The following is a 55,042-nucleotide window of genomic DNA, read 5'->3' as shown; positions in this document are numbered from 1 at the left end:
CTCGGAACGCTCTGCCCCTGGTGCATGCTCACCTGGGCCGTCGTCATCCCGGGCTTCTGGCTGGTGACGCTCCGCAACCTCCGTGAGGGCGTGTTCCCCGTCCCCGCCGGGGTGCGCCGCTTCGCCGGTGCCGCCTACGGCTGGGTCCCGTTCATCACGCTGCTCTGCTACCTGCTGATCGCGGTGATCGCGCAGGTGAGGCTGAACGTGCTCGCCTACCTCTGACGGACGTCGTCAGAGGCAGGCCGCCGAGCGGCTCAGGCGAACCAGAGGCCGAGCTCGCGCGCGGCCGACTCCTCGGAGTCGGACCCGTGCACGAGGTTCTGCTGGACCTTGAGGCCCCAGTCGCGGCCGAGGTCGCCGCGGATGGTGCCGGGAGCGGCCGTGGTCGGGTCGGTGGTGCCGGCGAGGGCGCGGAAGCCCTCGATCACACGGTCGCCCGCGATGCGCAGGGCGACGATCGGGCCGCTCTCCATGAACTCGACGAGCGGCTCGTAGAAGGGCTTTCCCTCGTGCTCGGCGTAGTGGGCGGCGAGCAGCTCGCGGTCGGCCTCGACGAGCTTCACGTCGACGAGGGAGTAGCCCTTCGCCTCGATGCGGCGGAGGATCTCGCCGGTGAGGTTGCGGGCGACGCCGTCGGGCTTGACGAGGACGAGGGTCTCCTGAGTGGCCATGGTTCAGCGGTCTCCTTCGGTGGGGTCGGTGGGCTCCGCCGCCCGGCGCGTCTGAGCGTCGAGGCGGGTGCCGGTCACCATGCAGTACGTCCACAGCGCCACGAAGGCGGCGCCGATCACGTACATGATCGGGACCAGCAGGCCCGAGGCCACGATAACGAACTGCAGCACCCAGCCGATGCGGAAGCCGACCGGCCGGTTCAGCAGGCCCAGAGTGGCGACGAGCGCGAGGCAGACCACCGCTCCCCCGACCAGCACGATCACGGGGTCGGCCGCCTTCAGCCCGAAGGCCACCAGGGTGGCGAGGAAGACGATGACCGCCTCGAAGCCGAGCACGATCGAGCCGAGGCTCTCCCGGACGGTCCGCGAGCGCCGCGGGCGCCCGGCCCTCACGCGCCCAGCCAGTTCTCGTCGCGGGCCGCGGTGATCGTGCGGCCGACGAGGGTGATCGAGCCCGTGACCAGCAGGGCGCCCTTGTCGGTGCGCGCCGCGAGGACGCGACCGGCCGTGAGAGCACCCAGCGGGTCGTCGGCGACGCGGACCGCCTCCTCCGGGAACACGGTGCGGGCGAGCGCGGCGAGCTCCTCGGCGGGCATCGCCCGATCGCTCGGCGCCGTGGTCACGATCAGCTCGTCCACCACGGGGCGGAGCTCCCGGAGGATCCCCTCGGCGTCCTTCTCGGCCAGCACGCCGAGGACGGCCGTCACGCGGTCGAAGTCGAAGTAGCGGCCGAGAGCGGCGGCGAGGGACGCGGCACCGTGCGGGTTGTGCGCCGCGTCGACGACGGTGCGCGGAGCGAGTCCGACGAGCTGCAGGCGGCCCGGGGAGGTCGCGGCGGCGAAGCCCTCGTCGAGGACGTCGCCGGTGAGCTCCTGCGTCCCGCCTCCCAGGAACGTCTCGACCGCGGCGACGGCCACGGCGGCGTTCTCGGCCTGGTGGTCGCCGAAGAACGGCAGCAGCAGCTGCTCGTACGTGGTGACGAGTCCCCGCACGGTGACGACCTGGCCGCCGACGGCGACGGTCGTCGACTCGACGTCGAACTCCGCCCCCTCGACGACGATCGTCGACTCGGTGGCCTCGGCCGCGTGCCGCAGCACCGCCTCCGCCTCCGGGACCTGCCTCGCGGAGACCACCGAGGCGAGCGGCTTGACGATGCCCGACTTGGTGCGCGCGATCTCCTCGATCGTCGAGCCGAGGCGGTCGGTGTGGTCGAGGGCGATCGGCGTGAAGACGGCGACCTGCGCGTCGGCGACGTTCGTCGAGTCCCACTCGCCGCCCATCCCCACCTCGACGACGGCCACATCGACCGGCGCGTCGGCGAAGGCCGCGTAGGCCAGGACGGTGATCGCCTCGAAGAAGGACAGCGGCGCCTCGCCCTGCTCGGCCAGCTCGGCGTCGGTCATCCGCAGGTACGGCTCGACGTCCTGCCAGTTGTCGGCGAGGCTCCGGTCCGAGATCGGCTCTCCGTCGATGACGATGCGCTCGTTGAAGCGCTCGAGGTGCGGACTGGTGAACAGGCCCACCCGCAGCCCGTGGGCGCGCAACAGGCTCTCGATCATCCGGCTGGTCGAGGTCTTGCCGTTGGTTCCGGCGATCTGGATCACCGGGTAGGCGCGCTGCGGGTCGCCGAGGATCTCGACGGCGCGCCGGGTCGGAGCGAGGCGCGGGCGGACGCTCGCCTCGCCCAGGCGCTCCAGCAGCGCGGCGTAGACGGCGTCGGCGGCCGCGCGGTCGGCGTCGTCCGGCTCGAACGGATCAGACATCGGCGGCCTCGACCTTCTCGACGCGGATGATGGCGGTGCCCGCGGGGCCGAAGGCGATCGCGCCCTCGCCGCCCTCGAGAGCCGTGGTGAGCGGAGTGAACGCGCATCCGGTCGCGAGGGTCTCCTCCGCGATCCAGAGCGCGTGCGGCTCGAGCGCCTGCAGGCTCGGCTCGTCGAGCACGACCTCCAGGACGATCCGGTCGCTGACCTCGAACCCGGCCGCCTTGCGGGCGTCCTGCACCGCGCGGATGAGGTCGCGGGCGAGCCCCTCCGCTTCGAGCTCGGGGGTGGTCGCCGTGTCGAGGAGCACGAAGCCCCCGCGCGGGAGCAGGGCGATGGCGCGGTCGTCGCCGGCCGAGCCGCCGACCTCGAGCGTGAGCTCGTACTCGCCCTCGACCAGCTCGACGCCGCCGGCGGTGACGACACCGTCCGTCTCGCTCCAGTCGCCGGCCTTGGCGGCCCTGATCACGGTCTGCACGCCCTTGCCGAGTCGGGGCCCGGCGGCGCGCGCGTTGACCGCGAGACGGGAGGTGACGCCGTAGTCGGCGGCGCTGGAGTCGACCAGCGGCACCAGCGACACCTCCTTCACGTTCAGCTCGTCGCGGAGGATCGCCTCGAACGGCGCGAGCTCGGCGGCGTCGGCGACCACCACGGTCAGGCGCGCGAGCGGCAGGCGGACGCGGAGCCCGGCCTGCTTGCGGAGGGAGAGCGCGGTGGACGAGATGCCGCGGACCGCGTCCATCGCGTGCACGAGCGCCGGGTCGGCGGGGAACTCGTCCGCCTCCGGCCAGTCGGTGAGGTGGACGCTGCGGCTGCCGGTCAGGCCCTGCCAGATCTGCTCCGTGACCAGAGGCAGGAGCGGGGCGGCGACGCGGCACACGGTCTCGAGGACCGTGTAGAGCGTGTCGAACGCCTCCGATCCGCGGCCGTCCTCGTCGACGCCCTGCCAGAAGCGGTCGCGGGAGCGGCGCACGTACCAGTTCGTGAGCACGTCGCTGAAGTCGCGGAGCGCGGCGGCCGCGAGCGTGGAGTCCAGCGCCTCGAGCCGGCCGGTCACCGTCTCGACCAGATCGCGGGTCTTGGCCAGCAGGTAGCGGTCGAGGACGTCCTCGGAGCCGGTGCGCCTGGTCGCCTCGTAGCCGCCGCCCGCCGAGGCGTTGGCGTAGAGGGAGAAGAAGTACCAGGTGCTCCACAGCGGCAGCAGCACCTGGCGGACGCCCTCGCGGATGCCCTCCTCCGTCACGACGAGGTTGCCGCCCCGGAGGACCGGGCTCGACATCAGGAACCAGCGCATGGCGTCGGAGCCGTCGCGGTCGAAGACCTCGGCCACGTCCGGGTAGTTGCGCAGCGACTTGGACATCTTCTGCCCGTCGTTGCCCAGCACGATGCCGTGGCTGACCACGTTGCGGAACGCCGGGCGGTCGAAGAGCGCGGTGGAGAGCACGTGCAGCGTGTAGAACCAGCCGCGCGTCTGCCCGATGTACTCGACGATGAAGTCCGCTGGGTTGTGGGTGTCGAACCAGTCCGCGTTCTCGAACGGGTAGTGCACCTGGGCGAAGGGCATCGATCCGGAGTCGAACCAGACGTCGAGGACGTCGCTGATCCGGCGCATCGTCGAGCGCCCGGTCGGGTCGTCGGGGTTCGGGCGGGTCAGCTCGTCGATGAACGGCCGGTGCAGGTCGTCCGGGCGCACGCCGAAGTCGCGCTCCAGCTCGTCCAGCGAGCCGTAGACGTCGATCCGCGGGTACTCCGGGTCGTCGCTCTTCCACACCGGGATCGGCGAGCCGAAGTAGCGGTTGCGGCTGATGGACCAGTCGCGCGCGCCCGAGAGCCACTTGCCGAACTGGCCGTCCTTGACGTTCTCGGGGACCCAGGTGATCTCCTGGTTGAGCTCCTCCATGCGGTCGCGGATCGCGGTGACGCGGACGAACCAGCTCGAGACCGCCTTGTAGATCAGCGGGTTGCGGCAGCGCCAGCAGTGCGGGTACGAGTGCTCGTAGCTCGCCTGGCGGAGCAGCCGGTGGCCCGCGCGCAGGAGCTGCGTGAGGGGCTTGTTCGCATCGAAGACCTGGAGGCCGGCGACCTCGCTGATCTGCGGCAGGAAGCGGCCGCCGTCGTCGACCGAGATGATGACGGGGATGCCCGCCGCCTCGCAGACCTTCTGGTCGTCCTCGCCGTAGGCGGGCGCCTGGTGCACGATGCCGGTGCCCTCGCTGGTGGTCACGTAGTCGGCGACGAGGATGCGCCACGCGTTCTGCGTGCCCCAGGCCTCGGTGTCCGCGTAGTGGTCCCAGAGGCGGTCGTAGCTGATCCCCTCGAGCTCGGAGCCGCGGTGGGTGCGCGAGACGGCGGCCAGGGCCGACTCCGCGTCCGGATAGCCGAGGTCCTTCGCGTAGGCGCCGACCTGGTCGATGGCGAGCAGGTACTCGGCCGAGAGCTCGCGCTCCTCGGGCTCGCCCCTGCCGTCGGCCGCGCCGTTCGGGCCGGCTGGGACGACCGCGTACTCGATGTCGGGCCCGACGGCGAGCGCGAGGTTCGTCGGCAGCGTCCACGGCGTCGTCGTCCACGCGAGAGCGCGGACCGCCGTCAGCTGGAGCGCCTCCGCCGTCTCGCCGACCAGCGGGAAGGTGACGGTGACCGTCTGGTCCTGGCGCATCTTGTAGACGTCGTCGTCCATCCGCAGCTCGTGGTTCGAGAGCGGCGTCTGGTCGCGCCAGCAGTACGGCAGCACGCGGTGGCCCTCGTAGGCGAGGCCCTTGTCGTAGAGCTGCTTGAACGCCCAGATCACCGACTCCATGAAGGTGGGGTCGAGCGTCTTGTAGTCGTCGTCGAAGTCGACCCAGCGCGCCTGGCGGGTGACGTAGTCCTGCCACTCCCCGGTGTAGCGCAGCACCGACTCCTTCGCGGCGACGTTGAAGGCCGCGACGCCCATCTCCTCGATCTGGGACTTGTCGGTGATGCCGAGCTGCCGCTCCGCCTCGAGCTCGGCGGGCAGGCCGTGGGTGTCCCAGCCGAAGCGGCGGTGCACCTGGCGTCCGCGCATCGTCTCGAAGCGGGGGAAGACGTCCTTGGCGTAGCCGGTGAGGAGGTGCCCGTAGTGCGGCAGGCCGTTGGCGAAGGGCGGGCCGTCGTAGAAGACCCACTCCGGCGCTTCCTCGCGCTGCCGGATCGACTCCTGGAAGGTGTCGTCCGCCTTCCAGTACGCGAGCACGCGCTCCTCGATCTCGGGGAAGCGCGGCGACGGGGACACGCCCCGGCCGAACGCGGAGCCCTCGGTTGGCTCGGCTCCGTGCGGGGTGGGCGGGGTCAGGGGGTAGGTCACGTGCGGTCTCCTGGCAGTGCTGCTGGTCTGCACGAGGACGGCCCGCCCGGATCTCAGACCCCGGGCCGGGTCGCGGTACCACCTCGCTTGGACCGGTCGGCCGGTCGCTCCCGGAGGAGTGCCCGCTGACGCGTTCCCACTCGATCGGCTGTCACGGGCCGCACCCGTCCGGGTCTACTGGGCGCAGGCCGGAGCCGGCGCCGTTCTTCCGGAGACTCACCGGTGATGGCCGGGTCGAAGTCGTCCGGCGCTATCCTAGCGCGTCGGGGGAAGCGGAGCAGGAGCGGGTCATGGTGCGAGGAGTGCAGCGCGGACGGCCCCGCGCGTCGTCGCGCTCCATGCTGGAGGACGCCGCTCTGGACCTCTTCGTCGAGCAGAGCTACGCGGGCACGACGATCGAGCAGATCGCCCAGCGCGCGGGCGTCTCGCGCAACACCTTCTTCAACTACTTCGAGTCCAAGAGCGACGTCTTCTGGGTGCTGGTCGACGATCGGCTGGCCGAGCTCCCGGAGGCGCTGGCCGAGACGGCGGCCGGGGCGCCGGTGATGGACGCGCTCGGCGACGCGCTGCTCGCGATCGGCTCCGGCTTCGGACCCGCGACGGTGCCGTGGGTGCTCACCCAGTCCGAGATGATCGGCAGCGTCCACGAGCTGCAGGCGTCGGCCCTCGGCCGCCTCGCCCGGCAGGCGGCCGTGATCGCCCGCTTCGTGGAGGAGCGGAGCGCGCGCCCGCTGCCCTCGCACCTCTCGCGCGCCATCGCCTACGCGAGCGTCGGAGCCGCGGTGGCGGCCGTGCAGGCCTGGGCCGCGGCGGGCCCCACCCGCGGCGAGCTCGTGCCCTACCTCGACGAGGCGCTCGCGCCCGTCCGCGCCGGCTTCGCCCCCGTCGTCGACTGACCCGGCTCCCGCCGCTCCGGTAGAATCGTCGCGGCCGGCGGGCGACTCGCCCCGGAGCCCCCATCCAGGCACCATCACCACCGACACGGTGCCGCCCATAGCGAACCGGAGCATCATGACCCTCGCCGACCGCCTCCCCGCGAAGCCCGCCCTCGAGGGCCTGGAGGGCACGTGGGGCCTCCGCTGGCAGGCCGACGGGACCTACCGGTTCGACCGCACCGGCCTCACCCGCGCCGACGTCTACTCGATCGACACCCCGCCGCCCACCGCGTCCGGGTCGCTGCACATCGGGCACGTCTTCTCCTACACGCACACCGACGTCGTCGCGCGGTTCCAGCGGATGCGCGGCAAGAGCGTCTTCTACCCGATGGGCTGGGACGACAACGGCCTGCCCACCGAGCGCCGCGTGCAGAACTACTACGGTGTGCGCTGCGACCCGACGCTCCCCTACGAGCCCGGCTTCACGCCTCCGTTCGAGGGCGGCGACAACAAGAGCAGCAAGGCCGCCGACCAGAAGCCGATCTCGCGCCGCAACTTCGTCGAGCTGTGCGAGCGCCTCACCGTCGAGGACGAGAAGCAGTTCGAGGACGTCTGGCGGGCCCTGGGCCTGTCCGTCGACTGGTCGCAGAGCTACCGGACCATCGGCGACGAGTCGCAGGCCGCCTCGCAGCGCGCCTTCCTCCGCAACCTCGCCCGCGGCGAGGCCTACCAGGCGCAGGCCCCGACGCTCTGGGACATCACCTTCCGGACCGCCGTCGCCCAGGCGGAGCTCGAGGACAAGGACCAGCCCGGCGCCTACCACCGCCTCGGCTTCCACCGCGAGGGCGGCGAGGACGTCTTCATCGAGACGACCCGTCCCGAGCTGCTGCCGGCCTGCGTCGCCCTCGTCGCGCATCCCGACGACGAGCGCTACCAGGCGCTGTTCGGCACCACCGTCCGCACGCCGCTCTTCGACGTCGAGGTCCCGGTGCTCGCGCACCACCTCGCGCAGAAGGACAAGGGCTCGGGCATCGCGATGATCTGCACCTTCGGCGACATCACGGACGTGGTCTGGTGGCGCGAGCTCGACCTGCCCAACCGCGCGATCATCGGCTTCGACGGCCGCCTGATCTCGGAGGCGCCCGCCGCGATCACGAGCGACGGGGGCCGCGCCGCGTACGAGCAGCTCGCCGGCAAGACCGTCTTCTCCGCGAAGCAGGCCGTCGTGGCACTGCTGAAGGAGTCCGGCGAGATGGTCGGCGACCCGCGCCCCATCACCCATCAGGTCAAGTTCTTCGAGAAGGGCGACAAGCCGCTCGAGATCGTGTCGACCCGCCAGTGGTACATCGGCAACGGCGCTCGCGACGCGGTGCTCAAGGAGCGCCTGCTGGAGCTCGGCCGCGACGTGCGCTTCGTGCCGGAGTTCATGCGCGTCCGCTACGAGAACTGGGTGAACGGCCTCTCCGGCGACTGGCTGATCTCGCGCCAGCGCTTCTTCGGCGTGCCGATCCCGGTGTGGTACCCGCTCGACGGCGACGGCAGCCCCGTCTTCGACTCCCCGATCGTGCCGGACGAGGCGGCGCTGCCGGTGGATCCCTCCAGCGACCCGGCCCCCGGCTACTCGGAGGACCAGCGCGGAGCGGCGGGCGGCTTCCAGGGCGAGCTCGACGTGATGGACACCTGGGCGACCTCCTCGCTGACCCCGCAGCTCGCGGGCGGCTGGGAGCGGGACGACGAGCTCTGGCAGCTGGTCGCTCCCTACGACCTGCGCCCGCAGGGCCAGGACATCATCCGCACCTGGCTCTTCTCGACCCTCCTGCGCTCGCAGCTCGAGGACGGCCGCGCCCCGTGGAGCACGGCGACCGTCTCCGGCTTCATCGTCGACCCCGACCGCAAGAAGATGTCGAAGTCGAAGGGCAACGTGGTCACTCCCGCCGCGATGCTCGAGCAGCACGGCTCGGACGCGGTCCGCTACTGGGCCGCCTCCTCGCGCCTGGGTACCGACGCGGCCTTCGACCCGCAGAACCCGACGCAGATCAAGATCGGCCGCCGACTGGCGATCAAGATCCTCAACGCGGCGAAGTTCATCCACGGCTTCCCTCTCGCCGAGGGCGCCGAGGTCACCGACCCTCTCGACCTCAGCATGCTGGCCACCCTCGACACCGTGGTCGCCGACGCGACGACGGCGCTCGAGAACTACGACCACGCCCGCGCTCTCGAGACGACGGAGGCGTTCTTCTGGACGTTCTGCGACGACTACCTGGAGCTGGTGAAGGAGCGCGCGTACAGCGAGGACGGCGCGTCCGCCGCGGCCGCCCTGCACCGGGCGCTCGACGTCCTCCAGCGCCTGTTCGCGCCGTTCCTGCCGTTCGCGACGGAGGAGACCTGGTCGTGGTCGCACGACGACTCGGTGCACCTGCGCCCCTGGCCGGCCGTCGAGGGCCTGGGCGGCGACCCCGCCGTCCTGGCCGCGGCGAGCTCCGTCCTCACGGCCATCCGGCGCGCGAAGACCGATGCGAAGGCCTCGCAGAAGACGCCGGCCCGCTCCGCCCTGGTGACGGCGCCCGCCGAGCTCGTCGCGTCTCTCCGACTCGCCGCGGGAGACCTCGCGGCCGTCGGCAGGATCGCGACGCTCGACTTCGCCGAGGGCGACGCCCTCGCGGTCGGCATCGAGCTCGAGACCGAGGCGTAGCGCCGCTCCCGGGAGGCGGGAACCGTCCCGCCTCCCTCCCCACCGTCGAGAGGACCCCTCCCATGCAGCTCGGAACCCGCTGGTCGGTCGGCCAGGTGCCGCCGCAGACCCTCCCCGAGATCGTCGTCACCGCCATCGGCGACGTCGAGGGCGAGCTCACCGCGGCCGGCACGGCGACCGCCGACTGGCGCTGGACGCTCACCTGGCTCGAGGGCAGGCCCGTCCTCGAACTCGACGACGGCACGACGATCACCTACCGTCCTGACGATGATGCTGCCTACATCACGCAGCCGCAGGGCCGCGTGGAGGGCGAGGACGACGACGACTGGGGCTGACGCCCCTTCGCGGCGCGGTCGTCGAGTCCGGTGAGCGCGCGCGTCCTGCGATCCTGAGTCGGAGCCCTCTCCCCCGCTCGCGCTCTAGGCTCGCAGGATGAGCGCACCCGATCCCGTCGCCGTCCTGCTCGAGCCGAGCGGACTCCCCCACGGGCTCCCCGACTTCGCCGCCGTCGACCCCGAGGCCTACCGCCCGGCGTTCCTCGAGGCCCTCCGCCGGCACCGCGCCGAGATCGACGCGATCGCCGGCGCCTCCGAGCCGCCGACCGTCGAGAACACCCTCGTCGCCCTCGAGCGGGCGGGCCGCGAGCTGCGCCGGGTGAGCGCCGTCTTCTTCACCGTCGCCGCCTCCGACCGCACTCCGCTCACCGACGCTCTGGAGGCCGAGCTCGCTCCGCTGCTCTCGGCCCACAGCGATGCGATCAGCCTCGACCCGCGCCTGTTCGCCCGTCTCCGCGCTCTCGCCGAGCAGTCGACGGAGCTCGACCTCGACGCCGAGACGGCCTACCTCCTCGAGCGGAGGATCACCGGGTTCGAGCGCTCCGGTGCGCTCCTCGACGACGCGGGGAAGGCACGGCTCGGCGAGCTGAACGAGCAGCTGTCGACCCTGACCACGCGCTTCGAGAAGGACCTGCTCGCCGAGTCGAACGACCGGGCGGTCCTCCTCGAGGACGTCGCCGGCCTCGACGGGCTCGACGAGTCCGACGTCTCGGCCGCCGCGCGCGCCGCCGCCGACCGCGGCGTCGACGGCTGGCTGATCACCCTGCCCCTCTACTCCGGCCACCCCTGGCTCGCGCGTCTGCGCGACCGCGGCGTCCGCGAGCGCGTCCTGCGCGCCTCTGTCGGCCGCGGTGCGGAAGGCGGGCCGCACGACACCACCGCGACTCTGCAGCAGATCGTCGCGCTGCGGGCCGAGCGCGCAGCTCTGCTGGGCGCGGCCTCGCACGCCGATTTCGTGATCTCGGGCCAGACCGCGGGCTCGCCGGAGCGCGTCCTGTCGCTGCTGCGCGAGCTCGCCGCTCCCGCCGCCCGGAACGCGAGGATCGAACTCGAGCGGATGCAGGCCTCCGCCGACGCCGAGCAGGACGCCGCCGGAGCGCCGCGCTTCACGATCGAGGCGTGGGATCGCGCCTACTACGAGGAGCGCGTGCGGTCGGAGAGCTACTCCGTCGACTCCAGCGCACTGCGTCCCTTCTTCGAGCTGGAGCGGGTGCTCCGGCACGGCGTGTTCGCCGCCGCCACCGGTCTCTACGGCGTCCGCTTCTCGGAGCGGAGCGACCTGGCCGGCTACAGCGAGCACGTCCGCGTGTTCGAGGTGCACGAGGAGGACGGGACGCCGCTGGGCCTGTTCCTGCTCGATCCCTTCACCCGCGACTCGAAGCGCGGCGGGGCGTGGATGAACTCCCTGTCCAGCCGCACCTCGCTGCTCGGCGACTCCGCCGTCGTCGTGAACAACCTGAACCTGTCGGCTCCGGGCGCGGGCGAGCCCGCCCTTCTCAGCCTCGACGAGGTGGAGACGCTGTTCCACGAGTTCGGGCACGCCCTGCACGGCCTGTTCGCGAGCACGCGGTACCCGCGCTTCGCCGGTACCGCGGTGTTCCGGGACTTCGTCGAGTTCCCGAGCCAGGTGAACGAGACGTGGGTGCACCGCCCCGGGCTCCTCGCCGAGTACGCCCGCCACGTCGAGACCGGCGAGGCCCTGCCCGCGGGGACCGTCGAGCGCCTCGAGGCGTCCGCGCTGTGGGGCGAGGGCTTCGCGACGAGCGAGTACCTGGCGTCCGCCCTGCTCGACCTCGCCTGGCACTCCCTGCCGGCCCCGGTCGAGCCGCGCGACGCGGCCGCCTTCGAGCGCGACGTGCTCGACGGCGCGGGCCTCCTCCTTCCCGCCGTGCCGCCCCGCTACCGCAGCACGTACTTCGCGCACGTCTTCTCCGGCGGCTACTCCGCGGGCTACTACTCCTACATCTGGAGCGAGATCCTCGACGCGGACACGGTCGAGTGGTTCGAGGAGAACGGCGGCCTCGACCGCTCGGCGGGCGAGCGCTTCCGCCGCGGGGTGCTCGAGCTCGGCGGCTCCCGCGATCCGCTCGACGCGTACCGCGCGTTCCGCGGGCGGGATGCGCGGACCGAGCCGCTGCTCGCGCGCCGCGGCCTCCTCTAGCGGCGCCGGGGGACGAGCCAGGCGAGGAGGACGAGTCCCACGACCAGGCCCCAGAACGCCGATCCGATCCCCGCGATGGTCGTGCCGGAGGCGGTGACCAGGAGCGTCGCCGCCGCCGGCAGCCGCAGCCGCGCGTCCTCCACAGCGGCCTGCACCGCCGACACGAACACCCCCAGCAGCGCCAGACCGGCGACCGCCTCGATCAGCAGCGGGCTCGCGGAGGACACCAGCGCGGCGGCCGCTCCGGCGAACACGCCCAGCACGAGGTAGGAGGCGCCCGCCGAGACCGAGGCGACCCAGCGCTGCTCCGGCCGCGGCGAGGCCTCGGGACCCGCGGTCAGCGCGGCGCTGAGCGCGGCGTAGTTGATCGGCACGCCGCCGAAGATCGCCGAGACCCCGGAGAGAGCACCGGTCGAGACGATCCCGGGACGCGAGTGGGCCGCGAAGCCGAAGCTCGTCAGCACCGCGATGCCCGGGATGTTCTGCCCGGCCATGGTGACCACGTAGAGCGGCAGGCCGATCCCGACCATCGCTCCGATCTCGAACACCGGAGCGACGAACTGCGGCACGGGGAGCAGCGGCGCACCGGCGAGTGCCGCGCCGTCCGTCACGATCAGCAGCACGATCGCCAGGGCGATCGCGGCCGGCACCGCCCAGCGGGGCAGGAGCCGCAGGAGCAGCAGCCAGAGCAGGATCACCGGCAGCGCGAGCGCGGGGATCTCGACCGCCGCGCGCACCGGCGCCAGGACGAGCGGGAACAGGATGCCCGCGAGCATGGCGTTCGCGAGCGGCCGCGGGATGCGCGCGACGAGCCTCCCGAGCGCCGGCCACAGCCCGGTGACCACCAGCAGAGCGGAGGCGACCAGGAACGCCCCGACCGCGCGGTCGAAACCACCGGGGAGCGTCGCGGTCGCGGCCAGCAGGGCGGCTCCCGGCGTGCTCCAGGCGAAAGTCATCGGCACGCGGTAGCGGATGCTCAGCACGATGCAGAGGACCCCCTGCAGCACGCAGACGGCGAGGAGGCCCGAGGCTGCCTGCACGTCGGTGGCGCCCACCGCGACCACCCCGGCGAGCACGATCGCGAACGAGCTCGAGAAGCCGGTCAGGGCGGCGACGATCCCGGCGAGCAGCGGCTGGACGATGGCGGAGCCTCCCGGAGGATCGACCGGTACCGAGGCGACCGGACGCGCCGTCGGCGCGCTCCGCCAGGTTAGGGAAGCAGGAGCGCCGCGCCCGACGATCCGCCGGGCCAATCGCGCTGAACTGGCAGAGCGGGGCGGGGAGCGATTAGGCGCTCTTCTCCTGGCGACGGGGAGCGTGGGGCACGATCGTCGGGGCCGCGTTGTCGAGCACCGCGGCGCGGGTGACGACGACGCGCGCCACCTCGTCCGAGGAGGGCACCTCGAACATGATCGGGCCGAGCACCTCCTCGAGGATCGCGCGCAGTCCGCGAGCTCCGGTCTGGCGGAGGACCGCCAGGTCCGCGATGGCCTCGAGAGCGCCCCGGTCGAACTCGAGCTCGACGCCGTCGATCTCGAACATCCGCTGGTACTGCTTCACGAGCGCGTTGCGCGGCTCGGTGAGGATCTGCATGAGCGCGACCTGGTCCAGCTGCGTGACCGTCGTGACGACGGGGAGGCGCCCGATGAACTCGGGGATCAGCCCGAACTTGTGCAGGTCCTCCGGGAGGACCTCGCTGAAGATGTTGATCTCGTCTTCCTTGTTGTGCAGCGGGGCGCCGAAGCCGATGCCGCGCTTGCCTGCCCGCGACGAGATGATGTCCTCCAGCCCGGCGAAGGCGCCGGCGACGATGAAGAGGACGTTCGTCGTGTCGATCTGGATGAACTCCTGGTGCGGGTGCTTCCGCCCGCCCTGCGGGGGCACGGAGGCGACGGTGCCCTCGAGGATCTTGAGCAGTGCCTGCTGCACTCCCTCGCCCGAGACGTCGCGCGTGATCGAGGGGTTCTCGGCCTTCCGCGCGATCTTGTCGACCTCGTCGATGTAGATGATGCCGGTCTCGGCACGCTTGACGTCGTAGTCGGCGGCCTGGATGAGCTTGAGGAGGATGTTCTCGACGTCCTCGCCGACGTAGCCCGCCTCGGTGAGGGCCGTGGCGTCCGCGACGGCGAAGGGCACGTTGAGGCGCTTCGCGAGGGTCTGAGCGAGGTAGGTCTTCCCGCAGCCCGTGGGGCCGATGAGCAGGATGTTGCTCTTGGCGATCTCGACCTCGTCGTGGATCGCGTCGGCGGCGGTGATGGTGTTGCGGGCGCGCACGCGCTTGTAGTGGTTGTACACGGCGACGGCGAGGGCCTTCTTGGCCTGCTCCTGCCCGATCACGTACTCCTCGAGGAAGCCGAAGATCTCCTTCGGCTTCGGGAGGTCGAACTCGTGGCTCGTCTCCTCGCTCGACTCGGAGAGGCGCTCCTCGATGATCTCGTTGCAGAGCTCGACGCACTCGTCGCAGATGTAGACGCCCGGTCCCGCGATGAGCTGCTGGACCTGCTTCTGGCTCTTGCCGCAGAAGGAGCACTTCAGCAGGTCGGCGCTTTCGCCAATACGTGCCACGGGGATGCCCCACTTCCTTGTCGTGCGTCTGTCGTGCGTCGGTCGGTCGTGCAACGGAGCCCGGAGCTCCGGCCGGTGCGAGCGGGACGAGCCCCCTGACACTGCTCCGAGCCTAGCCGCTGAGCCGCGAGGGCTCGGCAGGCGGGCCGGATTCGCCGTGCCTTGCGCCTCGTGTGGCGCTTTGCTACGGCGACGGAGGACGCAGAGAGGGGCCGGGCGGCGGATCGCTCCGCCACCCGGCCCCTCCCGGACGCCCTACGCCGTGAGAGCCGGGAGGCTCTTGCGGCTGGTGAGCACCTGGTCGATCAGCCCGTACTCGAGCGCGTCGCTCGCGCCGAGGATCTTGTCGCGGTCGATATCCTTCTTGACCTGCTCGATCGAGCGGTTCGAGTGGTGCGACAGCGTCTCCTCGAGCCACTCGCGCATGCGCATGATCTCGGCGGCCTGGATCTCGATGTCCGAGGCCTGGCCCCCGCCCTGCTGCACGGCGGGCTGGTGGATGAGGATGCGCGCGTTCGGCAGCGCGAGGCGCTTGCCGGGCGTTCCCGCGGCGGTGAGCACGGCGGCGGCCGAGGCGGCCTGGCCGAGCACGACCGTCTGGATGTGCGGGCGGATGTACTGCATCGTGTCGTAGATCGCCGTCATCGCGGTGAAGGATCCACCGGGCGAGTTGATGTACATGACGATGTCGCGGTCCGGGTCCTGGCTCTCGAGCACGAGGAGCTGGGCCATGATGTCGTCCGCGGAGGCGTCGTCGACCTGGACTCCGAGGAAGATGATGCGGTCCTCGAAGAGCTTGGCGTACGGGTCCTGGCGCTTGTAGCCGTAGGCCGTGCGCTCCTCGAACGTGGGGAGGATGTAGCGCGAGGACGGTGCGGCTCCGGAGCCGAACGCCGTTCCGCCGAAGGTGGGTGTGGTCATTGTCTGTTCCTGATCTCTCGGCGCGTTCGCTGGACTACTCGTCGATGGCGGTTCCGCCACCGCCGGCCACGTCGGTCGCCGACGAGCGGATGTGGTCGACGAAGCCGTAGGCGAGGGCCTCCTCGGCGCTGAACCAGCGGTCCCGGTCGCCGTCCTCGTTGACCTGCTCGACGGTCTTGCCGGTCGCCTTGGCGGTGATCTCGGCGAGGCGCTTCTTCATGTCGAGGATGAGCTGCGCCTGGGTCTGGATGTCGGAGGCCGTGCCGCCGAAGCCGCCGTGCGGCTGGTGGAGGAGCACCCGCGCGTTCGGGGTGATGTAGCGCTTGCCCTGGGTTCCGGCGGTGAGGAGCAGCTGGCCCATGGAGGCCGCCATCCCGATGCCCACGGTCACGATGTCGTTCGGGACGAACTGCATCGTGTCGTAGATCGCCATGCCCGCGGTGATGGAGCCGCCGGGCGAGTTGATGTAGAGGTAGATGTCCCGCTCGGAGTCCTCGGCTGCCAGGAGCAGGAGCTTCGCGGCGATCTCGTTCGCGTTCTCGTCGCGCACCTCGGAACCGAGCCAGATGATCCGGTCCTTGAGCAGGCGGTCGAAAACACTGTTGGGCATAACCATGTCGGCCATGTATTGCTCCGTTTCAGTTGTCGCTTCGGAGGCGAATCTATCGGACGCCGCCAGGCCGATCCGGCCGTGTTCGCCCGGGGCGGAGCGGGAGTCGCCCGTGTTCGCCCGGGGCGGACCGGAGCCCCGCAACGAGAGGAGCCGCCCTCCGACGGATCGGGGGGCGGCTCCTGACGTGCTCCTGGCGACTACTCCGCGGCCGGGGTCTCCTCGGCGGGAGCGGCGGCCTTCTTCTTGGCCGGCGCGCGCTTCTTCTTGGGGGCCGGGGCGGGCTCCTCCTCGGCGACGGGCTCCTCGGCGACGGGCTCCGCGGGGACCTCGGCGTCGGCGGCGGCCCGAGCCTCCTCCACGACCTCGGTCTCGTCAGAGACGACGGCCTCGTCGGAGGCCTCGACGGCCTCGTCGTCACCGGGGACCGCGGTGAACGCGGTCAGGTCGACGGCGTTGCCCTCGGTGTCGGTGACCTTCGCCTTGCCGAGGACGATCGCGAGCGCCTTGTTGCGGGCGACCTCGCCGACCATCTGGCCGATCTGGTTGTTCTCGGACAGGATCTTGATGAACTCGTTCGGCTCCATGCCGTACTGCGCCGCACCCTGGATGAGGTACTGCGTGAGCTCGTCCTGGCTGACCTGGACCTTCTCCTGCTCGACGACGTGGTCGAGGAGGATCTGCGTCTTGAAGGTCTTCTCGCTGGCCTCCTTGACCTCGGCGCGGTGCTCGTCGTCCTCGAGGCGGTTCTCGCCCTCGAGGTGGCGGTGCACCTCGTCCTCGACGAGACCGGCGGGCACGGGGACCTCGACGAGGGCGAGCAGCGCCTCGACGAGCTTCTCGCGGGCCTCGCCGCCCTGGCCGAAGGTCTTCTGCTGAGCGGCCTGCTCCTTGAGCGACTCGCGCAGCTCGGCGATGGTGTCGAACTCGCTGGCGATCTGCGCGAAGTCGTCGTCGGCCTCGGGGAGCTCGCGCTCCTTGACGGCGGTGAGCGCGACGGCGATCTCGGCCTGCTCGCCGGCGTGGTCGCCGCCGAGCAGCGGAGCGGTGAACGTGGTGCTCTCGCCCGCGGTGAGCGAGTCGAGCGCCTCGTCGATGCCCTCGATCAGCTCGCCCGAGCCGAGCTCGTACGAGATGGCGTTGGCGGTGTCGACCTCGACGCCGTCGATGGAGGCGACCAGGTCGATCTGCGCGAAGTCGCCGGTCTTCGCCGGGCGGTCCACGGTGACCAGGGTGCCGAAGCGGCTGCGGAGCTTGTCCAGCTCGGCGTCGACGTCGGCGTCGGTGACCTCGGCCGCCTCGACGGTGAGCTCGATGCCGTCGTAGTCCGGGACGGTGATCTCGGGGCGCACGTCGACCTCGATGGCGAGCTCGAGGTCGCCGGTGAAGTCCTTGTCGCTCGGCCAGGCGACGATGTCGGCCTGCGGGCGGCCCAGGGGGCGGACCTCGGTCTCGCGGACGGCCTCGCGGTAGAAGCCGTCGAGGCCCTCGTTGACCGCGTGCTCGAGCACCGCGGCCTTGCCGACGCGCTGGTCGACGATGGCGGGCGGGACCTTGCCCTTGCGGAAGCCGGGGACGTTGATCTGCTCGGCGATGTGGCCGTAGGCGTGCGTGATGCTGGGGCCGAGCTCGTCCGGGGTGACCGAAATCGCGAGCTTCACGCGGGTCGGGCTCAGCTGTTCTACCGTGGTCTTCACGTGAGGGGATCTCCTGTGCTGGTTGGTGTCGGCGCCGGATGACGGTCGTCACGGGTCGATGTCGTCACGATGAGTACTCGTGGTCGGGGCGACAGGATTCGAACCTGCGACCTCCCGCTCCCAAAGCGGGCGCTCTAGCCAAGCTGAGCTACGCCCCGGATGCGCGGGCCTGGGCACCGTGCGTGAGACTCTCGTCGAGCCGTCCCCGCACGTGCGCTTGCGCGACACGCCGAAATGGCCTTCGCAAGTGTACTGCACCGCGGCAGCGGCGACCGGAACCGCGCGGCGGAGGACGACCGGGGTGTCCACGGTGCTCGCGCGATGTACTACGCTGTCCTGGTGCCCGGTCGAGAGACCCGGTCGCACCGGTTCGCGGTCGTCAGACCAGCGATTCGGGGCTGTAGCTTAGTGGTAAAGCCTCTGTCTTCCAAACAGATGATGCGAGTTCGATTCTCGTCAGCCCCTCTCCTCTCGAAGAGCCCCGGACGTCCGGGGCTCTTCGTCGTTCCGGGCGTGCTCAGCCGACCGCGCCGCGGTGCTCCTCCGTCAGGGCGAGGTACGAGGCGGCGTTCCGGCGGATGCCCTCGCGCTCCTCCTCCGTCAGCTCCCGCCGGACCCTCCCGGGGACGCCCGCCACGAGCGAGCCCGGCGGGACGACCGTCCCCTCGAGGACGACGGCGCCCGCGGCGATCAGCGAGCCGGTGCCGACGACGGCCCCGTTCAGGACGGTCGCGCTCATGCCGACCAGCACGTCGTCCTCGAGGGTGCAGCCGTGCAGCACGGCGTTGTGCCCGACCGAGACTCCGGCGCCGATGACCGCGTCGTAGTCGGCGTCGACGTGGACGACGACGCCGTCCTGGAGGTTGCTGCCGGCGCCGAGCTCGATCCGCGCGTGCTCGGCGCGCAGGACGGCGCCGTACCAGACGCTCGCCCGCTCCCCCAGGCGCACGGAGCCGATCACGGTGGCGCCCGGAGCGACCCACGCGGTGTCGGCGATCTCCGGGGCGCGTCCCCCGGTCAGGGCGAGGACGCGGGCGCCCTCCGCGGGACTCGACGGCATCGGGTTCTCCTCTTCTCCGGTGGTCAGCGCCCGGCGCGCAGGAAGGCGAGGACCGCCAGCACCCGCCGGTGGTCGGAGCCCGAGTCCTCGAGCCCGAGCTTCTGGAAGATCGCGGTCACGTTCTTCTCCACGGCGCCCACGCCGACGAAGAGAGCGGAGGCGATGCCCGCGTTCGTGCGCCCCTGGGCCATCTGCTCCAGCACCTCCCGCTCCCGCGGGGTCAGCGAGGCGAGCGGGTCGCGGTTGCGCTGCAGGAGCGAGGCGACGACCTGCGGGTCGAGGACGGTTCCGCCCGCCGCGACGCGCTCGACGGCGTCGCGCAGCTCCTCCACGGAGGCGACCCGGTCCTTCAGGAGGTAGCCGAGTCCGCCGTCGCCGGAGCCGAGCAGCTCCTGCGCGTAGGTGACCTCGACGTACTGGCTGAGCAGCAGGACCGACACCTGCGGGTAGCGCCGGCGGAGCTCCAGCGCCCCGCGGACGCCCTCGTCGCGGAAGGTCGGCGGCATCCGGACGTCGAGCACGGCGACGTCGACGCCGGCCGGGTCCCGCGCCAGATCGGCGAGCAGGGCGTCCGCGTCCCCGAAGGCGCCGACGGAGGCGAACCCCGCGTCCTCGAAGAGGCGGACCAGGCCCTCGCGCAGGAGGACCGAGTCCTCGGCGATGGCGACGCGGATCACGGGCACGCCCTCAGGATAGGACGGCCGGGCGGTAGGGGACGTGCACCCCGACCGTGGTCGGCCCGCCGACCGGCGACTCCACGCTCAGGATCCCGCGCAGGCCCCGGACGCGCCCGCCGACCCCCTCGAGACCGTGACCGGCGACCGGCGACGCCCCGCCGACTCCGTCGTCGACCACCCAGGCGTCGAGCCAGCGCTCCCCCGGAGCGCCGGAGTCGCGGGTGTCGAGGTGCACCCGCACCGATCGGGCACCGGAGTGCTTGGAGACGTTGGCGAGCAGCTCGGCGACGACGAAGTAGACGCTGCGCTCGACCGCGGGCGGCACGTCCGCCACGGGGTGCTCGGTGAGGACCTCGACCGGCACCGGGCTGAGCTCGGCGAGCGAGTGCACCGCCGCCTCGAAGCCCCGGTCCTGCAGGATCGGCGGCGCCACGCCGCGGGAGAGGGCGCGTAGCTCGTCGAGCGCGGCGCGCACGTGCTCGCGAGCCTCGTCGACCAGGCGGGCGGCGGACTCCGGGTCGGCGGCGAGTCGGTTGCGGGCCGAGGCCAGGTCCATCTGGACCCGGATCAGGCGCTGCTGCGGGCCGTCGTGGATGTCGCGCTCGAGCCGGCGCAGCGCGCGGTCCTCGGCGGCGACGGCTGCGCCGCGGGAGGCGCTCAGCTCGGCGACCTCGCGCTGGAGCGCCTCCGACTCCCACGGGCCGAGCAGGAGACGGTCGACCAGCCAGTGCAGGAGGGAGAGACCGCGGGTGGCGAACGGCAGGGTCGAGACGAAGAGGACGGTCGTGGCGACCGTCGCCGCGGCGACCAGTCCCGCCGGAGGCTGCGGGGCGCCCAGCAGAGCGGCTCCGCTCTCGGCCAGCAGGCGGGCCGGACCGGGGGCCCCCGTGACCGCGGCGGCCACCGTGCCCGGGCCCGCCCAGGTCCACAGCGCGAGGAGCAGTCCGGACAGCAGCGCGAGCACCGGAGCCACGACGAGCGTGTGCAGGAGAGCGAGCCAGTAGTGCCCGTCGATCACCGGACCGTAGAGGGCGAAGGTCGAGCGAGTGACGGCGGAGGGCGGTCGCCGCCACTGCGGCCGGGGGACGGCGGGCCGTCCGGCCAGCACGTCGAGGCCGACGGCGGCCCGCGAGAAGAAGCGCGCCGTGTAGAGGGCGGCGGGCAGGAACACCAGGCCGATCAGGACTCCGACGAGCCCGAGCGCGACGGCCAGCGCGACGCCGGCGCAGAAGGCGCCGAGGAGCGCGACCGGGATCGCGGCCACCAGCGCGAGCACCTCCCGGGGCAGTCCGCGCCAGAGCCGGAGGTAGGCGCGCGAGGCCTCGCCGAGGGCCGTCGATGCTCCGCTCATCCGCGCCTCCTGTCCGCTCCCGCCGCCGCCGCGACCCGGTCGAGCGTACCGGCGGCACGGCTCCGGGCACCCGGGGGGAAGCCCCCGTGACGCCCCTCCGCGACAGAGGTGAGCCTGTCCTTCACCGGACTGAGCCGAGCCTGCGCTTCCTTGCGGCGCCGAGGGATCTGCGTACTGTTGACGATCAGTCACCCCCTCTCGAAAGGACCAGACGATGTCCACCACGTCCGTCACGTCGCTCACCTCGTCGAACCCGGATGTCGCATCCGGAGTCGCCCAGTTCCTCAGCCCCGTCGTCGTCGAGATGACCGCGCTCGCCGTCAACGGCAAGCAGGCGCACTGGCACGTCCGCGGCGCCAACTTCATCGGCGTCCACGAGCTGCTCGACGCGATCGTCGGCCGCGCCATCGAGTGGGCCGACCTCGCCGCGGAGCGCGTCGTCGCCCTCGGCCTCCCGGTCGACGCCCGCATCCAGACCGTCGCCTCGGCGACGCAGTCCGAACCCCTCACCCCCGGCTTCCAGCGCTCCGAGAACGCGATCGTCGAGATCATCCGCCAGATGGACGTCGCCATCGCGACCGTCAACACGGCGATCGCCGAGCTCGCCGAGCTCGACGCGAGCAGCCAGGACGTCGCGATCGAGATCGGCCGCGGCCTCGAGAAGGACCGCTGGTTCCTCTTCGCCCACGTCAGCGAGAGCTGAGCACCACGCCTCGACCGGCCCGCGGATCCTCGGATCCCGCGGGCCGTCGTCGTTCCCCGGCCCGTCCGCGCGATCCGGAGCAGCCGGAGTCGCGACGGGCGCGGGTCAGCCGCCGTGCGTGAAGCGGCCCGCCAGGAGGGTCGCGGCGACCGGCATGGATCGGAGGGCTCCTGCATCGGCGGCGAGCGGATCGCGGTCGACCACCACCAGATCGGCGGGATCGCCGGCCGCGGGCGTGAGCCGGCGCACCCGGGTCGAGGCGACGATCGCCTCCTCGACGCTCACCCGCTGCTCCGGATGCCAGGGCTCGTCGCCCGGCAGCGCCCGCGCGACCGCGGCCGAGATCGCGACCCACGGGTCGAGCGGAGCGACCGGAGCGTCCGAGCCGAGCACCACGCGGGCCCCGGAGTCGAGCAGCGAGCGCAGCGGGAACGCCCGGCCGGTGCGTCCCGGCCAGTACCGCTCCGCCACCTCGCGGTCGTCGAGCGCGTGCGCGGGCTGCACTCCGGCCTCCACGCCGAGCGCGGCGAACCGCGGAAGGTCGGCCTCCGCGAGCAGCTGAGCGTGCTCGATCCGGCCCCCGCCGATCCGGCCGAGCGCGTCCAGAGCCAGCGTCGCCGCGGCGTCTCCGATCGCGTGCACGGTGGAGCGGATGCCCCCGGCGGCCGCGCGGGCGAGCAGCTCGTCCAGCTCGGCGGGCTCCACGGTGAGGACGCCGTTGCCGTCGTGGTCGGCGTAGGGGTGAGCGCAGTAGGCGGTCCTCGTGTTGAGGGAGCCGTCGATCAGGACCTTGAGCGGGCCCATCCGCAGCAGGCCGTCACCGCCGTCGAGCTCGTCGCCCGTGCGCAGTCCCTCCGCGAGGGCGCGGTCGAGGTGGTCGCGGTAGACGCCGGTGTCGACGCGGAGGGAGCGGGTTCCGCCGTCGACGCGACGGGGCCAGTCCCCCGCGTTCCAGCGCATCTCGAGGTCGACGACGCCGACCACCCCGCGGGCCGCAGCCCGCCGGGCCGCCGCGTCGGCGAGCGCGTCGAGCTCGTCGTCGCCGAGGGCTCCGAGTGCGGTGACGAGCTCGAAGCAGGCGTCCTCGCGCAGCAGCTCGGGCTCGGGAGCGACGGCGTAGCGCCGGTACGCGGCGGAGTTCAGCCAGGCGCAGTGCAGGTCGCCGCTGATCAGCACGACGGGCCGCTCCGGAGAGACCTCGTCCAGGAGCGCGGTCGTCGGCGGCTCCGGCCAGAGGCCGTCGCGGAAGCCGAAGCCGATCAGCGTGCCGGTACCGGGCTCCTCCGCCAGGCGACGTCGGACCGCGTCCGCCGTTCCGCGGGCCGAGTCCGCCGACGAGACGTCCAGGCGCGGGGCCGTCATCGCCCACTGGGAGAAGTGGACGTGCTCGTCCCAGAGGCCGGGGAGCACCCAGCGCCCGTCGAGGTCGCGCACCTCGTCGCCCGGGGCGGCGGCGGCGTCCGGTCCGACTGCTTCCACGCGGCCGTCGCGCAGGAGCACGGCACCGGGTCGGGACGAGCCGAGGAGGCGGGCGCCCCGGAGCAGGAGACCGCCGGTCATCGGGCGGCCTCGCGGAGCGCGGGGCGGACGGCTCGGCGGGCGCGGGACCGGGCCGGCGTCTCTCCACCGGCGCTCACGACTGGCACACCGGGCACCAGTAGAGCTTGCGCGCGCCGATCTCCTCGAGCAGCACGTTCGTGCCGCAGACGCGGCAGGGCAGGCCCTCGCGCTTGTAGACGTAGTTGCGCTCGGCGCGGCTGCGGACGGCTTTCGAGCGCTCGGTCTTCGTCAGGCCGCGGCGCGTGATCATCATCCCGGTCCGGATGCCGTCCTCGAGCAGGTCCGCCCAGTCCCGCCACAGCTCCTGTGCGAGCTCCAGCGGCACCTGCTTGCCGGGAGTGTGCGGGTCGAGGCCGGCGCGGTAGAGCAGCTCCGCGCGGTAGATGTTGCCGATGCCGCTGACCACGGACTGGTCCATCAGCACCAGCCCGACCGGCGTCGCCGTCCTGCGGAGCCGGTTCACGAAGCGGTCGCGCGCCTCGTCGGAGTCGTCGTCGGCCGGATCCGGACCGAGGCGGGCGAGGAGGGCCTCCACCTGGGCGGGGTCCATCACCTCGCAGGCGGTGGGGCCGCGCAGGTCGGCGACGGTCTCGTCCGTCATGATGCGCACGCGCACCGCGCCCACGGGCGGCGGCGGGAACTCGTCGAGATCGGAGTCGGTCTCGTGCTCCGTCTCGGAGAGGCGCACGGCGCGGCGGCGCCGGGGAGCGCCGATGCTGCTGCCGGCCTTCCCGTCCGGGAACAGCGGCGAGACGTGCCCGAGGAAGTCCCACGCGCCGTAGAGGCCGAGGTGGACGTGCAGCGTCAGGTCGCCCTCGAAGCGCAGCAGCAGGTGCTTGCCGACGGCCGTGGACTCGAGGACCTCGCGCCCGTCGAGGAGCGCGGCTCCCTCGGTGAAGCGGCCCTGGGGGCTGCTGGTCGCGACGCGGTGCCCGACGACGTCGCGCTCGAACTGCAGGGCGATCCGGTGGACGGAGTGCCCCTCGGGCACTCAGCGCTCCTTCGCGGCGGAGTCGACGACCCGGCCGGCGATGTCGCCGGTGGCCTCGTACTCGGCGAGCTGCGCGATGCGGCGCACGTGCCGCTCCTCGAAGGTGAAGGGCTCGGCGACGAACGCGTCGATGAAGCCGGTGGCCTCCTCGACGGAGTGCTGGCGGGCCCCGATCGAGATGACGTTCGCGTCGTTGTGCTGGCGTGCCAGCACGGCGGTGCTCAGGTTCCACACGAGCGCCGCGCGCACGCCCGCGACCTTGTTCGCCGCGATCTGCTCGCCGTTGCCCGAGCCGCCGAAGACGACGCCGAGGGCCTCGACCCCCGCCTCCTGATCGCGGACGACCGCGGCGGCGGCGTTGATGCAGAAGGACGGGTAGTCGTCCAGCGGGTCGTAGGACGTGGGGCCGTGGTCGATCACGTCGTGACCGGCGGCGCCGAGGTGCTCGATCAGGTGACGGCTGAAGTCCAGCCCTGCGTGGTCCGTGGCGATGTGGATGCGCACGAGAGAACTCCTTCGGAAGAGCCGTCTGGGGCCCGCGGTGCCCGGGCCGGGAGCCAGAGTACCGCGGGTCGGCTCAGTCGAACTGCGGGTCGCGGGTCCGCGAGCGCTTGAGCTCGAAGAAGCCGTCGAAGGAGGCGGCGGCGACGATGCCGTCCCAGAGGGTCAGCGCCTGCTCGCCCCTCGGGATCGGCGAGATGACGGGGCCGAAGAAGGCGACGTCGCCGATCGCGATCACCGGAGTGCCGACGTCCTGGCCGACCCGCTCGATCCCGTCGAAGTGGGAGGCGCGCATCGGCTCGTCGTACTCGCCCGAGTCGGCGTGGGCGGCGAGCTCCGCAGGCAGGCCGAGCTCGGCCAGCGACTCGGCGATCACCGCGTCGACGTCGGTGCGCCCCCCCGGATGGATCCGGGTGCCGAGCGCGTCGTAGAGCGGCTTCACGTGCTCGCGGCCCTCGCGCTCGGCGACGGCGGCCACCAGGCGCGTGTAGCGCAGCGCGCGCGGGAGGAAGGCGCGGTACGAGTCGTCCACGTCCTTGTCCTCGTTGAGGACGGCGAGGCTCATGATGTGCCACTGCACGTCGAGGTCGCGCGCGGGGGTCACCTCGTCCACGAATCGCGAGGTCATCCAGGCCCACGGGCAGGAGGGGTCGAACCAGAAGTCCACAGAGGTCATGGGGACACGCTACGCCGCTCGCCGGGGCCGCGTCCGCGGTCCCCGGCGGCTCCGCAGGATCGGCGCCGCGGGGCTCCACGGCGGGTCCCGGCAGCTCTAGGGTGGATCGGCGGCGCCCGCACCCCGGCGCCCGCGGCAGCGCCCGAGACGAACGGATGGAGCACCCCCGTGCCAGGAGACAACCTCACCCGGAGCGAGGCGCAGGAGCGCGCCTCGCTGATCCAGGTGCACGACTACGACATCGCCCTCGACCTGACCCGGGGAGCCGAGACCTTCCTCAGCACGACCACGGTGCGCTTCTCCGCCACCGAGGGCGCCTCGAGCTTCATCGACGCCGTCACGGGCACGGTCCACTCCGTCACCCTCAACGGCGCGGAGCTCGACCCCGCCGACGTCGCCGACGGCGTCCGGATCCGCCTCGACTCCCTGGCCGCGGACAACGAGCTCACCGTCGTCGCCGACGCGCTCTACACCAACACGGGCGAGGGCCTGCACCGCTTCGTCGACCCCGTCGACGGCGAGGTGTACCTGTACTCGCAGTTCGAGGTGCCCGACTCCCGCCGCGTCTTCGCGGTGTTCGAGCAGCCGGACCTCAAGGCCGAGTTCCGCTTCACCGTCACCGCGCCGGCGCAGTGGCAGGTCGTGTCGAACCAGCCCACTCCCGAGCCGGTCCCGGCGGGCGAGGGGATCGCGACCTGGAGCTTCGAGCCCACCCCGCGCATCTCCTCCTACATCACGGCCCTCGTCGCCGGACCCTACGTGGTCGAGACCGACTCGCTCGTCTCCTCCGACGGCCGCACCATCCCGCTGGGGGTCTTCGCGCGGGCCTCGCTCGCGCCGTTCCTCGACGCCGACTACGTGTTCGAGAAGACGAAGCAGGGCTTCGCCTTCTACGAGGAGAAGTTCGGCGTCCCGTACCCGTTCGCGAAGTACGACCAGCTGTTCGTCCCCGAGTTCAACGCCGGCGCGATGGAGAACGCGGGAGCGGTGACCTTCACCGAGACCTACGTGTTCCGCTCCAAGGTGACGGACGCGATCAAGGAGCGCCGGGTCGTCACGATCCTCCACGAGCTCGCCCACATGTGGTTCGGCGACCTGGTCACGATGAAGTGGTGGAACGACCTCTGGCTCAACGAGTCGTTCGCCGAGTACGCCTCCACCCTCGCCACCGCGGAGGCGACGGAGTGGACCGAGGCGTGGACCACCTTCGCCGCGATGGAGAAGAGCTGGGCCTACCGCCAGGACCAGCTGCCCTCGACCCACCCGATCGTCGCGACCATCAACGACCTCGAGGACGTCCAGGTCAACTTCGACGGCATCACCTACGCCAAGGGCGCCTCGGTGCTCAAGCAGCTCGTCGCGTGGGTCGGCGAGAAGGAGTTCCTCGCCGGCGTCCACGAGTACTTCGTCAAGCACGCCTTCTCGAACACGGAGCTGCGCGACCTGCTGGTCGAGCTGGAGGCCACCAGCGGGCGCGACCTCACCGAGTGGTCGGCGCAGTGGCTCGAGACGGCCGGCGTGAACACGCTCCGCCCCGAGATCGCGGTCGACGAGAGCGGAGCGATCGCGTCCTTCGCGATCCTGCAGACCGCGGTCGAGGAGTACCCGACGATCCGCCCGCACCGCCTGGCGATCGGCCTGTACGACTTCGAGGGCGAGCGCCTCGTCCGCGTCGAGCGCCTCGAGCTGGACGTCGACGGGGAGCGCACCGAGGTGCCCGAGCTGATCGGCCGCACCCGTCCGGCGCTCGTGCTGCTCAACGACGACGACCTCGCCTACGCGAAGGTCCGCCTCGACGACGCCTCGCTCGCCGTGGCCGTCGAGCAACTCGCGAGCATCGACAGCCCCCTGGCCCGCTCGCTGGTCTGGGGCTCGGTCTGGGACTCGACCCGCGACGCCGAGTCGGCGCCGCGCGACTTCGTCCGCCTCGTCCTGGGCAACGTCGCGACCGAGACCGAGTCCACGACCCTGCGGACGGTGCTCAACCAGCTCGTCGCCACCGCCACCCAGTACGTCGCTCCGGAGTACCGGGCCGAGGTCGTCGAGGAGGCGGGCGATCAGCTGTGGACGCTCGCGCAGAGCGCCGAGCCGGGCAGCGACGCGCAGTTCCAGTTCGTGAAGTTCTTCGCCGCGATCGCGTCCACCCCTGCGCACCTCGAGGCCGTGCAGGCGCTGCTCGACGGCTCCACCGCTCTCGACGGCCTCGACATCGACACCGACCTCGTCTGGGAGCTGCTGATCGCTCTCGTCGCCGGCGGGCGGGCCGGTGCGGACGACATCGACGCGGCGCTCGCCTCGGACAACACGGCGACCGGCCAGCAGTCGGCCGCGCACGCCCGTGCCGCGCTGCCGACCGCGGAGGCGAAACGCGCGGCCTGGGACTCCGTCACGGCCGACGACTCGGCTCCGAACACGATCGTCCGCTCGACGGGCCTGGGCTTCCAGCGCTCCGCCGACCCGCGCCTGCTCGAGGCGATGGTCCCGGTCTACTTCGACGCCCTCCGCTCCCTCTGGGAGTCGAAGAGCTACAAGATCGCCGAGTACCTGGTCGTCGGCTTCTACCCGGCCGCCACGCCCTCGCAGGAGATCGTCGACGCCACCCGCGCCTGGCTCGACGCGAACCCGGAGGTCCCGGCGCTGCGCCGACTCGTGATCGAGAACCTGGCCGGCGTGGAGCGTGCGCTCCGCGCCCAGGAGCGCGACACCCGGGGCTGACAGCGAGCCGCCCGGTCCCCCGGCGCTCGGCGCTGCGGGACCGGGCGGCTCTCCCCGCTCCCGGCGCCTAGCGCTGCGGGACCGAGCGGCGCTCCGGCCCGTCATAGGCGGACAGCGGCCGGATGAGCGCGTTCGAGCCCCGCTGCTCGATCACGTGGGCCGTCCAGCCCACCACCCGCGCGGCGACGAACAGCGGAGTGAAGATCCCGGTGTCGAAGCCCATCAGCCGGTAGGCGGGGCCGGACGGGTAGTCGAGGTTCGGCAGGATGCCCGTCCGCTCGGCCATCGCCGCGGCCAGAGCGTCGTACAGCTCCATCATCTCGCCGGCCCCCTCGTGCTCGGCGAGCCGCCGGAGAGCGGCGTCCATGGTCGGCACCCGCGAGTCGCCCGACTTGTAGACCCGGTGGCCGAACCCCATGACCTTCCGGCGCTGTCCGAGAGCCTCGGCGAGCCACTCGCGGGACCGCCGGTCCGCCTCCGGTCCGGTGCCGACCTCGTCGAGCACGTGCAGCACGGCCTCGTTCGCCCCGCCGTGGAGCGGTCCCTTGAGCGCTCCGACGGCGGCGGTCACGGCGGAGTGGACGTCCGACAGCGTCGACGTCACGACGCGGGCCGTGAAGGTCGAGGCGTTGAAGGAGTGCTCGGCGTAGAGCACCAGCGAGACGCGGAACGCGTCGACGACGACCGGCTCCGGCACCTCGCCGAAGGTCGTCCAGAGGAAGTTCTCGGAGTAGTCGAGGTCGTCGCGCGGCTCGATCGGCTCGAGGCCGCGCAGGCGGCGCTGGGCGTAGGCGACGATCGCCGGCAGTGCCGCCCAGAGCCGCACGGAGCGCTCCAGCACGGCCTCGGGAGCGTCGGCGTCCGGATCCTCCTCGAGCGCGCCCAGGACGCTCACCGCCGTCCGCACGACGTCCATCGGGTGCGCCGACAGCGGCAGCAGGTCGATCACGGTGCGCACCTCGGGGGCCAGGGCGCGGTGGGCCCGCTCCACGGCGGCCAGCCCGGCCGTCTCCTCCGCAGTGGGGAGCTCGCCGTGCCAGAGCAGCCAGGCCACGTCCTCGAACGAGGTCCCCGCCGCGAGCTCCTGCACGGGGTAGCCGCGGTAGAGCAGCGAGTTCGACGCCGGGTCGACCTTCGAGACGGCCGTCGTGTCGACGACGACCCCCACGAGTCCCTTGCGGATGTCCTGATCGGTCGTGCTCATCCTTCGCTCCTTCGCGAGAGGCGGGCGGCGGCGCCGGGGAGCGCCGCCGGTTCGTGCGGGTCGGCGCGCTCAGGCGCCGTAGTGGTCGGCGAGCGAGAAGTCGAAGACGCCCTCGTCGAAGCGGCTGTACGAGGCGTAGTCGAGGAGCTCGTAGAGCTCGGCGCGCGTCTGCATGCCCGGGACCTCCGAGCGGAGCGACCCCTCCGCCTTGAGGGCGTCGAGTGCCCGCATCGCGGCGCCCATCGCGATCCGGAGCAGCGAGACCGGGTGGATCACGACGTTCACGCCGACGTCGGCGAGCTGCTGCGCGGTGAACAGCTCGCTCTTGCCGAACTCGGTCATGTTGGCGAGGATCGGCACGTCGATCGCGGCGCGCACGGCCTCGAACTCGGACAGGTCGCGCATCGCCTCGGGGAACACCGCGTCGGCTCCGGCGTCGACGAGGCGCCTGGCGCGGTCGATCGCGGCCGGCAGGCCGTCGAGGGCGCGGATGTCGGTGCGGGCCATGATCACCAGGTCGGAGTCGCGGCGCGCGTCGACGGCGGCCGCGATCCTCCGCACCGAGGTCGCCTCGTCTACGACCGCCTTGCCGTCGAGGTGCCCGCAGCGCTTGGGGTTCACCTGGTCCTCGATGTGCAGCCCCGCGACTCCGGCGTCCTCGAGCATCTGGACCGTGCGCGCGACGTTCAGCGGCTCACCGAAGCCGGTGTCCGCGTCGACGAGGACCGGCAGGTCGGTCAGGCGCGCGATCTGCTGCGAGCGGCCGGCCACCTCGCTGAGCGTGGTGAGCCCGATGTCCGGCAGCCCCAGCTCGGCCGAGAGCACGGCGCCCGACACGTAGATCCCGTCGAAGCCCTTCGCCTCGATGAGGCGCGCGGAGAGCGGAGTGAACGCGCCGGGCAGCTGCAGCAGCTCGCCCGAGGCGAGGCGCTCGCGGAAGAGGCGGCGCTTCTCGGCGGGAGTCCGGGTGGAGTGGAGCATCGGGCGTCCTTCCCAGGGCGGTGTCCGGGTCCGAGCGGACCCGCCTCGAATCTATACGCGCTCGGGGCTCGTGCACCCGTCTCGGAGGGAGGCGTCCCGTAGCCTGGAGCGGTCATGCTGCTTCTTCAGACCTCCACCCCGGACCCTGTCGCCGCCACCGTCTCCTTCTTCGAGTCCGAGCCCTTCTGGAAGGTGGTCGCGATCCTCGGGATCGTGCTGGGCGCGCTGCTGGTGCGCGTCATCGCCCACTTCGTGATCGGCCGCGTCGTCGATCAGATCGTGTCGGGAGTGAAGCGCCGCCAGCGCGTCGAGGACACCCAGTCGATCGCCGCGTCGCCGCTCGCGGCCGTGCGGGTGGTGCAGCGCACGCGCACGCTCGGGTCGATCCTCAACAACCTGAGCTCGATCCTGATCGTCGTCATCGCCCTGGTCATGATCGTGACGACGATCGACAAGGACCTCATCGGCTCCTTCGCCCTGCTGACGGCCGCCCTCGGCGCGGGCCTCGGCTTCGGCGCGCAGAACATCGTCAAGGACGTCCTGAACGGGCTGTTCATGGTCGCAGAGGACCAGCTCGGGGTCGGCGACGTCGTCGACACCGGGCAGGCGACGGGCGTGGTCGAGTCGGTCGGCGTCCGCGTGACGCAGATCCGCGACGTCAACGGCACCCTCTGGTTCGTCCGCAACGGCGAGATCGTCCGGGTGGGGAACATGTCGCAGGGCTGGTCGCGCGTCATCGTCGACCTGGCCGTGCCCTACGAGACGGACCTCGAGCAGGTGCAGTCCACGGTCCTCGCGACCGCGAACGAACTGGCGGCGAGCAGCCGCTGGCGGGCCCGGATCATCGACAAGCCCGAGCTCTGGGGCCTGGAGTCCATCGCCGACGACGCCCTGGTCATCCGGGTGGTGGTCAAGACCCGCACCACCGCCAAGGACGACGTCGCCCGCGAGCTGCGCCTGCGCCTGAAGAAGTCGCTCGACGCGCTGGACGTGAAGCTCCCCTCGCTGGCCACCGTCGTCCTCGAGGGCTTCGAGGGGGCGACGAGCGTCGGAGGCGCCAAGCCGCCGCGGACCACGCCCTCCCCCACGATCAGCACCGAGCACGGCAAGCCCGTGCGGCTCCCCCGCGCGCTGCGGCGCGGGAGCGGGACGCCGCCCCAGGACGGCGGCGGCACCTCCGGCCCGACGGGAGCGCGCTCGTGAGCGGCCTGCAGATCGGCGGCACGCCTCCGCTGCGCAGCTTCTGGGAGCACATCGGCGGCCGGCCGACGTTCGAGCGCCTGGTCCGCCGCTTCTACGAGGGCGTCCGCGAGGACGAGGTCCTCTGGCCGATGTACCCCGAGCACGACCTCGAGGGCGCGATCCAGCGGCTGACCGGCTTCCTCGAGCAGTACTGGGGCGGCCCGGGCACCTACAGCGAGGAGCGCGGCCACCCGCGCCTGCGGATGCGGCACCAGCCGTTCCGGATCAACCCCGAGGCCCGCGACCACTGGCTCCAGCACATGCGGACGGCCGTCGACGATCTCGAGCTCGCTCCGGCCGACGACGCCCTGCTCTGGGACTACCTGGAGCGCGCCGCCCACGCGATGGTGAACACCTTCGAGGAGTAGCCGCTCAGCCCGGGGTGCGGACCAGCACGTGTCCGCGCCGTGAGGTGAGGCGGCGCCAGGCGCCGCTCTCGAGCAGGGCGACCGGGTCGTCGGCGCCGAGGAACCCGAGCGCGAAGAGGGCGAACGCCGCTCCCGCCGGGACGTACTCGAGGCCGTCGAGCGGGCGGCCCCAGACGCTCGACCGCACGCGGCCGACGATCTGCTCGCCCGTCTCGGAGCCGACGGCCGCCGCGATCTCGTCGATCCCCTCGCGCGCGACGCGCTCCAGGAAGCCCGGGTCCACGGGCTCGCGCCGGGTCCAGCCGCCGCGGGGCGGGGAGACGCCCGCCCAGGGCCCCGCCGTCGCGTCGTCGCCGTCGGGCAGGACGACCGGCTTGCCGTCCGCTCCGCCCGGCTCCCACTGCAGGCGGGCGAGGCGGTCCGACAGCGCACGGATCGGCACGACCCGGTCGAAGCCGGCGGGCTCGTCGAGCGCGAAGACGCGCAGGCCCAGCACGGTCGCGGAGCGGTCGAGAAGACCGCGGGGCTGGAGGATCGCGGTGTAGGCGGCCAGCACGTGGTCGTCGGCGATTAGCCGGACCGCACCGTCCTCGACCCGGGCCGAACGGCCGAGGAAGACGCGCAGATCCGACAGGCTGGGCGGATCCGCCAGGGAGAAGGACGAACTCATCGCGTCGATAAACTTACCCGAGGCCGCTCGCCCCACCGCCCGACACCCCGGAGGTACCGTGCCCGATCCCCTGTCCTCGTTCCTCACCGCGCTCGACCTGACGGACACCGGCGCCCGCACCAGCGAGGACATCTCGACGGGTCCCTCGCAGTGGATGCCCGAGGGGCGGGTCTTCGGCGGCCAGGTCCTCGCGCAGTCGCTCATCGCGGCCGGTCGCACCGTCGAGGGGCGCTCCGTGCACTCGATGCACGGGTACTTCCTCCGCCCCGGGGACGTCTCCCTGCCGATCACGTTCTCGGTCGACCGGATCCACGACGGCCGATCCTTCTGCACCCGTCGGACGCAGGCTTACCAGAACGGACGCCCCATCCTCTCGATGATCGCCTCGTTCCAGACCGAGGACGAGGGCCTCGACCACCAGGCGCCGATGCCGGAGGGGATCCCCGACCCGGAGTCGCTGCCGAGCACCGCTGAGATCCTCGCGGGGGTCGACCACCCGGTCGGCAGCTTCTGGGCCACGCAGCGCCCCTTCGACGTGCGGCACGTCGAGCAGCCGGTGTACCTCCGGGCCGACCCCGAGCGGGTCGCGCACCAGAGCGTGTGGATGCGCTCGCTCGGACCGCTGCCGGACGATCCGATGCTGCACCGCGCCGCCCTCGCCTACGCGAGCGACTACACGATCCTCGAATCCACGCTCCGCCGGCACGGTGCGGCGTGGACGACGCCGGGCCTGCGGATAGCGAGCCTCGACCACGCGATGTGGTGGCACCGCCCCGCGCGCGTGGACCAGTGGCTCCTCTACGTGCAGGAGGCGCCGAGCGCGTCCGGCGGACGCGGGCTCTCGCTCGGGCGCATCTACACGCAGGAGGGCGTGCTCGTGGCGAGCGTCGCCCAGGAGGGCATGGTCCGCGTCCCCCTGGGCTGAGCTCAGCCCCGCTTCGAGAAGGTGATGGGCTCCTCGACGTAGGGGCCCCACGCCTCGCGGAGCTCCTCCGGGATGCGCTGGGGCCTGCCCGTCGCGGCCGTCACCAGCACCAGAGTGGTGGCCGCCTTCGTGAAGAGCACCCGCGGGACGACGCCGGCGGGCGAGTAGAGCTCGTAGCAGACCTCGAGGCTCGCCCCGCCGATCCGCCCGATCCACAGCTCCACGTCGATCGGCGCGCGCATGTACGGGATCGGCGCGAGGTACTCGATCTCCTGCCGGGCGATGAGGCTGATCGACTCGGCGCCCGGCCGTGCGTCGAGCACCGCCGTCGCCATCCCGCCGGGCTGCGGCGAGTCCGGCTTCCAGAACGCCTGGATGCGCGCCTCCTCGAGCAGGCGCAGCATCTCAGCGTTGTTCACGTGCGCGTAGGCGTCGAAGTCCGACCAGCGCAGCGGGATGGCGACGTGCAGGCGCATCAGTCGCGGGTGAGCTTGCGGTACGCGGAGCGGTGCGGCTTCGCCGCGTCCGGGCCGAGGCGCTCGATCTTGTTCTCCTCGTACGCCTCGAAGTTGCCCTCGAACCAGTACCAGTTGGCCGGATCCTCCTCGGTGCCCTCGTAGGCGAGGATGTGGGTCGCGATGCGGTCGAGGAACCACCGGTCGTGCGTGATCACCACGGCGCAGCCCGGGAACTCGAGGAGCGCGTTCTCGAGGCTGCCCAGGGTCTCGACGTCCAGGTCGTTGGTGGGCTCGTCGAGCAGGAGCAGGTTGCCGCCCTGCTTGAGCGTCAGCGCGAGGTTGAGGCGGTTCCGCTCGCCACCGGAGAGGACGCCGGCCTTCTTCTGCTGGTCCGGGCCCTTGAAGCCGAACTGCGAGACGTAGGCGCGGGAGGGGATCTCGGTCTTCCCGACGGTGATGTAGTCGTGCCCGTCGGAGACGACCTCCCACAGGTTCTTCTGCGGGTCGATGCCGCCGCGGCTCTGGTCGACGTAGGAGATGTCGACCGTCTCGCCGATCTTCAGGTCACCCGAGTCGAGCGGCTCGAAGCCCACGATCGTCTTGAAGAGCGTTGTCTTGCCGACGCCGTTCGGGCCGATGACGCCGACGATGCCGTTGCGGGGCAGCGTGAAGCTGAGGTCGTCGATGAGGACGCGCTCGCCGAACTGCTTGTGCAGCTTCTTCGCGTCGATGACCTGGGAGCCCAGACGGGGGCCCACCGGGATGACGATCTCCTCGAAGTCGAGCACGCGCGTCTTCTCGGCCTCGGCCGCCATCTCCTCGTAGCGCGCCAGGCGCGCCTTCGACTTGGCCTGACGGCCCTTGGCGTTGCTGCGCACCCAGTCGAGCTCGGTGGTGAGCCGCTTGGCGAGCTTGGCGTCCTTCTTGCCCTGGACCTCCAGGCGGGCGCTCTTCTTCTCGAGGTACGTCGAGTAGTTGCCCTCGTAGGGGTAGAGGTGGCCGCGGTCGACCTCGGCGATCCACTCCGCAACGTTGTCGAGGAAGTACCGGTCGTGGGTGACGGCGAGCACGGCGCCGGGGTACTTCGAGAGGAACTGCTCGAGCCAGAGCACGCTCTCGGCGTCGAGGTGGTTGGTGGGCTCGTCGAGCAGCAGCAGGTCGGGCTTCTGCAGGAGGAGCTTGGTGAGCGCCACGCGGCGCTTCTCGCCACCCGAGAGGTTGGTGACGAGGGAGTCCCCCGGCGGGGTGCGCAGCGCGTCCATCGCCTGCTCCAGCTGCGAGTCCAGGTCCCAGGCGTCGGCGGCGTCGATCGCCTCCTGCAGGGTCCCCATCTCGGCGAGGAGACTGTCGAAGTCGGCGTCCGGGTCGGCCATCGCGAGGGAGATCTCGTTGAAGCGGTCGATCTTGCCCTTGATCTCGCCCACGCCCTCCTGGACGTTCTCGAGTACCGTCTTGGTCTCGTCGAGCTCGGGCTCCTGCATCAGGATGCCGACGGTGTAGCCCGGGCTGAGCCGCGCCTCGCCGTTGCTCGGCGTGTCCAGCCCCGCCATGATCTTCAGGATCGTCGACTTGCCGGCGCCGTTGGGCCCGACCACGCCGATCTTCGCTCCCGGCAGGAACGACATGGTGACGTCGTCCAGGATCAGCTTGTCGCCGACCGCCTTCCGCGCGCGCACCATCGAGTAGATGTATTCAGCCATGCCCAGTCCTCAAGTCCGTCGGTCTGCGCGGAGTCGGGTCGCCCGCCGGTCCCCTGCTCCGCGCGGAGGCGCTGACGGAGGCTCGGACCGGGGCGGGACGCCGGGCCCCGGCCGACGCGGAGCGCAGGCCGCGGGACCGTCCGCACCAGTCGAGGATAACGGGAACTCGCCGGTCCGCGTCGGAGGGAGCGCCTGAACGCGGACCGCCCTCCGCTCCGGCCGGGCCGGTGGGGAGGGCGGATCGCGTCAGCGGACGACGGTGCGGATCAGCTGCAGGGCGTCAGGCGCTCCACCGCCTCGGACAGCGTGTCCGTGCTGCCGAGCAGAATCACCTGCGTCGCCTTGGACGCGGTGATGTCGGCGAGGACCGCCCGGGGCACGCAGGTGGGCTGGACCGCGAAGAGCGGGCTCCGGGTGTAGCCCGCCGCCGTGGCTCCGGCCAGGGCGTCGGGGAACTTCTCACCGGTCGCGAGGTAGACGGTCGTCGCCGAGGTGAAGGCCGCCTTGTTCAGCTTCTCCGAGGTGTCGTACCGGTCGGTCCCGCCGATGCGGGTGATCATCGGGCCCGTGATCGAGCGCTCGATGCCGGCGCTGACCGAGAGCGAGGAGCCCGCGATCGTCAAGCTACTGACCTCGAGGCCGCTGATGATCTGCTGGGTGAGGGGGTCCACCGTGGAGCCGGTTCCGTTGGTCAGCACCACCGGAGCGCGATTCGCGCCGGCTGCGGCGCTGGCGCTCAGGGCGTCGGGGAACTTCTCGCCCGTGGCCAGCCAGGCCATCGAGGAGCCGCCCCTGAAGGCGTCCTGGAGGATCAGCTTCGAGGTGTCGTAGCGGTCGACTCCGCCGATGCGTGTGGTCTTCCCCTTCGGCGCATACGCGGCCAGGTCGCTGTAGACCTGGCTGCCGACGCTGAGCTCGGAGCCCACGACGACGATCTTCGCGGGCTTGAGACGCGTCAGCTCGGTGCGGACGACCTGGCTCATCGAGTCGCGGTCGACCAGGAGCAGCGGCCCGCCCGCCTTGGCCGCGGCGGGTCCGGCGCTGAGCGCGTCCGGGAAGTTCTGCCCGGTGGCGACGTAGACGACGGGGACGTTCGCCGGGAAGGTGCGCTTGGACACCTCGACCGCGGTGCCCTGACGGTCGGTGCCCGAGATGCGCGAGACGGCCGGCGAGCCGGCGGGCGGGGCGGTCGGCGTTGCGGTCGGCGTGGGCGTGACCGGAGGAGTGGTCGGGGTCGGCGTGACCGGCGGGGTGGTCGCGGTGGCCGTCGGGGTCGGCGTGACCGGCGGGGTGGTGGCTCCGCTTCCCGTCACGCGGACCGCGGCGTCCGACGTGATGGTCGCTCCGCGGGGCTGGTCCACCCTGCCGTTGCTGACGCCGGTGACCTGGACCAGGCTGCTGGCGCGGTCCTTGTAGGCGTCGTAGGCGCTCGAGGGGATCGTCACGGTGACCGCGGACCGTCTGCTGTTCGTACTCACCTGGGCGGGGATCCGCTCGGTCCTGCTGGGACCGACATAGGCGGCGAGCCCCTGGAGGTCGTAGAAGTCGTCCCGGTTGGACTCGAGGACGAGGGTGTCGCCACCCTTGACGTCCAGAGCCGTGTCGACCTTCTCGTACGCGAAGTACGCGGCGCTCCGCTGGAGCGTCTGTGCGCTGCTGCTGAGGTCGACCCCGCCGACACCGCCGGCGCCGGAGGCTCCGGCGACGGAGAGGGTGGCCGACGTGGTCAGCTCGAAGCCGCTGTCGACCGGCTGGCCGATCGGAGTCTCTTTCTCCTCCAGCGGCGGCTTCTGCGCCGTGATCTGGAGGGCGACAGTCCCACCGCCGAACGAGGAGAGGGGCCGCTTCAGGTCGATGAGGAAGGTGCGATCCCCGGGGTCGAGTTCCACCGACCCTGTGAGGGCGTAGTCGCCGATCACCCAGTTGTACGTCGTGAACGCCGGGTACCTCCCCGTCGGCCGGGCGGAGTCGGACAGCGTGACGTCGAGCCCGGTGACATCTCCCGCGACGGGAGCGGTCTGAGCGGCCGAGAACGTCTCGGTGGTCGACCAGCTGTAGGGGTAGGGCTTCGTCTGCAAACGCGTCTCCGCTGCGGCAGCCGCTCCGGCTCCTGTCGTCACTCCGAGAACGACGGCTGCCGTGCTCGCGACCGCGATGGCGGCGCGCCTCCACCTCGCTCGCGTCGTCGTCTGCGGTCGGGATGTGGTCATGGCGAGTTCCCCCTCGTCGTGGTCCTCGTGCCGAGCACTCCTGTCGGCACGTCCGTCGCGGTGCCCGCGCTGGGGCACACGTGTCGGTCCGGGCAGCCTAACCGTGCTGAGCGGCGTCCCGGGGAGGGGAGGGCGCCGCCGACCACCGGGATCTTCGACCGGTCCGCCCGCACGAGGCTGTGCTCACGCTCGGATCCGCACCGGTCGGAGTGGTCCTGCAGGAGCGACGAGCGAACACCGGGCTCTCTCGGACTCGACGGGCGAGGGGCCTTGTCGAGGATCCTTTCGTCCTTTACGACCTCGACCGGGGCGCATGGCGGAGCGGTTCCCGGTCGAGGCCGGCGCGTCAGCCCTGGATCGGGACGGTTCGGCCGACCAGGCAGGCGCCGGTCGCGATCGGTGCCGCGATCACCGCCCGCACCCCGCCGCTCTTCGGGCCGTACTGGCCGATGAGGCACGACTCCCCGAGCTTGACGGAGACCTGCACCGAGTCCGCGTCGAGTCCGACCGAGGTCTCGTCCGCTGTCAGCTGCATCGACTCGCGGGAGAACCCCGCCGCGACGAGCGCGTCGACCACACTGGAGCCGCTCACCTCCGGATCGGGCTCGGCCGCCGCGCGAAGGGTCTGCTCGAACACGGGGAGGTTCTGCTCCGTCGTCCCGCCCGGCACGAAGGCGACGGGTGCGGTGGACTCCGCCGGTGCCGGCGCCTCGGCCGCGGAGGAGGACACCACGGGGTCCGGCGCCGACGGCGACGTGCAGCCGGAGAGGCAGACGGCGAGACCGCCGAGCACGAGCGCGATGCGGGCCGCTCGGTTCCGTGTCACGCCCGGCTCCTCCCGACCGGGACGGCTCTCGCTCCGGTCCCCCGGATCAAAACGGGGTCTCCCCGGATCCTACCGAGAGACCGGGAGCGCCTCCGCCGACGCCCGCCGCCACCGGCGGCTCGGGCGCGGCATCACCGCGGTCATGGCCCGACGCGCCCCAGTCCCCCGCCGCGGCGCCCTCGCGCGGCGCCTCCTCGCTCCACGCGGGCTCGGCGGCAGGGGCGGGAGCAGAGGCGCGCCCGACGGTCTTCGTGAAGCTGCTGGTCCCCCAGGCGAGGTCGTGCCCGATGCCCTCGGCCGTGAGGACCACATCCGTACCGGCCTTGCCTCCCGCCTCCCAGGCCCTCACCCCGAGCCGCCCGGTGACGAGGATCCGGTCGCCGCGCGACAGGGAGGACAGCGCGTTGCCGGCCAGGCCGTTGAACGCGGTGACGGTGTACCAGTTGGTCGAGACGTCCACCCAGCGCTGCTCCGAGCGGTCGTAGCGCCGCTGCGTCGAGGCGAGCCGGAAGCTGGTCATCGCGGTGCCGCTGGAGGTGTCGATGCTCCGGGGCTCGGTGCCGATGGTCCCGATGACGGTCAGCGTGTCGGTCATGGTCGTGTCCTCTCTACTCCTGCCCCGCCACGGCTGCGACGGGCACGGCGCCCGGGCGGAGGGGGCTGGTACCGCTCGGGCGCCGCAGGGCCAGTGTCGCGACGAAGGGCCCGCCTCCGAGGTGGAGGCGGGCCCTTCTGGGGAGAGGACGAGCGGATCGTCCCCTGTGGAGGAGCGTTACGACGCGGTGATGTACCTCGAGTAGGACTTGCGGATCTTGTTCACCTTGGGCAGTGCGACCGCCATGCAGTAGCCCTGGCCCGGGTTCTTCGCGAAGAAGTCCTGGTGGTAGTCCTCGGCGGGGTAGTAGACGCCCAGCGGCGAGATCTCGGTGACGATCGGGCCGTCCCACCACTCGGACGCACGGTCGCGCGCGGTCCCGAACAGCTCCTTCTCCTCGTCGGAGGAGTAGAACATCGCCGAGCGGTACTGCGTGCCGACGTCGTTGCCCTGGCGGTTCAGCTGACGCGGATCGTGAAGGGTGAAGAAGACGTCGAGGACGACCTCCTCGGGGATGACCTCCGGGTCGAAGGTGACGGCGACGGCCTCGGCGTGGCCGGTGCGCCCGGAGCAGACGTCCTCGTAGTCGGGCTCGGTCGTGCGGCCGCCGGTGTAGCCGGAGACGACGTCGGTCACGCCGTCGAGGACGCGGTAGACGGCGTCCAGACACCAGAAGCATCCTCCGGCGAGTACGAATGTGCGCATTGCGTGTGACTCACTTCCTGTCGCGTCGACGCGTCCGGGGTGCCGGAGGCGTCAGTCGGTCCAACACGCTCACCGCCCCCTGCATTCCGCGGATCCGCCCCCTGCAATAGAGTCGCGGCGTGAGCTACGACGCCGCCCCCGCCCGCTACGACCGGATGGACTACCGACGCACCGGACGGAGCGGCCTGCTGCTGCCCGCCCTGTCGCTGGGCCTCTGGCACAACTTCGGATCCGACCGCTCCCTCGACACGCAGCGCGCGATCCTCCGCCGCGCGTTCGACCTGGGCGTCACCCACTTCGACCTCGCGAACAACTACGGACCGCCCTACGGCGCCGCCGAGACGGCCTTCGGCCGCATCCTCGCGGAGGACCTCCGCCCGTACCGCGACGAGATCGTCATCTCGTCCAAGGCCGGATACGACATGTGGCCCGGCCCGTACGGGGACGGCGGCTCGCGCAAGTACCTGCTCTCCTCGCTCGACCAGAGCCTGCAGCGGATCGGCGTCGACTACGTGGACGTCTTCTACTCGCACCGGCCGGACCCGGAGACTCCGATCGAGGAGACCATGGGCGCTCTCGTCTCGGCGGTGGAGTCGGGCAAGGCGCTCTACGCCGGCATCTCGAACTACTCGCCCGAGCAGACCCGGGCCGCGCAGGCGGCACTGGCGGGCAGCGGAGTGCCGCTCCTCCTGCACCAGCCCCGCTACTCGCTCTTCGACCGCGGACCCGAGGACGGCCTCTTCCCCGTGCTCGACGAGCTCGGCACCGGCTGCATCGTCTTCTCGCCGCTGGCGCAGGGGCTCCTGACGGACCGCTACCTCGACGGCACCGTGCCGGAGGGGTCCCGTGCGGCGACGTCGCGCTTCCTCTCCTCCGACCGGATCGACGAGGCGTACCTGACGCGCGCCCGCGGCCTGAACGCGATCGCGCAGCAGCGCGGCCAGTCGCTGGCCCAGCTCGCCCTGAGCTGGGTGCTCCGGGTGCCCACCGTCACGAGCGCCATCATCGGAGCGTCGAGCGTCGCGCAGCTCGAGCAGAACGTCGCCGCGCTGGACGCCGGCCCCCTCTCGCAGGAGGAGATCGACGCGATCGAGGAGTTCGCTGTGCACGGCACGACCCTTCGCTGACGCCCCGGCGGGGATGTCGGTGGTCGGCCGTAGTCTGCGACAGCACTCGGCCGGTGGGTGCTCCGAGACTCGAGCAGGAGGAACCGATGTCCCTGTCCACGCTGCACGCCACCCGCACCCCGCCGACGCTCACCCGGGTCAACGCCCGGCTGTGGCGCGTGAGCACCGGCTCGGGTGCCGTCGTCGGCCACATCGAGCTGGTCGAGGATCCGCTCGGCGAGCGGTACCGCGCCCGGCTGCTGCGGGCGGGCATGCCCGCCGGCGCTGAGCTCGGCGAGTTCTGGAGCGTCGACGACGCGATCGAGGTCTTCCGCGTCGCCTGACGCGCCGATCCGCCCGGTCGGCGGCGTGCCGACCGGGCCGCGGCGACCGCCCCGGATAGCGTTCGCCCCATGCAGTGGTGGAACGAGTTCATGTCCTGGATCCGCACGAGCGACGGACACCAGGCGGTCTTCACGGCCGCTGTGGTCCTGCTGGCCGTGGTGGTCGGAGCGATCGTGATCGCCTCCGTCTTCCGAGCGTCCATCGCGCGCCTCATCCGTCAGCAGGATCACGAGCGGAAGAACGCGGTCATCGCGACGCTCGTCGACGCCGCGGTCGACGCCTCGGCCTGGAACGTCCTCAGCAGCCCGGAGCGCGTCCTCAGCGACCGCGCTTCCGCGCAGGCCGAGACGCACCTGCGCCTCCTGCCCGTCAAGGGCTCCGGAGTCGCGGCCAACTGGGCCGCTCACGAGCTCGCCGAGCTGAAGCACACGTCGAGCACCGGCGGCTACCAGACGCAGGCGAGCGTGGGCGAGTTCCGCGACCGCCTCGTGCAGTGGCGGGACAAGCCCGGGCGCGCCCGGAAGGCCTTCCTCGCCGACCTCGAGCGCTGGCGCTTCTCGGAGACGGGTCGAGACCGCTCCGCCGAGTCCGCTCCGTCGTCCGATCGGGCCGCGAGCACCGCCGAGGCCGCTCCCCAGCGCACCGCTCCCCCGGCCGCCGCACCGACCGCCGTCGCACCGGTCGTCGTCGGCGCGGGCTCCGCCTCCGGCTCTGCAGCCCCGCAGACGCCCACGATCGTCCTCCCCGCGTCGGCCGGGGACGCCTCGCAGGAGGAGACCCGCCGCCTGCTCGCCGACGTCGACCGCCTGGAGGTGCCGTCGCGCGAGCGTCCCGTGGAGGAGCTGCCGCCCGTCGACCCGCAGCGCTCGGCTCCTGCCGCCCAGCCGCAGCCGGACGCGGAGCACGACGCGACGCCGTCGGCTCCGGCCGACGGAGACCGCGACGGCGTGCCGGCCGACGACGAGGCGTTCGTCCGGGCGGACGAGGCCCGGTTCGAGCGGTCCGCCTCGGACGACGACCGAGGCCAGGAGCGCAGCTCGGTCTGAGTGCTCCCGACCACGAGAAGAAGGCCCCGATCGCGAGTGCGATCGGGGCCTTCTCCGTGGTGCGGGCGGTGCGTGTACTGACTAGCTGTGTGCATCACGTGCACGGGCGACTCGGCCGACCAGTACGGCGAGGGGCGCCGCGACGATCGTCCACGCGACGGCGATTCCACCGAGGATGGCGAGGAGCAGCATGGTCGTACCTCCGTTCGTTACGTCGTTGTAATTCCGGACACCCCAAGACTAGGTGCCTGAATGACACTCAAACGACTTCGGGTGGGAAACACGCCGGTGTTGCCTCCGATTTGCCGGTGTGTTACTGGTGGAGCGACCGCGAGTCCTCGTCCGAGGGTCACCGGAGCGGAGGAAAACCCCGTGGGTGCCGGGCGTCACTCCTCGGAGGAGCGCAGCGCCGCCCGAGGGGAGGCCGCGACGCGGTCGAAGGACGGGCGCGAGGCGTCGACGCTGATCCGCACGCCACCGGGACAAGACTAGGGACGGCGACCGGCGCGCTCCCGATCCGATGGTGCCCCCGGCAGGAATCGAACCTGCGACCAAGAGATTAGAAGGCTCCTGCTCTATCCGCTGAGCTACGGGGGCGGACTGCGACCACGATACCGAAGCGCAGAGGCCGCGCCCGCCGGGGCCTAGGCGCCCCGGACGAGTCCCAGCACTCCCACGACCAGGGAGACCACGGCGAGGGCGAGCGACACGCCGATGAGCACCGTGTGCACGCGGAGGAAGGTCGTCGCGCGGCCGTCCGCGTCGCGCGCCCGCGGGTCCTTGCGGACGCGGCGGAGGAAGGGCGGCCAGACGATCGCGTTCCACACGGCGTTGACGATCAGGAGGCAGCAGGCGAGCGTGATCACGAGGGTCCAGTGTAGGAGGAGCGGGACGGCCGGACCGGGTGTCGGCGGCCGCCGATAGACTGCCCCGCATGAGTAGCGCCCCCGACCGTCTTGTCTGGATCGACTGCGAGATGACGGGGCTCGACCTCTCCGTCGACGAGCTCGTCGAGATCGCCGTCGTCGTCACCGACTTCGAGCTGAACCCGCTCGACGAGGGGCTCTCCCTCGTCATCCGGCCCGACGCGACCGCGCTCGAGAACATGGGCGACTTCGTCCGGTCGATGCACGAGACCTCCGGGCTGCTGGTCGAGATCCCCTCCGGCGTCAGCGTCGCGGAGGCCGAGTACGAGGTGCTGGAGTACGTGCTGAAGCACGTCCCGGCGGACCAGCAGGCCCCCCTCGCCGGCAACTCGATCGGCACCGACCGCGCCTTCCTCGCGAAGTTCATGCCGCGCCTCGACGGCCACCTGCACTACCGCAACGTCGATGTCAGCACGATCAAGGAGCTGGCACGGCGCTGGTTCCCGCGCATCTACTTCAACGCGCCCAAGAAGCACGGCGGACACCGCGCTCTCGCCGACATCCTCGAGAGCATCCGAGAGCTGCAGTACTACCGCCGTGCCGTGTTCGTGGAGCAGCCGGGGCCGAGCACCGCCGAGGTGCAGGCCGTGTCGGCCGCCGTCGTGGACGAGTTCGCCTCGCGGATGTAGTACTCTCGTACAGTTGCTTCGGCGGGTCACCCCGCCGGAACACGCTCCTGGTGGGTATAGCTCAGTTGGCAGAGCGCCTGGTTGTGGTCTAGGAGGTCGCGGGTTCGAGCCCCGTTACTCACCCCAGTGGCTGTGCATGCAGCGGAAGAGGCCCGGAGTTCCGACTCCGGGCCTCTTCGCACATCCGGCGACCGGCAGCGATCGCCGACGCAGAGAGGTCCCGGATGCTCGAGCTGGACGAGGACGCCTTCGAAGCCCTGGTGATCTCCGAGCTCGACGCGCTCCCGGACGACATGGTCGACGGGCTCGACAACGTCGTGTTCGTCGTGGAGGACCGGCCCGAGGACGGGACCCTGGATCTGCTCGGCTACTACGACGGCGTCGCCCTCACCGAGCGCGAGCGCTACGGCTTCGGCGAGATGCCCGACCGCATCGTGCTGTTCCGCGAGCCGCACCTCGCCGCGTGCGACGATCTGGACGCGCTGCGCGACGAGATCCACGTCACGCTCGTCCACGAGATCGCCCACTTCTACGGCATCGACGACGACCGGCTGCACGAGCTCGGCTGGGCCTGATCACCGCCGAGGGCGAGCCTCTCACCGGCATCCGCGCGTCGCAGCGCTCGGAGTGGACCCCTCAGCCGCGCACCGCTCCCCCGCCGCCCGTGTCCAGCACGAGGTCGGCGTTCTCCCGGGGCCGCTCCCGAGCGCAGTAGGAGCGGAAGTCGCGGTCCCAGGCGTCCCAGTGCGGAGCGAAGAGCTCGCCGTCGCGCTCGAGCGCGCGCACGCGCCGCACCTCGTCGTCGGCCTCGAGCCAGACCACCAGATCGGCGTGGCGGCGCGCGGCGGCGCCGGCCGATCCGCAGCCCTCGAGCACGAGAAGCGGCTCGCGGACGACGCGGCGCCCGGCCGTCGTCCCCGCGGCCCAGTTCCAGGGCCGCCAGTGCGCCGCGAGGCCGAGGCCGTGGGGGCGGACGAGCGTCGCGGCCGTCTCCCGCGACGCCCGGTCCAGGCCCGTCCAGCCGGGGTAGAGATCGTCCATCCGCACGAGCGCGACCGACGATGCCGCCGGCGCGAGACGGAGCTGCTCGACCAGCGCGCGCGCGAACGTCGACTTGCCGGAGCCGCTCGGTCCGTCCAGCAGCACCGTCCGACGACGCCGCGCGATCACGGAGCGGGCGAGGTCGCCCGCCGTCCGATCCGTCAGCGGCAGGATCCGCTCAGCCATGCAGGACGAAGCTCCAGGAGCCGGTGACGACGGCGGCGGTCACGGCGACGGCAGCGATCAGCACTCCGCCCGCGAGCAGCAGGAGGTCGCCGGCTCCGAGGCGCGACTGCCGCGCCCAGGTGCGCGGGACGCCGGAGCCGAAGCCCTTCGCCTCCATCGCCGTCGCGAGCCTGCTCCCCCGCCGGATGGCCAGCACGAGCAGCGAGAACGTGCGGGCCGCGAGGCTGCGGAGCGCCTCGACGGGCCCGTGGCCGTCGGCGACCCCGCGGGCCCGGCGGGCCATCGACAGGGTGCGCCAGTCGTCGACGAGCAGACCGACGAGCCGCATGCCGGCGAGAGCGCCGAGCACGAAGCGCGAGGGCAGGCGCAGGATCTGCGCCAGGCCGTCCGCCAGGTCCGTCGGGTCGGTGGTGGCGATGAGGACCACGCTCGGCAGTCCGATCGCCAGGACGCGCAGCGCGATGGCCAGCCCGAGGGCGACGGATCCCTCTGTGACCGAGACGATGAGGAACTCCGCGAAGACGGCGCCGCTGTCGCGACCGTAGAGAACAGTCGAGAGGCCGGCGAGCGGAGCCGCGATCCAGACGGGAGCCGTCCGCCGCACGAGCTCGCCCGCCCGGAGCCCCGCGAAGGGCAGAACCAGCAACTCGAGCGCCAGCGCCGTCGCCGCGGAGACCGCATCGACCGTGAGGAGGAGCGCGAACGCGATGACCAGGCTGGCGAGGAGCTTGGCGACCGGGTTGGCCCGGGCGATCCGGCTGCGCGCGGGAACGGAGTCGAGGAGCGTCATCCCGACACCGCCTCGCGGGCGCCGAGGGTGACGACCGAGTCGGCGAGGGCGGCGACCAGCGCCTCGTCGTGGGTGACGGCGAGCACCGCCGTGCCCGCGTCGCGCTGCTCGGCGAGGAGGTCGACGAGCACCTCCCAGGTCAGGCGGTCCTGCCCGAACGTCGGCTCGTCGAGGACGAGCACGGACGGCGACCGGGTGAGGGCGGACGCGACGGCCAGGCGCCGCTTCTCGCCTCCGGAGAGGGTGAACGGATTGGCGTCGGCGAGGTGCGCGAGGCCGAGGCGCTCCAGGAGCTCCTCCGCCCGATGCCGCTCCGCCTCGTCGCGGGCGCCCAGCGCGAGCTCGGCGCGCACGCGAGCGGTGAGGAACTGGTGCTCCGGCTCCTGGAACACCATCGCGATCCGTCCGGCGAGCTGAGCCGAGGTCCAGCGGATCGGCTCCGGGCCCGCACCGGCGCGGAGCGACTCGGAGGCGGTCACCCGCCCCGCGACCGGCGGCAGGAGACCGGCCAGCGTGAGCGCGAGGGTCGACTTCCCCGCGCCGTTGGGTCCCAGCACGGCCGTGGCCCGCGCGGAGTCGACGGCGAGCTCGAGCCCCGAGGCCACGATGGTCGAGCGGCGGCGCCCGAGGACGGGCCGGCCGATGGCGAGGTCGTGCGCGCTCAGGGCGGCGGGCGAGGGCAACACGCTCGCCCCGCGCCTGGCGGGGGTGTCACCGGGCAGCCAGACGCCGGAGGCGCGGAGCACGTCGTGCGTTCGATCGAGGACCTCGACCGGAGCGCCGTCGGCGACGACCGCGCCGTCCCGCCCGAGCACCACGACCCGGTCGACGAGGCCGACCCACACGTCGACCCGGTGCTCGACGACGATCAGCGTCGCCCCCGTGCGGTCGGCCGTGCGCTCCACCGCCGCCCGCACCTCGCGTACACCGTCCGGATCGAGGTTGGCGGTGGGCTCGTCGAGGAGCAGGAGCCGCGGACGCATGGCGAGCACACCCGCCAGGGCGAGCCTCTGCTTCTGCCCGCCCGAGAGCGCCGAGGTGGAGTGGTCCAACGGCACGTCGAGCCCGACGTCGCCGAGTGCCTCCCGCACCCGCGCGGGGATCTCCTCGCGCGGCACGCCGAGGTTCTCGCAGGCGAATGCGACGTCGTCGCCGACCCGCGCCAGGACCGCCTGAGTGTCCGGATCCTGCAGCACGAGCCCCGCGACACCGCGCCGGGTGAGCGGCGCGGCTCCGTCGATCTCGAGCTCGCCCGCCGCGGAGCCGTCCTCCTCCCCGCCGAGGACGCCGGCCAGGGCGTGCAGCAGCGTGCTCTTTCCCGCGCCGGAGGGGCCGAGGAGCAGCACGCGCTCCCCCGGCTCCAGCGCGAGATCGAGGCCGGAGAGGGCGTCGCGGGAGCGTCCCGCGTGCCGCCAGCTCCAGCCCCGCGCCCGGACGTAAGCGCCGCTCATCGAGCGCCCGCGCCGGCTCCCTCGACCGTCCGGCCCTCGCGCCCGGAGGCGAAGCGGTCCAGCGCTCCCGAGGCCGCGAGCCCCCGCACCGCGAACCAGGACAGCAGCCCGGCCAGGAGCGCGCCCGAGACGATCGAGGAGGCGACGTAGACGGTCTTGAAGAGCGCGTCGTTGACGGCGTAGTACGACAGCAGGTCGTTGATCGCGAGGGCGAGCCCCGCACCGGCACCGGCCAGCATCGCGACGAGCGGACGGCCGCTGCGGTAGAGGAAGAGCGCCAGGACGATCTCCGCGCCGAGTCCCTGCACGAGTCCGGAGATCAGCACGGTGAAGCCCCACTGGGTGCCGATCAGAGCCGACACGGCCGCGGCGACCAGCTCGGTGTAGAGCGCGGCTCCGGGCTTGCGGATGATCAGGCCGCCGAGGACGCCGGCGAAGAGCCAGCCGCCGCCGAGGAGCCCGCCGAGCCCGGGCAGGAACTCGAAGGCGAGGCCGAGGACGTTCGTCGCCAGGCCCCAGGCCCAGAAGACGATCCCGCTCGCGACGGCGACGACGCTCGCCACCACGATGTCGACGACCCGCCAGCGCAGATCGCGCCGGGCCGGGGCGGAGGAGGTGAGGTTCTGCGCGTTCGTGTTCTGCGCGTTCGTGTTCTGCGCGTTCGTGTTCTGCACTGACGTGCCCTTTCGTGGAAGCGAATGGAGGGCACGGGTTGGTAAGAGGAGATCGAAACGTTCCTTCGCTGGCATGACCCAGATCAGGTTCGACGGTCGAAGGCTGCTGCCTTCCTCTCAGCCCGGTGCACCGGACTCCCGTGTTCGTCGGCAATCATAGACGTCATGTCGTGGTCGGTGGTCGTCGTCCTGGCCGTGCTGCTGATCGTCCTGCTGCAGGCCCTGCTCTGGCAGCGCCGTGCGCGGATCCGCCGCGAGCTGCTCAGCTACGGCACGCGGGTGCCCGCTCGCGTCGTCGGGCCGGATCCGGCACGCGGCGATCGCGATTCTGCACGGGATCTGGGCCGGCTCCTGGTCGTCTACCGGACCGCCGAGGGTGTGGAGAAGCGCGCGCAGAAGTACCCGCTGAAGCGGGGGGACGCGTGGATGGCCGGTGAGCCCGCCGCGGTGATCTACGACCCCCGCCGGCCGGACGACGCCGAGCGGCTGATCGTCGGCTTCGGCCGGACGAAGAAGAAGTGGTACCCCGCGCGCCAGCAGCGCGCCAGCTGACGCGGGGCCGCTCCGGTTACTTCTTGAGGGCGCGGATGATGCGCGCGAGGGCCTTGCCGGTCACCCAGACGAAGGGGATGCCGACGGCGAGGACCGAGATCACGTTCGGCTGGAACCGCAGGCCGAGGTCGTCCTTGATGTAGGCGCCGATCGGGATGACCGTGGCGCCGCCGCCCCCGCCGCCGCCCTCCTGGCCGTCCTCGGAGCCGCTGCCTCCGCCGAAGCCGAACCAGCGGAGGGCGACGGGGACGAGCGAGACGCCGTCGACGGTGACGGGCTCGCCGTAGATCGTCGCGGTACCCGCGGTGGTGACGGTGTCGGCCAGGGAGACTGCGATGTTGGGCATGGTGCGACGGTACTCCGCGGCTCTCCGCGGCGACAAGCGGCCCGCCGGGGCGCACAGGACTCGTCCATGGACCTCCGGGGACCTGCTGCCATGATCGACGGATGTCCGTCCGCACCGGAAGCCGCCGCCCCGTGCGCTCGGCCGCGGTGGCGGTCGCGAGCCTCGTGCTCGCAGCCTTCCTCGCCTTCCACCGCGCGCTGCCCGATCCGATCGGCTGGCTGTCGGTCCTCGAGGTCGGGATCCCCTGGACGGGGCTCCTCGTGCTGCTCCTCATCGCGGCCGCGGCGGCCCTCCGGTCGCGCCGGACGGCGGCCGCGGTCACCGTGCTGGCGATGGTCTACGGCGTGCTGGTGCTGCCGGTCGCACTGCCGGCGCCGGCCGTGCGCTCCGGCTCGTTCACCGTCGTCAGCCAGAACATCGAGACGAGCGGCGACGCCGGCGGGCTCGCCGCCTCGCTCGCCGCCCGCGGCCCCGACGTGATCGCGCTGCAGGAGCTCGACGGAGACGCGGTGGACGCGGTCGACGCCGAGCTGGCCGACGAGTACCCGTACTCGTCCGTCTCGAGCACCGTCGGCGTCTGGAGCCGGACCGAGCTGACCGACGAGGAGCCGCTCGACCTCGGTCTCGGCTGGGAGCGCGCGCTCGCCGTCGACGTCGACACGCCGGTCGGCAGCGCTCGCCTGTTCGTGGTGCACCTGGCCTCGTTCCGGCCGGGCGACCACGAGGAGCGGGACACCATGCTCTCGAACCTCGCCACCGCTCTTCGAGACGACGAGTCGGAGCGGACACTGGTCATCGGCGATTTCAACACGCCGACGGACGACCACCTGTTCGCTCCGGTGCTGGTGGAGGCGGGTCTCGTCCGCACGGGCGGTGTCGGCTTCCCGGCGACCTGGCCGTCCCTGCTGCCGCTCGTCTCGCTCGACCACGCGCTCGCCGACGGCGTCACCGCCGCGACCGTCGCGGTCCTGCCGCCGAACGGCTCCGACCACCGCCCGATCAGTCTGACGATCGGTTCCGCGTAGCGAGCGTGTCGCTGAGGTCGATCCCCTTGGCCGACTCGGGAGCCGACCGGGACAGGAGCGAGGCGGGACGCACGGCCCCGGAGCCGAAGCGGGCGGCCACGCCGTCGACAGCGAGCTCCGCGTCGCGCCAGTCGTCGGAGTCGCTCCACAGGGAGAACGCGACGTCGTCGCCCTCGACCAGCTGCTCGCCGCGCACGCCGATCAGCCGCACGGGCCGCCGCATCGGGTTGGCCGCCTCGAGGAGCGCGGAGGAGGCCTCGTAGAGGACCCGGGCCACGTCCGTCGCCTCGACGAGCGTGCGGGAGCGGGTGAGGGTGCTGAAGTCGCCGAAGCGCACCTTCACCGCGACGGTGCGGCAGCGCACTCCCGAGCGGCGCATCCGCACGGCGACCTTGTCGCAGAGCCGCAGCAGCTCACGACGGACGAGCTCGGGGTCGGCCACGTCGTCGGCGAACGTGATCTCGTGTCCGGCGCTCTTCTCGATCTGGCGGGTGTCGACCGGCCGCGGATCCACCCCGTTCGCCAGGGCGTGCAGGCGCCTCCCGGTCGCCTCGCCGAGGGCGGACACCAGCGACGGCAGCGGGGTGGTCGCGACGTCGGCGACGGTGCGCAGACCGCGGCGGACGAGCGCCTCCTCCGTGCTCGCGCCGACTCCCCACAGCGCGCTCACGGGCAGCGGATCGAGGAACTCGCGGACGCCGTCGGCGGGGACGACCAGCAGACCGTCGGGCTTGGAGCGGCCGGAGGCGAGCTTGGCGACGAACTTGGTGCTGGCGATCCCGACCGAGCAGGTCAGCCCGAGCTCGGCGTGCACCCGGCGGCGGATCTCGGTGCCGATCGCGAACGGCGAGCCCGAGATGCGGCGGGCACCCGCGACGTCGAGGAACGCCTCGTCGATGCTCAGGCGCTCGACCAGCGGCGTGAAGGAGTCGAAGATCGCCATGACGCGGCGAGAGGCCTCGCGGTAGCGCTCCATGTGCGGCTCGAGGACCACGGCCTGCGGGCAGCGGCGGAGGGCGACCGCCATGGGCATCGCCGAGTTGACGCCGTAGCGGCGCGCCTCGTAGGTCGCCGCTGTGACGACGGAGCGCGCTCCGTGGTGGCCCACGATGACCGGCCTCCCGCGCAGATCCGGCCGGTCGAGCAGCTCGACGGAGGCGAAGAACGCGTCCATGTCGATGTGCATGATGCTCGCGCGCGGGTCGTCGAAGGGCTCGGTCGTGACCTGCCGCCCCGTGCCGTCCTGCTTGCTCACGCGGTGCCGTCCTGCTTGCTCACGCGGTGCCGTCCTGCTTGCTCACGCGGTGCCGTCCTGCTCGCTCACGCCGTGCCGTCCTGCCTGCTCACGCCGCTCCGTCCTGCTCGACCACACCTCCGGACATGATCGCACCCACCACCGACATCGGCTTCCCGGCCGCTGCGCCCGGGCCGGCCGGGAATGAGCGCCGACCACTCGCGGTTGACCCGAGCACCACGACGCTCCGGAGAGACCATGACGCACGAGCAGCCCGACTCCCCCACCGCCACCGCCACCGAGACCGGCCCCGGCGCCGAGATGAGCCGCTGGCTCGATCTGCAGGACCGCGCCCACCGCGCCTTCGAGCTCCGGCTGAGCGCCGTCGAGGACTGGTCGGCCCCCACGCCCGACACCGAGTGGGACACGCGCGCGCTCGTGCTGCACGTCGTCCGCGAGCAGCAGCGCGCGCACACGCTCCTCTCGGGCGGCGATGAGTCGGCGCTGCGACTCGAGTCCGTCGCCACCGATCTGAGGAGCGAGTGGCGCCGCGTGACCGACCGCCTGCGCGTCGCTGTCCGCACCGTCGACCCGGCGGCGACCGTGCAGCTGGGGCGCGACACCGTCAGCGCCGTCGAGCTGCTGCAGGAGCAGACGGCCGATGTGACCGTCCACGCCTGGGACCTCGCCCGCGCGACCGGCAGCGACGAGCGGCTGGACGAGGAGCTCGTCGCAGCGGTCTGGGAGCTCTTCGCACCCCAGGAGGAGACCCTGCGCGCGAGCGGCCTCTACGCCGCGCCCGTGCCGGTCGACGACGCCGCCTCTCTCCAGAGCCGCCTGCTCGCCATCACCGGACGCGACGACCGCCTCGCCGCCTGACGGCCCGGCGCCCGGACGCCGTCAAGGCCTGGGGGCGTCCAGGGACGCCGCGGCAGGATGGAGGGGACCACGAACACGGGGCGACCCGCCCCGACGAGGAGAGGAACGTCCATGACACGCATCGCCGTCATCGGAGCCCACGGCAAGGTGGGGCAGCAGATCCTGCACCTGCTCTACGACGCCGGCCACGAGTCGGTCGGAGTGATCCGCAACCCCGATCACGCCGAGGACATCGTCCGGCTGGGCGGCGAGCCGCTCGTGCACGACCTCGAGGACACGACGCCCGAGGCCTTCGCCGAGGCGCTGGGCCACGTCGACGGCATGGTCTTCACCGCCGGAGCCGGACCCGACTCGGGCCCGGAGCGCAAGCGCACCGTCGACCTGGGGGCGTCCGTCCTCAGCCAGAAGGCCGCCGCGATCGTCGGGGTCCAGCACTTCGTGCAGGTCAGCGCGATCGGTGTGGACGAGCCGCTCCCCGAGGACACGGAGGAGGGCTGGAAGGCCTACGTCGAGGCCAAGCGCGACGCCGACGCGGCACTGCGCGACTCCGGCCTCGACTACACGATCCTCCGCCCGGGCGGGCTGACGGACGACGAGGGCACCGGCACGATCACGCTCGGCACCTCCGTCGAGAAGGGGAGCATCCCCCGAGCGGACGTCGCCGCCACGGTGATCGCCGCCCTGGCGCAGCCGACCTCCATCGCGAAGACGTGGGAGATCGTCTCCGGTCCCACCCCGATCGAGGACGCGGTGGCTCAGGGAGCCTGAGCCCCGGCACCTCCTCCTAGAGTGGGGCGGGTGAGCACCCACCCGCCCCGCCCCTGGATCCGCAGCTACGCGCCCGGCGTGCCGACGGAGCTCGAGCTCCCGACCGGCTCGCTCGTCGACATCGTCACCGAGTCGGCCGAGCGCTATCCCCACCAGGTCGCGCTCGAGTTCTTCGGCCGTTCGACCAGCTACTCCCAGCTCGCCGACGAGGTGGAGCGGGCCGCCGAGGGCCTCCGCCGCCTGGGCGTCCGCGCGGGCGATCCTGTCGCCCTCGTCCTCCCGAACTGCCCGCAGCACGTCGTCGCCTTCTACGCCGTCCTCCGGCTCGGCGCCGTGGTGGTCGAGCACAACCCGCTCTACACCCCGCGCGAGCTGCGCCACCAGTTCGAGGACCACGGCGCTCGTGTCGCGATCGCCTGGAACCGCGTCGTGCCGACGGTGCAGGACCTCCCGGCCGACCTCGGCGTCGAGACCGTCGTCGCCGTCGACCTCACCCGCGCGATGCCCGCCTCGATGCGCGCAGCCCTCCGCCTGCCGCTGAAGAAGGCCCGGGAGTCGCGCGCCGCGCTGACCGGGCCGGTCCGCGGCGCGATCGAGTGGGAGACGCTGCTGCGACGGCGGATCGACCCGGCGCACCCGCGCCCGGTCGCGGAGGACCTCGCGGTCATCCAGTACACGAGCGGCACGACCGGCACGCCCAAGGGCGCCGAGCTGACCCACGCGAACCTGACGGCGAACGCCGCCCAGTCGCGCGCCTGGGTGCCGACGGTCCGCCGCGGCGACTGCGTGGTCTACGCGGTGCTCCCCATGTTCCACGCCTACGGGCTGACGCTCTGCCTCACCTTCGCGATGAGCATGGGCGCGCGCCTGGTGCTGTTCCCGAAGTTCGACCCGGAGCTGGTGCTGAAGGTCGTCAAGAAGCACCCCGCCACCTTCCTCCCGGCCGTTCCGCCGATCGCGGAGCGCCTGGCGCGCAGCGCGCAGCAGCGGGGCGTCTCCCTCCGCGGCATCGAGATCGCCATCTCCGGCGCGATGCCGCTCGACCCGGCGCTGGTCGAGTCGTTCGAGGCGCTGACCGGAGGCACGCTCGTCGAGGGCTACGGCCTCTCGGAGACCTCTCCGGTCCTGATGGCCAACCCGGTCGGTCCGACGCGACGCGCCGGGACGGTCGGGCTCCCGCTGCCCGGCACCGACGTGCGGATCGTCGACCCCGAGGATCCCGACACGGAGGTGGCGACCGGCGAGCAGGGCGAGCTGGTCGTGCGCGGTCCGCAGGTGTTCCGGGGCTACCACCGCAAGCCCGACGAGACGGCGGCGACCTTCACCGGCGACGGCTGGTTCCGCACCGGCGACATCGCGACGATCGACGAGGACGGCTTCGTGCGCATCGTCGACCGGATCAAGGAGCTCGTGATCACGGGCGGCTTCAACGTCTCGCCGTCCGAGGTGGAGGAGGTGCTGCTCCGCCTGCCCGAGATCAAGGAGGTGGCGGTGGTCGGCCTGCCCGATCCGCGCAGCGGCGAGTCCGTGGCGGCGGCGGTCGTCCTGGAGCCCGGCGCGCAGCTCGACGTCGCAGCCGCCCGCAAGGCCGTCCGGGAGGCGCTGACGCCCTACAAGGTGCCCAAGCGGATCACCGTCGTCGACGAGCTGCCGCGGAGCATGATCGGCAAGGTCCTCCGCCGCAAGGTGAAGGCGATGCTGACCGACGAGGACTAGCCCGGAACGAGCGAGGGCCCCCGACCACTGTCCGTGATCGGGGGCCCTCTGCAACGAGGCTAGAAGCCGAAGTCGCCGCCTCCGAAGTCGCCGCCCCCGCCGAAGTCGCCTCCGCCACCGAAGTCGCCGCCGCCGGAGTCGCCCCAGCCGCCGCCGTCTCCGGCGTCCGCACCGGAGGCGTCCGCACCTCCCGCATCCGCTCCGCCGTCGGCCGAGGCGTCTCCCCCGCCGTCACCGCCGGCGTAGTCGCCTCCCGCGTCGGGGAGGAACGCGCCCGCGATGGCCGAGCCGATCGCGAACCCGGCGATCGTGCCGAGCATCGAGGAGGCGAGGACGCCGCCGAAGCCCATGCCTCCGCCGCCGGAGAAGCGCCAGCAGGTCTTCCGAGAGCTCAGCGAGGGGGCCCCTGTCGGCGACGCGCCGAAGGACGACGACCCCCGCACGCTCGCCCAGTCCGCCACGAGGAGCGAGCTGCGCCAGCCCGGATTCATGGAGCGGCGCTTCTCCGGCGGCGGAGGCATGGGCTTCGGCGGCGTCCTCGCCTCCTCGATGCTCGGCACGATCGCCGGGTTCGCGATCGGCTCGGCCATCGCGG

The 55,042-nt window shown here is 72.2% G+C and carries 53 protein-coding genes, 4 tRNA genes, 1 pseudogene and 1 riboswitch (1 of these 59 cut by a window edge); of the genes and pseudogenes, 23 read left to right on the top strand and 35 right to left on the bottom strand.

Translation table 11 applies throughout. The features are described 5' to 3' along the window. On the top strand, positions 1-225 hold the 3' end of the coding sequence (locus tag C5C82_RS06630) for a vitamin K epoxide reductase family protein (RefSeq protein WP_258065401.1). Its footprint begins 393 nt before the window's first position; only the last 225 of its 618 coding nucleotides appear in the window; the start codon falls outside the window, past its left edge; it ends in the stop codon at positions 223-225. 32 nt (positions 226-257) lie between these two features. Here the strand turns inward: C5C82_RS06630 and ndk are convergent, their stop codons facing one another. The 4 genes from ndk to ileS are packed head-to-tail and all read right to left on the bottom strand — an operon-like array spanning position 258 to position 5,759. After that, on the bottom strand, positions 258-674 hold the full coding sequence (gene ndk / locus C5C82_RS06625) for a nucleoside-diphosphate kinase (RefSeq protein ID WP_104223686.1): 417 nt from the start codon (positions 672-674) through the stop codon (positions 258-260). Between the two features lie 3 nt (positions 675-677). Further along, positions 678-1,067 carry a DUF4233 domain-containing protein gene (locus C5C82_RS06620; RefSeq protein ID WP_258060376.1) on the bottom strand — a complete coding sequence of 130 codons (390 nt, stop codon included), beginning with the start codon at positions 1,065-1,067 and terminating at the stop codon, positions 678-680. Continuing rightward, positions 1,064-2,437 carry a folylpolyglutamate synthase/dihydrofolate synthase family protein gene (locus C5C82_RS06615; RefSeq protein ID WP_104223687.1) on the bottom strand — a complete coding sequence of 458 codons (1,374 nt, stop codon included), beginning with the start codon at positions 2,435-2,437 and terminating at the stop codon, positions 1,064-1,066. The genes C5C82_RS06620 and C5C82_RS06615 overlap by 4 nt, the downstream gene beginning before the upstream one ends. Further along, positions 2,430-5,759: an isoleucine--tRNA ligase gene (ileS, locus tag C5C82_RS06610; protein ID WP_374953865.1), complete on the bottom strand. Its 3,330-nt coding sequence runs from the start codon at positions 5,757-5,759 to the stop codon at positions 2,430-2,432. The genes C5C82_RS06615 and ileS overlap by 8 nt, the downstream gene beginning before the upstream one ends. A gap of 290 nt (positions 5,760-6,049) precedes the next feature. Here ileS and C5C82_RS06605 point away from each other — a divergent pair, with 290 nt between their 5' ends. The 4 genes from C5C82_RS06605 to C5C82_RS06590 all read left to right on the top strand — a co-directional run bounded on the left by C5C82_RS06605 (position 6,050) and on the right by C5C82_RS06590 (position 11,822). Continuing rightward, entirely contained in the window at positions 6,050-6,655 is a 606-nt protein-coding gene (locus tag C5C82_RS06605) for a TetR/AcrR family transcriptional regulator (RefSeq protein WP_104239720.1), read from the top strand. Positions 6,656-6,770: 115 nt separating this feature from the next. Further along, on the top strand, positions 6,771-9,326 hold the full coding sequence (valS, locus tag C5C82_RS06600; RefSeq protein WP_104354825.1) for a valine--tRNA ligase: 2,556 nt from the start codon (positions 6,771-6,773) through the stop codon (positions 9,324-9,326). A 62-nt stretch (positions 9,327-9,388) separates the two neighbouring features. Further along, on the top strand, positions 9,389-9,661 hold the full coding sequence (locus C5C82_RS06595) for a hypothetical protein (RefSeq protein ID WP_104257386.1): 273 nt from the start codon (positions 9,389-9,391) through the stop codon (positions 9,659-9,661). A 97-nt stretch (positions 9,662-9,758) separates the two neighbouring features. After that, positions 9,759-11,822 carry a M3 family metallopeptidase gene (locus C5C82_RS06590; RefSeq protein ID WP_104292155.1) on the top strand — a complete coding sequence of 688 codons (2,064 nt, stop codon included), beginning with the start codon at positions 9,759-9,761 and terminating at the stop codon, positions 11,820-11,822. Here the strand turns inward: C5C82_RS06590 and C5C82_RS06585 are convergent. From C5C82_RS06585 to C5C82_RS06560, 6 genes are all read right to left on the bottom strand, one after another. Next, the gene (locus C5C82_RS06585; RefSeq protein ID WP_258065997.1) at positions 11,819-13,075 is read right to left on the bottom strand and encodes a benzoate/H(+) symporter BenE family transporter; all 1,257 of its coding nucleotides are present in this window, start codon (positions 13,073-13,075) and stop codon (positions 11,819-11,821) included. The two genes, C5C82_RS06590 and C5C82_RS06585, sit on opposite strands and share 4 nt — an antisense overlap. Before the next feature lie 34 nt (positions 13,076-13,109). Continuing rightward, positions 13,110-14,387, bottom strand: coding sequence for an ATP-dependent Clp protease ATP-binding subunit ClpX (clpX, locus tag C5C82_RS06580; protein WP_104223693.1), 1,278 nt, complete (start codon positions 14,385-14,387; stop codon positions 13,110-13,112). 255 nt (positions 14,388-14,642) lie between these two features. Continuing rightward, entirely contained in the window at positions 14,643-15,308 is a 666-nt protein-coding gene (locus C5C82_RS06575; RefSeq protein ID WP_068253282.1) for an ATP-dependent Clp protease proteolytic subunit, read from the bottom strand. 34 nt (positions 15,309-15,342) lie between these two features. Continuing rightward, positions 15,343-15,933, bottom strand: a complete 591-nt coding sequence (locus C5C82_RS06570; RefSeq protein ID WP_097165884.1) for an ATP-dependent Clp protease proteolytic subunit — start codon at positions 15,931-15,933, stop codon at positions 15,343-15,345. Between the two features lie 185 nt (positions 15,934-16,118). Continuing rightward, complete coding sequence (tig, locus tag C5C82_RS06565; RefSeq protein WP_104354824.1) at positions 16,119-17,615, bottom strand: trigger factor; 1,497 nt, start codon at positions 17,613-17,615, stop codon at positions 16,119-16,121. Positions 17,616-17,695: 80 nt separating this feature from the next. Next, positions 17,696-17,773 (bottom strand) — tRNA-Pro (locus C5C82_RS06560). A gap of 236 nt (positions 17,774-18,009) precedes the next feature. On the opposite strand from C5C82_RS06560, the gene C5C82_RS06555 reads away from it, so the two are divergent. Next, positions 18,010-18,080: transfer RNA gene (locus tag C5C82_RS06555), tRNA-Gly, on the top strand. A gap of 52 nt (positions 18,081-18,132) precedes the next feature. Here C5C82_RS06555 and C5C82_RS06550 read toward each other — a convergent pair. Genes C5C82_RS06550 through C5C82_RS06540 form a run of 3 tightly spaced genes read right to left on the bottom strand, consistent with a single transcriptional unit; the run spans position 18,133 to position 20,703 of the window. Continuing rightward, on the bottom strand, positions 18,133-18,675 hold the full coding sequence (locus tag C5C82_RS06550; protein WP_104223695.1) for a gamma carbonic anhydrase family protein: 543 nt from the start codon (positions 18,673-18,675) through the stop codon (positions 18,133-18,135). 23 nt (positions 18,676-18,698) lie between these two features. Next, positions 18,699-19,358 carry a response regulator transcription factor gene (locus tag C5C82_RS06545; RefSeq protein WP_104354823.1) on the bottom strand — a complete coding sequence of 220 codons (660 nt, stop codon included), beginning with the start codon at positions 19,356-19,358 and terminating at the stop codon, positions 18,699-18,701. Between the two features lie 4 nt (positions 19,359-19,362). Further along, the gene (locus tag C5C82_RS06540; RefSeq protein WP_104354822.1) at positions 19,363-20,703 is read right to left on the bottom strand and encodes a histidine kinase; all 1,341 of its coding nucleotides are present in this window, start codon (positions 20,701-20,703) and stop codon (positions 19,363-19,365) included. 214 nt (positions 20,704-20,917) lie between these two features. On the opposite strand from C5C82_RS06540, the gene C5C82_RS06535 reads away from it, so the two are divergent. Further along, positions 20,918-21,406, top strand: coding sequence for a Dps family protein (locus C5C82_RS06535; RefSeq protein WP_104354821.1), 489 nt, complete (start codon positions 20,918-20,920; stop codon positions 21,404-21,406). Positions 21,407-21,511: 105 nt separating this feature from the next. On the opposite strand, the gene C5C82_RS06530 is transcribed toward C5C82_RS06535, so the two are convergent. From C5C82_RS06530 to C5C82_RS06515, 4 genes are all read right to left on the bottom strand, one after another. Continuing rightward, positions 21,512-22,966 (bottom strand): amidohydrolase, encoded by a 1,455-nt coding sequence (locus C5C82_RS06530; RefSeq protein ID WP_104354820.1) that lies wholly within the window; start codon positions 22,964-22,966, stop codon positions 21,512-21,514. A 73-nt stretch (positions 22,967-23,039) separates the two neighbouring features. Continuing rightward, on the bottom strand, positions 23,040-23,957 hold the full coding sequence (locus C5C82_RS06525) for an Fpg/Nei family DNA glycosylase (RefSeq protein ID WP_104254926.1): 918 nt from the start codon (positions 23,955-23,957) through the stop codon (positions 23,040-23,042). Further along, positions 23,958-24,461 (bottom strand): ribose-5-phosphate isomerase, encoded by a 504-nt coding sequence (locus tag C5C82_RS06520; protein ID WP_104223700.1) that lies wholly within the window; start codon positions 24,459-24,461, stop codon positions 23,958-23,960. A gap of 73 nt (positions 24,462-24,534) precedes the next feature. Beyond that, complete coding sequence (locus tag C5C82_RS06515; RefSeq protein WP_104347638.1) at positions 24,535-25,134, bottom strand: DsbA family protein; 600 nt, start codon at positions 25,132-25,134, stop codon at positions 24,535-24,537. A gap of 168 nt (positions 25,135-25,302) precedes the next feature. Between C5C82_RS06515 and pepN the strand changes: the two genes are divergently transcribed. After that, on the top strand, positions 25,303-27,849 hold the full coding sequence (gene pepN, locus C5C82_RS06510; RefSeq protein WP_104354819.1) for an aminopeptidase N: 2,547 nt from the start codon (positions 25,303-25,305) through the stop codon (positions 27,847-27,849). Between the two features lie 67 nt (positions 27,850-27,916). Here the strand turns inward: pepN and C5C82_RS06505 are convergent, their stop codons facing one another. Beyond that, on the bottom strand, positions 27,917-29,053 hold the full coding sequence (locus C5C82_RS06505) for a bifunctional 2-methylcitrate synthase/citrate synthase (RefSeq protein ID WP_104267232.1): 1,137 nt from the start codon (positions 29,051-29,053) through the stop codon (positions 27,917-27,919). A 69-nt stretch (positions 29,054-29,122) separates the two neighbouring features. Then, positions 29,123-30,034, bottom strand: a complete 912-nt coding sequence (gene prpB / locus C5C82_RS06500; RefSeq protein WP_104354818.1) for a methylisocitrate lyase — start codon at positions 30,032-30,034, stop codon at positions 29,123-29,125. Positions 30,035-30,148: 114 nt separating this feature from the next. Between prpB and C5C82_RS06495 the strand changes: the two genes are divergently transcribed. Next, positions 30,149-31,237, top strand: coding sequence for a mechanosensitive ion channel family protein (locus tag C5C82_RS06495; protein ID WP_104223705.1), 1,089 nt, complete (start codon positions 30,149-30,151; stop codon positions 31,235-31,237). Further along, positions 31,234-31,644, top strand: coding sequence for a globin (locus C5C82_RS06490; RefSeq protein ID WP_279630823.1), 411 nt, complete (start codon positions 31,234-31,236; stop codon positions 31,642-31,644). Before C5C82_RS06495 ends, C5C82_RS06490 begins: the two co-directional genes overlap by 4 nt. Before the next feature lie 4 nt (positions 31,645-31,648). Here C5C82_RS06490 and C5C82_RS06485 read toward each other — a convergent pair whose 3' ends face one another. Beyond that, positions 31,649-32,314 carry a hypothetical protein gene (locus C5C82_RS06485; RefSeq protein ID WP_104354817.1) on the bottom strand — a complete coding sequence of 222 codons (666 nt, stop codon included), beginning with the start codon at positions 32,312-32,314 and terminating at the stop codon, positions 31,649-31,651. Between the two features lie 58 nt (positions 32,315-32,372). Between C5C82_RS06485 and C5C82_RS06480 the strand changes: the two genes are divergently transcribed. Further along, the gene (locus C5C82_RS06480) at positions 32,373-33,239 is read left to right on the top strand and encodes an acyl-CoA thioesterase II (RefSeq protein ID WP_244230637.1); all 867 of its coding nucleotides are present in this window, start codon (positions 32,373-32,375) and stop codon (positions 33,237-33,239) included. A 2-nt stretch (positions 33,240-33,241) separates the two neighbouring features. Here C5C82_RS06480 and C5C82_RS06475 read toward each other — a convergent pair whose 3' ends face one another. The 6 genes from C5C82_RS06475 to msrA form a co-directional block, all read right to left on the bottom strand. Further along, positions 33,242-33,715: a thioesterase family protein gene (locus C5C82_RS06475; protein ID WP_104223707.1), complete on the bottom strand. Its 474-nt coding sequence runs from the start codon at positions 33,713-33,715 to the stop codon at positions 33,242-33,244. After that, positions 33,715-35,397, bottom strand: coding sequence for an energy-dependent translational throttle protein EttA (gene ettA, locus C5C82_RS06470; protein ID WP_104223708.1), 1,683 nt, complete (start codon positions 35,395-35,397; stop codon positions 33,715-33,717). The genes C5C82_RS06475 and ettA overlap by 1 nt, the downstream gene beginning before the upstream one ends. 266 nt (positions 35,398-35,663) lie before the next feature. Next, the gene (locus C5C82_RS06465; RefSeq protein WP_181134408.1) at positions 35,664-37,475 is read right to left on the bottom strand and encodes a cell wall-binding repeat-containing protein; all 1,812 of its coding nucleotides are present in this window, start codon (positions 37,473-37,475) and stop codon (positions 35,664-35,666) included. Positions 37,476-37,953: 478 nt separating this feature from the next. Next, positions 37,954-38,433, bottom strand: coding sequence for a DUF6993 domain-containing protein (locus C5C82_RS06460; protein WP_104250552.1), 480 nt, complete (start codon positions 38,431-38,433; stop codon positions 37,954-37,956). Between the two features lie 46 nt (positions 38,434-38,479). Then, entirely contained in the window at positions 38,480-39,028 is a 549-nt protein-coding gene (locus tag C5C82_RS06455) for a single-stranded DNA-binding protein (protein WP_104232526.1), read from the bottom strand. A gap of 177 nt (positions 39,029-39,205) precedes the next feature. Continuing rightward, positions 39,206-39,733, bottom strand: a complete 528-nt coding sequence (msrA, locus tag C5C82_RS06450; RefSeq protein WP_104354815.1) for a peptide-methionine (S)-S-oxide reductase MsrA — start codon at positions 39,731-39,733, stop codon at positions 39,206-39,208. 119 nt (positions 39,734-39,852) lie between these two features. Here msrA and C5C82_RS06445 point away from each other — a divergent pair, with 119 nt between their 5' ends. The 3 genes from C5C82_RS06445 to C5C82_RS06435 all read left to right on the top strand — a co-directional run bounded on the left by C5C82_RS06445 (position 39,853) and on the right by C5C82_RS06435 (position 42,230). Then, positions 39,853-40,860 carry an aldo/keto reductase gene (locus C5C82_RS06445; protein ID WP_104223714.1) on the top strand — a complete coding sequence of 336 codons (1,008 nt, stop codon included), beginning with the start codon at positions 39,853-39,855 and terminating at the stop codon, positions 40,858-40,860. A gap of 86 nt (positions 40,861-40,946) precedes the next feature. Then, complete coding sequence (locus tag C5C82_RS06440; protein WP_104223715.1) at positions 40,947-41,183, top strand: hypothetical protein; 237 nt, start codon at positions 40,947-40,949, stop codon at positions 41,181-41,183. 69 nt (positions 41,184-41,252) lie between these two features. Continuing rightward, positions 41,253-42,230, top strand: coding sequence for a hypothetical protein (locus C5C82_RS06435; protein WP_104295463.1), 978 nt, complete (start codon positions 41,253-41,255; stop codon positions 42,228-42,230). A 521-nt stretch (positions 42,231-42,751) separates the two neighbouring features. Here the strand turns inward: C5C82_RS06435 and C5C82_RS06430 are convergent. After that, positions 42,752-42,827, bottom strand: a tRNA-Arg gene (locus C5C82_RS06430). A 47-nt stretch (positions 42,828-42,874) separates the two neighbouring features. Beyond that, positions 42,875-43,096, bottom strand: coding sequence for an SCO4848 family membrane protein (locus C5C82_RS06425; RefSeq protein WP_104223717.1), 222 nt, complete (start codon positions 43,094-43,096; stop codon positions 42,875-42,877). A 68-nt stretch (positions 43,097-43,164) separates the two neighbouring features. On the opposite strand from C5C82_RS06425, the gene orn reads away from it, so the two are divergent. The 3 genes from orn (at position 43,165) to C5C82_RS06410 (ending at position 44,360) form a co-directional block, all read left to right on the top strand. Continuing rightward, positions 43,165-43,785, top strand: a complete 621-nt coding sequence (gene orn, locus C5C82_RS06420) for an oligoribonuclease (protein WP_104257371.1) — start codon at positions 43,165-43,167, stop codon at positions 43,783-43,785. A gap of 50 nt (positions 43,786-43,835) precedes the next feature. Beyond that, a tRNA-His gene (locus C5C82_RS06415) sits at positions 43,836-43,911 on the top strand. 98 nt (positions 43,912-44,009) lie between these two features. Beyond that, positions 44,010-44,360: a metallopeptidase family protein gene (locus C5C82_RS06410; RefSeq protein ID WP_104223719.1), complete on the top strand. Its 351-nt coding sequence runs from the start codon at positions 44,010-44,012 to the stop codon at positions 44,358-44,360. A 61-nt stretch (positions 44,361-44,421) separates the two neighbouring features. On the opposite strand, the gene C5C82_RS06405 is transcribed toward C5C82_RS06410, so the two are convergent. Genes C5C82_RS06405 through C5C82_RS06390 form a run of 4 tightly spaced genes read right to left on the bottom strand, consistent with a single transcriptional unit; the run spans position 44,422 to position 47,927 of the window. Then, positions 44,422-45,012 (bottom strand): AAA family ATPase, encoded by a 591-nt coding sequence (locus C5C82_RS06405; protein WP_219812582.1) that lies wholly within the window; start codon positions 45,010-45,012, stop codon positions 44,422-44,424. Continuing rightward, a complete protein-coding gene (locus C5C82_RS06400) occupies positions 45,005-45,802 on the bottom strand; it encodes an energy-coupling factor transporter transmembrane protein EcfT (RefSeq protein ID WP_104295462.1) in 798 nt (265 codons plus the stop codon). Before C5C82_RS06400 ends, C5C82_RS06405 begins: the two co-directional genes overlap by 8 nt. Continuing rightward, on the bottom strand, positions 45,799-47,253 hold the full coding sequence (locus tag C5C82_RS06395) for an ABC transporter ATP-binding protein (RefSeq protein ID WP_104292171.1): 1,455 nt from the start codon (positions 47,251-47,253) through the stop codon (positions 45,799-45,801). Before C5C82_RS06395 ends, C5C82_RS06400 begins: the two co-directional genes overlap by 4 nt. Further along, entirely contained in the window at positions 47,250-47,927 is a 678-nt protein-coding gene (locus C5C82_RS06390; protein WP_104223722.1) for an ECF transporter S component, read from the bottom strand. The genes C5C82_RS06395 and C5C82_RS06390 overlap by 4 nt, the downstream gene beginning before the upstream one ends. 43 nt (positions 47,928-47,970) lie before the next feature. After that, positions 47,971-48,078: riboswitch (TPP riboswitch) on the bottom strand. A gap of 14 nt (positions 48,079-48,092) precedes the next feature. Here C5C82_RS06390 and C5C82_RS06385 point away from each other — a divergent pair. Further along, complete coding sequence (locus tag C5C82_RS06385) at positions 48,093-48,479, top strand: DUF3592 domain-containing protein (protein ID WP_104223723.1); 387 nt, start codon at positions 48,093-48,095, stop codon at positions 48,477-48,479. A gap of 16 nt (positions 48,480-48,495) precedes the next feature. Here the strand turns inward: C5C82_RS06385 and C5C82_RS06380 are convergent, their stop codons facing one another. After that, positions 48,496-48,825, bottom strand: coding sequence for a hypothetical protein (locus C5C82_RS06380; RefSeq protein ID WP_104223724.1), 330 nt, complete (start codon positions 48,823-48,825; stop codon positions 48,496-48,498). Between the two features lie 101 nt (positions 48,826-48,926). Here C5C82_RS06380 and C5C82_RS06375 point away from each other — a divergent pair, with 101 nt between their 5' ends. Next, the gene (locus C5C82_RS06375; protein WP_104354814.1) at positions 48,927-49,850 is read left to right on the top strand and encodes an endonuclease/exonuclease/phosphatase family protein; all 924 of its coding nucleotides are present in this window, start codon (positions 48,927-48,929) and stop codon (positions 49,848-49,850) included. Here the strand turns inward: C5C82_RS06375 and dinB are convergent. After that, entirely contained in the window at positions 49,825-51,105 is a 1,281-nt protein-coding gene (dinB, locus tag C5C82_RS06370) for a DNA polymerase IV (protein ID WP_104223726.1), read from the bottom strand. The two genes, C5C82_RS06375 and dinB, sit on opposite strands and share 26 nt — an antisense overlap. A 237-nt stretch (positions 51,106-51,342) precedes the next feature. Here dinB and C5C82_RS06365 point away from each other — a divergent pair, with 237 nt between their 5' ends. The 3 genes from C5C82_RS06365 (at position 51,343) to C5C82_RS06355 (ending at position 54,447) form a co-directional block, all read left to right on the top strand. After that, positions 51,343-51,963 (top strand): TIGR03086 family metal-binding protein, encoded by a 621-nt coding sequence (locus C5C82_RS06365; RefSeq protein ID WP_258065993.1) that lies wholly within the window; start codon positions 51,343-51,345, stop codon positions 51,961-51,963. Positions 51,964-52,074: 111 nt separating this feature from the next. Further along, on the top strand, positions 52,075-52,731 hold the full coding sequence (locus C5C82_RS06360) for an SDR family oxidoreductase (protein ID WP_104223727.1): 657 nt from the start codon (positions 52,075-52,077) through the stop codon (positions 52,729-52,731). A 30-nt stretch (positions 52,732-52,761) separates the two neighbouring features. Beyond that, positions 52,762-54,447 carry a long-chain-fatty-acid--CoA ligase gene (locus C5C82_RS06355; RefSeq protein WP_104354813.1) on the top strand — a complete coding sequence of 562 codons (1,686 nt, stop codon included), beginning with the start codon at positions 52,762-52,764 and terminating at the stop codon, positions 54,445-54,447. A gap of 59 nt (positions 54,448-54,506) precedes the next feature. On the opposite strand, the gene C5C82_RS06350 is transcribed toward C5C82_RS06355, so the two are convergent. Further along, positions 54,507-54,797, bottom strand: a complete 291-nt coding sequence (locus C5C82_RS06350; protein ID WP_104354812.1) for a hypothetical protein — start codon at positions 54,795-54,797, stop codon at positions 54,507-54,509. Between C5C82_RS06350 and C5C82_RS06345 the strand changes: the two are divergent. Next, a pseudogene (locus tag C5C82_RS06345) lies at positions 54,796-55,042 on the top strand (hypothetical protein); the annotation flags it as partial. The gene C5C82_RS06350 and the pseudogene C5C82_RS06345 overlap by 2 nt on opposite strands.

This window comes from Rathayibacter sp. AY1D5, assembly GCF_002932515.1.
In the GTDB taxonomy this organism is placed as follows: Bacteria; Actinomycetota; Actinomycetes; order Actinomycetales; family Microbacteriaceae; genus Rathayibacter.
Note: the sequence above shows the minus strand (reverse complement) of the source record. Positions and strands in the feature narration are given on the sequence as shown.

What these genes read in the sequence shown, in the direction of transcription:
- ndk (WP_104223686.1), bottom strand. Translation starts at nt 674, where the DNA reads ATGGCCACTCAGGAGACCCTCGTCCTCGTCAAGCCCGACGGCGTCGCC.
- C5C82_RS06615 (WP_104223687.1), bottom strand. Translation starts at nt 2,437, where the DNA reads ATGTCTGATCCGTTCGAGCCGGACGACGCCGACCGCGCGGCCGCCGAC.
- C5C82_RS06605 (WP_104239720.1), top strand. Translation starts at nt 6,050, where the DNA reads ATGGTGCGAGGAGTGCAGCGCGGACGGCCCCGCGCGTCGTCGCGCTCC.
- valS (WP_104354825.1), top strand. Translation starts at nt 6,771, where the DNA reads ATGACCCTCGCCGACCGCCTCCCCGCGAAGCCCGCCCTCGAGGGCCTG.
- C5C82_RS06595 (WP_104257386.1), top strand. Translation starts at nt 9,389, where the DNA reads ATGCAGCTCGGAACCCGCTGGTCGGTCGGCCAGGTGCCGCCGCAGACC.
- C5C82_RS06590 (WP_104292155.1), top strand. Translation starts at nt 9,759, where the DNA reads ATGAGCGCACCCGATCCCGTCGCCGTCCTGCTCGAGCCGAGCGGACTC.
- C5C82_RS06575 (WP_068253282.1), bottom strand. Translation starts at nt 15,308, where the DNA reads ATGACCACACCCACCTTCGGCGGAACGGCGTTCGGCTCCGGAGCCGCA.
- C5C82_RS06570 (WP_097165884.1), bottom strand. Translation starts at nt 15,933, where the DNA reads ATGGCCGACATGGTTATGCCCAACAGTGTTTTCGACCGCCTGCTCAAG.
- C5C82_RS06550 (WP_104223695.1), bottom strand. Translation starts at nt 18,675, where the DNA reads ATGCCGTCGAGTCCCGCGGAGGGCGCCCGCGTCCTCGCCCTGACCGGG.
- C5C82_RS06540 (WP_104354822.1), bottom strand. Translation starts at nt 20,703, where the DNA reads ATGAGCGGAGCATCGACGGCCCTCGGCGAGGCCTCGCGCGCCTACCTC.
- C5C82_RS06535 (WP_104354821.1), top strand. Translation starts at nt 20,918, where the DNA reads ATGTCCACCACGTCCGTCACGTCGCTCACCTCGTCGAACCCGGATGTC.
- C5C82_RS06530 (WP_104354820.1), bottom strand. Translation starts at nt 22,966, where the DNA reads ATGACCGGCGGTCTCCTGCTCCGGGGCGCCCGCCTCCTCGGCTCGTCC.
- C5C82_RS06515 (WP_104347638.1), bottom strand. Translation starts at nt 25,134, where the DNA reads ATGACCTCTGTGGACTTCTGGTTCGACCCCTCCTGCCCGTGGGCCTGG.
- C5C82_RS06505 (WP_104267232.1), bottom strand. Translation starts at nt 29,053, where the DNA reads ATGAGCACGACCGATCAGGACATCCGCAAGGGACTCGTGGGGGTCGTC.
- prpB (WP_104354818.1), bottom strand. Translation starts at nt 30,034, where the DNA reads ATGCTCCACTCCACCCGGACTCCCGCCGAGAAGCGCCGCCTCTTCCGC.
- C5C82_RS06495 (WP_104223705.1), top strand. Translation starts at nt 30,149, where the DNA reads ATGCTGCTTCTTCAGACCTCCACCCCGGACCCTGTCGCCGCCACCGTC.
- C5C82_RS06485 (WP_104354817.1), bottom strand. Translation starts at nt 32,314, where the DNA reads ATGAGTTCGTCCTTCTCCCTGGCGGATCCGCCCAGCCTGTCGGATCTG.
- C5C82_RS06475 (WP_104223707.1), bottom strand. Translation starts at nt 33,715, where the DNA reads ATGCGCCTGCACGTCGCCATCCCGCTGCGCTGGTCGGACTTCGACGCC.
- ettA (WP_104223708.1), bottom strand. Translation starts at nt 35,397, where the DNA reads ATGGCTGAATACATCTACTCGATGGTGCGCGCGCGGAAGGCGGTCGGC.
- C5C82_RS06455 (WP_104232526.1), bottom strand. Translation starts at nt 39,028, where the DNA reads ATGACCGACACGCTGACCGTCATCGGGACCATCGGCACCGAGCCCCGG.
- msrA (WP_104354815.1), bottom strand. Translation starts at nt 39,733, where the DNA reads ATGCGCACATTCGTACTCGCCGGAGGATGCTTCTGGTGTCTGGACGCC.
- C5C82_RS06440 (WP_104223715.1), top strand. Translation starts at nt 40,947, where the DNA reads ATGTCCCTGTCCACGCTGCACGCCACCCGCACCCCGCCGACGCTCACC.
- C5C82_RS06435 (WP_104295463.1), top strand. Translation starts at nt 41,253, where the DNA reads ATGCAGTGGTGGAACGAGTTCATGTCCTGGATCCGCACGAGCGACGGA.
- orn (WP_104257371.1), top strand. Translation starts at nt 43,165, where the DNA reads ATGAGTAGCGCCCCCGACCGTCTTGTCTGGATCGACTGCGAGATGACG.
- C5C82_RS06410 (WP_104223719.1), top strand. Translation starts at nt 44,010, where the DNA reads ATGCTCGAGCTGGACGAGGACGCCTTCGAAGCCCTGGTGATCTCCGAG.
- C5C82_RS06405 (WP_219812582.1), bottom strand. Translation starts at nt 45,012, where the DNA reads ATGGCTGAGCGGATCCTGCCGCTGACGGATCGGACGGCGGGCGACCTC.
- C5C82_RS06400 (WP_104295462.1), bottom strand. Translation starts at nt 45,802, where the DNA reads ATGACGCTCCTCGACTCCGTTCCCGCGCGCAGCCGGATCGCCCGGGCC.
- C5C82_RS06395 (WP_104292171.1), bottom strand. Translation starts at nt 47,253, where the DNA reads ATGAGCGGCGCTTACGTCCGGGCGCGGGGCTGGAGCTGGCGGCACGCG.
- C5C82_RS06385 (WP_104223723.1), top strand. Translation starts at nt 48,093, where the DNA reads ATGTCGTGGTCGGTGGTCGTCGTCCTGGCCGTGCTGCTGATCGTCCTG.
- C5C82_RS06380 (WP_104223724.1), bottom strand. Translation starts at nt 48,825, where the DNA reads ATGCCCAACATCGCAGTCTCCCTGGCCGACACCGTCACCACCGCGGGT.
- C5C82_RS06375 (WP_104354814.1), top strand. Translation starts at nt 48,927, where the DNA reads ATGTCCGTCCGCACCGGAAGCCGCCGCCCCGTGCGCTCGGCCGCGGTG.
- C5C82_RS06365 (WP_258065993.1), top strand. Translation starts at nt 51,343, where the DNA reads ATGACGCACGAGCAGCCCGACTCCCCCACCGCCACCGCCACCGAGACC.
- C5C82_RS06360 (WP_104223727.1), top strand. Translation starts at nt 52,075, where the DNA reads ATGACACGCATCGCCGTCATCGGAGCCCACGGCAAGGTGGGGCAGCAG.
- C5C82_RS06350 (WP_104354812.1), bottom strand. Translation starts at nt 54,797, where the DNA reads ATGGGCTTCGGCGGCGTCCTCGCCTCCTCGATGCTCGGCACGATCGCC.